General features: G+C 71.3%; 45 protein-coding genes. 17 read left to right on the top strand and 28 right to left on the bottom strand.

Annotated features, from left to right (window positions below):
- Window positions 1-364: 364 nt before the first annotated feature.
- A complete protein-coding gene (locus ABD841_RS32385; protein WP_344979734.1) occupies window positions 365-1,084 on the bottom strand; it encodes a hypothetical protein in 720 nt (239 codons plus the stop codon).
- Here ABD841_RS32385 and ABD841_RS32380 point away from each other — a divergent pair.
- The 6 genes from ABD841_RS32380 to ABD841_RS32355 all read left to right on the top strand — a co-directional run bounded on the left by ABD841_RS32380 (window position 1,076) and on the right by ABD841_RS32355 (window position 9,765).
- Window positions 1,076-2,767: a GTPase gene (locus tag ABD841_RS32380; RefSeq protein ID WP_344979732.1), complete on the top strand. Its 1,692-nt coding sequence runs from the start codon at window positions 1,076-1,078 to the stop codon at window positions 2,765-2,767. The genes ABD841_RS32385 and ABD841_RS32380 overlap by 9 nt on opposite strands.
- Entirely contained in the window at window positions 2,764-4,404 is a 1,641-nt protein-coding gene (locus ABD841_RS32375) for a GTP-binding protein (protein WP_344979730.1), read from the top strand. The genes ABD841_RS32380 and ABD841_RS32375 overlap by 4 nt, the downstream gene beginning before the upstream one ends.
- Before the next feature lie 474 nt (window positions 4,405-4,878).
- A complete protein-coding gene (locus ABD841_RS32370) occupies window positions 4,879-5,700 on the top strand; it encodes a single-stranded DNA-binding protein (RefSeq protein WP_344979728.1) in 822 nt (273 codons plus the stop codon).
- A 676-nt stretch (window positions 5,701-6,376) separates the two neighbouring features.
- On the top strand, window positions 6,377-7,498 hold the full coding sequence (locus ABD841_RS32365) for a GGDEF domain-containing protein (protein WP_344979726.1): 1,122 nt from the start codon (window positions 6,377-6,379) through the stop codon (window positions 7,496-7,498).
- A 26-nt stretch (window positions 7,499-7,524) separates the two neighbouring features.
- Window positions 7,525-9,189 (top strand): energy-dependent translational throttle protein EttA, encoded by a 1,665-nt coding sequence (gene ettA, locus ABD841_RS32360; RefSeq protein ID WP_344979724.1) that lies wholly within the window; start codon window positions 7,525-7,527, stop codon window positions 9,187-9,189.
- Window positions 9,190-9,327: 138 nt separating this feature from the next.
- Entirely contained in the window at window positions 9,328-9,765 is a 438-nt protein-coding gene (locus ABD841_RS32355; protein ID WP_344979722.1) for an acyl-CoA thioesterase, read from the top strand.
- 110 nt (window positions 9,766-9,875) lie between these two features.
- On the opposite strand, the gene ABD841_RS32350 is transcribed toward ABD841_RS32355, so the two are convergent.
- The 4 genes from ABD841_RS32350 to ABD841_RS32335 form a co-directional block, all read right to left on the bottom strand.
- Window positions 9,876-11,411, bottom strand: a complete 1,536-nt coding sequence (locus ABD841_RS32350) for a glycoside hydrolase family 13 protein (protein ID WP_344979736.1) — start codon at window positions 11,409-11,411, stop codon at window positions 9,876-9,878.
- Window positions 11,412-11,454: 43 nt separating this feature from the next.
- Window positions 11,455-11,853: a globin gene (locus ABD841_RS32345; RefSeq protein ID WP_344979720.1), complete on the bottom strand. Its 399-nt coding sequence runs from the start codon at window positions 11,851-11,853 to the stop codon at window positions 11,455-11,457.
- Window positions 11,854-11,873: 20 nt separating this feature from the next.
- Complete coding sequence (locus ABD841_RS32340) at window positions 11,874-12,743, bottom strand: mechanosensitive ion channel family protein (protein WP_344979718.1); 870 nt, start codon at window positions 12,741-12,743, stop codon at window positions 11,874-11,876.
- A gap of 984 nt (window positions 12,744-13,727) precedes the next feature.
- Window positions 13,728-13,904, bottom strand: coding sequence for a hypothetical protein (locus ABD841_RS32335; protein ID WP_344979716.1), 177 nt, complete (start codon window positions 13,902-13,904; stop codon window positions 13,728-13,730).
- Window positions 13,905-14,516: 612 nt separating this feature from the next.
- On the opposite strand from ABD841_RS32335, the gene ABD841_RS32330 reads away from it, so the two are divergent.
- Together ABD841_RS32330 and ABD841_RS32325 are read left to right on the top strand one after the other, a co-directional pair.
- Window positions 14,517-15,917 carry an NsdA family TPR-like regulatory protein gene (locus ABD841_RS32330; protein ID WP_344979712.1) on the top strand — a complete coding sequence of 467 codons (1,401 nt, stop codon included), beginning with the start codon at window positions 14,517-14,519 and terminating at the stop codon, window positions 15,915-15,917.
- Window positions 15,914-16,408 carry a GNAT family N-acetyltransferase gene (locus ABD841_RS32325; RefSeq protein WP_344979710.1) on the top strand — a complete coding sequence of 165 codons (495 nt, stop codon included), beginning with the start codon at window positions 15,914-15,916 and terminating at the stop codon, window positions 16,406-16,408. The genes ABD841_RS32330 and ABD841_RS32325 overlap by 4 nt, the downstream gene beginning before the upstream one ends.
- A gap of 542 nt (window positions 16,409-16,950) precedes the next feature.
- On the opposite strand, the gene ABD841_RS32320 is transcribed toward ABD841_RS32325, so the two are convergent.
- Window positions 16,951-17,409, bottom strand: a complete 459-nt coding sequence (locus tag ABD841_RS32320; RefSeq protein WP_344979708.1) for an NUDIX hydrolase — start codon at window positions 17,407-17,409, stop codon at window positions 16,951-16,953.
- Between the two features lie 150 nt (window positions 17,410-17,559).
- Between ABD841_RS32320 and purU the strand changes: the two genes are divergently transcribed.
- The gene (gene purU / locus ABD841_RS32315) at window positions 17,560-18,414 is read left to right on the top strand and encodes a formyltetrahydrofolate deformylase (RefSeq protein ID WP_344979706.1); all 855 of its coding nucleotides are present in this window, start codon (window positions 17,560-17,562) and stop codon (window positions 18,412-18,414) included.
- Between the two features lie 102 nt (window positions 18,415-18,516).
- On the opposite strand, the gene ABD841_RS32310 is transcribed toward purU, so the two are convergent.
- The 16 genes from ABD841_RS32310 to ABD841_RS32240 all read right to left on the bottom strand — a co-directional run bounded on the left by ABD841_RS32310 (window position 18,517) and on the right by ABD841_RS32240 (window position 30,879).
- Window positions 18,517-18,933 (bottom strand): hypothetical protein, encoded by a 417-nt coding sequence (locus ABD841_RS32310; RefSeq protein ID WP_344979704.1) that lies wholly within the window; start codon window positions 18,931-18,933, stop codon window positions 18,517-18,519.
- A gap of 29 nt (window positions 18,934-18,962) precedes the next feature.
- Window positions 18,963-20,195: a hydrogenase expression/formation protein HypE gene (gene hypE / locus ABD841_RS32305; RefSeq protein ID WP_344979702.1), complete on the bottom strand. Its 1,233-nt coding sequence runs from the start codon at window positions 20,193-20,195 to the stop codon at window positions 18,963-18,965.
- Window positions 20,192-21,319 carry a hydrogenase formation protein HypD gene (hypD, locus tag ABD841_RS32300; protein WP_344979700.1) on the bottom strand — a complete coding sequence of 376 codons (1,128 nt, stop codon included), beginning with the start codon at window positions 21,317-21,319 and terminating at the stop codon, window positions 20,192-20,194. The genes hypE and hypD overlap by 4 nt, the downstream gene beginning before the upstream one ends.
- A 6-nt stretch (window positions 21,320-21,325) precedes the next feature.
- Window positions 21,326-21,577, bottom strand: coding sequence for a HypC/HybG/HupF family hydrogenase formation chaperone (locus tag ABD841_RS32295; RefSeq protein WP_344979698.1), 252 nt, complete (start codon window positions 21,575-21,577; stop codon window positions 21,326-21,328).
- Window positions 21,552-21,944, bottom strand: a complete 393-nt coding sequence (locus ABD841_RS32290; RefSeq protein WP_344979697.1) for a hydrogenase maturation nickel metallochaperone HypA/HybF — start codon at window positions 21,942-21,944, stop codon at window positions 21,552-21,554. The genes ABD841_RS32295 and ABD841_RS32290 overlap by 26 nt, the downstream gene beginning before the upstream one ends.
- Window positions 21,945-22,036: 92 nt before the next feature.
- Entirely contained in the window at window positions 22,037-22,141 is a 105-nt protein-coding gene (locus ABD841_RS40960; protein WP_425582077.1) for a DUF6893 family small protein, read from the bottom strand.
- Window positions 22,135-22,743 (bottom strand): hydrogenase maturation protease, encoded by a 609-nt coding sequence (locus ABD841_RS32285; RefSeq protein ID WP_344979695.1) that lies wholly within the window; start codon window positions 22,741-22,743, stop codon window positions 22,135-22,137. The genes ABD841_RS40960 and ABD841_RS32285 overlap by 7 nt, the downstream gene beginning before the upstream one ends.
- The gene (locus ABD841_RS32280; RefSeq protein WP_344979693.1) at window positions 22,740-24,179 is read right to left on the bottom strand and encodes a hypothetical protein; all 1,440 of its coding nucleotides are present in this window, start codon (window positions 24,177-24,179) and stop codon (window positions 22,740-22,742) included. Before ABD841_RS32280 ends, ABD841_RS32285 begins: the two co-directional genes overlap by 4 nt.
- The gene (locus ABD841_RS32275; protein ID WP_344979691.1) at window positions 24,176-24,808 is read right to left on the bottom strand and encodes a DUF6084 family protein; all 633 of its coding nucleotides are present in this window, start codon (window positions 24,806-24,808) and stop codon (window positions 24,176-24,178) included. The genes ABD841_RS32280 and ABD841_RS32275 overlap by 4 nt, the downstream gene beginning before the upstream one ends.
- Window positions 24,801-25,619 carry a DUF5947 family protein gene (locus ABD841_RS32270; protein WP_344979689.1) on the bottom strand — a complete coding sequence of 273 codons (819 nt, stop codon included), beginning with the start codon at window positions 25,617-25,619 and terminating at the stop codon, window positions 24,801-24,803. Before ABD841_RS32270 ends, ABD841_RS32275 begins: the two co-directional genes overlap by 8 nt.
- Window positions 25,616-26,182: a NifU family protein gene (locus tag ABD841_RS32265; RefSeq protein WP_344979687.1), complete on the bottom strand. Its 567-nt coding sequence runs from the start codon at window positions 26,180-26,182 to the stop codon at window positions 25,616-25,618. The genes ABD841_RS32270 and ABD841_RS32265 overlap by 4 nt, the downstream gene beginning before the upstream one ends.
- Window positions 26,183-26,239: 57 nt before the next feature.
- The gene (locus tag ABD841_RS32260) at window positions 26,240-28,021 is read right to left on the bottom strand and encodes a nickel-dependent hydrogenase large subunit (protein ID WP_344979685.1); all 1,782 of its coding nucleotides are present in this window, start codon (window positions 28,019-28,021) and stop codon (window positions 26,240-26,242) included.
- 1 nt (window position 28,022) lies between these two features.
- Window positions 28,023-29,099 (bottom strand): NADH-quinone oxidoreductase subunit B family protein, encoded by a 1,077-nt coding sequence (locus tag ABD841_RS32255; protein ID WP_344979684.1) that lies wholly within the window; start codon window positions 29,097-29,099, stop codon window positions 28,023-28,025.
- A gap of 85 nt (window positions 29,100-29,184) precedes the next feature.
- Entirely contained in the window at window positions 29,185-29,970 is a 786-nt protein-coding gene (locus tag ABD841_RS32250; RefSeq protein WP_344979682.1) for a D-sedoheptulose-7-phosphate isomerase, read from the bottom strand.
- Complete coding sequence (locus tag ABD841_RS32245; protein WP_344979680.1) at window positions 29,957-30,250, bottom strand: HypC/HybG/HupF family hydrogenase formation chaperone; 294 nt, start codon at window positions 30,248-30,250, stop codon at window positions 29,957-29,959. The genes ABD841_RS32250 and ABD841_RS32245 overlap by 14 nt, the downstream gene beginning before the upstream one ends.
- Complete coding sequence (locus ABD841_RS32240; RefSeq protein ID WP_344979678.1) at window positions 30,247-30,879, bottom strand: D-sedoheptulose-7-phosphate isomerase; 633 nt, start codon at window positions 30,877-30,879, stop codon at window positions 30,247-30,249. Before ABD841_RS32240 ends, ABD841_RS32245 begins: the two co-directional genes overlap by 4 nt.
- Window positions 30,880-31,073: 194 nt before the next feature.
- Here ABD841_RS32240 and hypF point away from each other — a divergent pair, with 194 nt between their 5' ends.
- A complete protein-coding gene (hypF, locus tag ABD841_RS32235; RefSeq protein WP_344979676.1) occupies window positions 31,074-33,386 on the top strand; it encodes a carbamoyltransferase HypF in 2,313 nt (770 codons plus the stop codon).
- A gap of 257 nt (window positions 33,387-33,643) precedes the next feature.
- On the opposite strand, the gene ABD841_RS32230 is transcribed toward hypF, so the two are convergent.
- Window positions 33,644-35,716 (bottom strand): prolyl oligopeptidase family serine peptidase, encoded by a 2,073-nt coding sequence (locus ABD841_RS32230; RefSeq protein ID WP_344979674.1) that lies wholly within the window; start codon window positions 35,714-35,716, stop codon window positions 33,644-33,646.
- Between the two features lie 318 nt (window positions 35,717-36,034).
- Between ABD841_RS32230 and ABD841_RS32225 the strand changes: the two genes are divergently transcribed.
- The 3 genes from ABD841_RS32225 to ABD841_RS32215 all read left to right on the top strand — a co-directional run bounded on the left by ABD841_RS32225 (window position 36,035) and on the right by ABD841_RS32215 (window position 37,814).
- Entirely contained in the window at window positions 36,035-36,544 is a 510-nt protein-coding gene (locus ABD841_RS32225; protein ID WP_344979672.1) for an HNH endonuclease, read from the top strand.
- Between the two features lie 209 nt (window positions 36,545-36,753).
- Window positions 36,754-37,575 carry a GNAT family N-acetyltransferase gene (locus ABD841_RS32220; protein WP_344979669.1) on the top strand — a complete coding sequence of 274 codons (822 nt, stop codon included), beginning with the start codon at window positions 36,754-36,756 and terminating at the stop codon, window positions 37,573-37,575.
- Between the two features lie 23 nt (window positions 37,576-37,598).
- On the top strand, window positions 37,599-37,814 hold the full coding sequence (locus ABD841_RS32215; protein ID WP_344979667.1) for an FmdB family zinc ribbon protein: 216 nt from the start codon (window positions 37,599-37,601) through the stop codon (window positions 37,812-37,814).
- Between the two features lie 282 nt (window positions 37,815-38,096).
- Here the strand turns inward: ABD841_RS32215 and ABD841_RS32210 are convergent, their stop codons facing one another.
- The 3 genes from ABD841_RS32210 to ABD841_RS32200 all read right to left on the bottom strand — a co-directional run bounded on the left by ABD841_RS32210 (window position 38,097) and on the right by ABD841_RS32200 (window position 41,734).
- Window positions 38,097-38,582 carry a helix-turn-helix transcriptional regulator gene (locus ABD841_RS32210; RefSeq protein ID WP_344979665.1) on the bottom strand — a complete coding sequence of 162 codons (486 nt, stop codon included), beginning with the start codon at window positions 38,580-38,582 and terminating at the stop codon, window positions 38,097-38,099.
- 81 nt (window positions 38,583-38,663) lie between these two features.
- Window positions 38,664-40,502 carry a dihydroxy-acid dehydratase gene (gene ilvD, locus ABD841_RS32205; RefSeq protein ID WP_344979663.1) on the bottom strand — a complete coding sequence of 613 codons (1,839 nt, stop codon included), beginning with the start codon at window positions 40,500-40,502 and terminating at the stop codon, window positions 38,664-38,666.
- Window positions 40,503-41,116: 614 nt separating this feature from the next.
- Entirely contained in the window at window positions 41,117-41,734 is a 618-nt protein-coding gene (locus tag ABD841_RS32200; protein ID WP_344979661.1) for a nuclease-related domain-containing protein, read from the bottom strand.
- 359 nt (window positions 41,735-42,093) lie between these two features.
- Between ABD841_RS32200 and ABD841_RS32195 the strand changes: the two genes are divergently transcribed.
- From ABD841_RS32195 to ABD841_RS32180, 4 genes are read left to right on the top strand one after another with little or no spacing between them, the layout of a single operon-like run.
- Entirely contained in the window at window positions 42,094-43,515 is a 1,422-nt protein-coding gene (locus ABD841_RS32195; RefSeq protein ID WP_344979659.1) for an amidase, read from the top strand.
- Window positions 43,516-43,553: 38 nt separating this feature from the next.
- Window positions 43,554-43,853: a hypothetical protein gene (locus tag ABD841_RS32190; protein ID WP_344979657.1), complete on the top strand. Its 300-nt coding sequence runs from the start codon at window positions 43,554-43,556 to the stop codon at window positions 43,851-43,853.
- A gap of 18 nt (window positions 43,854-43,871) precedes the next feature.
- Complete coding sequence (locus ABD841_RS32185) at window positions 43,872-44,240, top strand: DUF5130 family protein (protein ID WP_344979655.1); 369 nt, start codon at window positions 43,872-43,874, stop codon at window positions 44,238-44,240.
- A gap of 47 nt (window positions 44,241-44,287) precedes the next feature.
- On the top strand, window positions 44,288-44,854 hold the full coding sequence (locus ABD841_RS32180) for a Pycsar system effector family protein (protein WP_344979653.1): 567 nt from the start codon (window positions 44,288-44,290) through the stop codon (window positions 44,852-44,854).
- A gap of 15 nt (window positions 44,855-44,869) precedes the next feature.
- Here ABD841_RS32180 and ABD841_RS32175 read toward each other — a convergent pair whose 3' ends face one another.
- Both ABD841_RS32175 and ABD841_RS32170 read right to left on the bottom strand, forming a co-directional pair.
- Window positions 44,870-45,829, bottom strand: coding sequence for a hypothetical protein (locus ABD841_RS32175; RefSeq protein ID WP_344979651.1), 960 nt, complete (start codon window positions 45,827-45,829; stop codon window positions 44,870-44,872).
- Window positions 45,830-45,917: 88 nt separating this feature from the next.
- Window positions 45,918-46,559: lysozyme family protein (locus ABD841_RS32170; RefSeq protein ID WP_486389209.1), on the bottom strand; the 642-nt coding region annotated here is incomplete at its 5' end.

The following is a 46,559-nucleotide window of genomic DNA, read 5'->3' as shown; positions in this document are numbered from 1 at the left end:
CCTGACCGCCCCCAAGCAGCCCGCCCCCAAGCAGCCCGCCCCCAAGCAGCCCGTCCCCAAACCCGGCCCCCCGAGCCCCGTGCGGCCGTCTCCGGCTCCGCGGACCGCGCGGGCGCCGCAGGTACCCCCGGCCCTCGATCCCGACCGCGGGGCGTCCTCGCCCGACCCCGCAGGCGCGGGGGGCGTTCCGCCCGCCGCTCCGCCGCTGCGTGCGAGCAGGGCGGCGCGAACGCCCGAGGCGGGCACCGCCGCGAGGGCGCGAGCGCGCGAAGCGGGCGTCGGCACGGGGACGCGAACGCCCGAAGCGGGCACCGGCGTAGGAAAAGGAGATGAGATCACCCCCGGCGCGGGGGGCGGCCGGACCTTACCCCGGGACACCGAGACCGCGCACCGCCCGCAGGATGACGGTCAGGCCGGCGACGTCCTTCACGACGGTCCCGCCCGGGCGGCCGAGACCGTCCAGACCGACGCCGCAGCCCGCGCCGATGTGGACGTCGCGGGCCGGTCCGGTGTCGGCGACGGCGCCCCGGAGAGCGCCGACCCGCCCCGGAACGCACCCGCCGAGGGTTCGCAGACCGGCGCCGAGACCATCGAGATCTCCAGGGGCGTCGACGACGGCGACGGTCCCCGGGACGCGGGCGAGGCCGGTGCGGCAGGCGGGTTCGCCGGCGTGGTGGCGCCCGCGAAGGCGGATACGGGCGAGGGCGCCGCAGGGAGCGGGGCCGAGGCAGATGAGGACACCCGGAGCGGGACGGTATCGGATACCGCAGACAGGGCGAGCGGCGAAACCGCCGGCGAAGAGAACTCCGGAACCGCCGAAGCCGGGACCGGCGAGGGCCGAGCCGCCACAGCCGGGACGGTTCCCGGCGGTGCCGCCGAGGCCGGGATCGCCGTTGACGAGACTGCCGAGGTCGGGACTGCCGCCGGTGAGGCCGCCGAGGGCGAGGCTGCTGCCGGCGGTGCCGCCGAGGCCGGGATCGCCGTTGACGAGACCGTCGAGGTCGGGACTGCCGCCGGTGAGGCCGCCGAGGGCGAGGCCGGCCGGGACGGGGCTAAGGAGACGCAGGCCGGGCGGGTGCTTCACACGCCGCTGCCCAAGGCCGCCTCGGAGGCGCTGGCCGGCGCGCTCGCCGCCGTGCGCGAAGGCGTCACGGACCTTCGCTTCGGCCTCGACCTCCCCGGTGCGGAGGAGGCCCGGCGGGTTCAGAGCGAGATCCTCGCCCAGCTCGACGACTACGTGGTCCCCCGGGTGCGTACGAGCACCGCCCCGGCGCTCATCGTCATCGCGGGCTCCACCGGCGCGGGCAAGTCGACGCTCATCAACACCCTGGCCAACGCCAAGGTCAGCGCGACCGGGGTGCGCCGCCCGACCACCGGAACGCCGGTCCTGGCCTGCCACCCGGACGACCACGAATGGTTCGCCGAGGGCGATCTGCTCGGCAGCCTCCGGCGGCTCAGCGAGCCCGCCCCCGAGGCGTCCCCCGACGGCCTCGTGCTCATCTCCTCGGACCGCGTTCCCTCCGGTGTGGCCCTGCTCGACACCCCCGACATCGACTCCGTCGTCGAGGAGCATCACGAGATCGCCCACCGCATGCTCGACGCGGCCGATCTGTGGATCTTCGTCACCACCGCCGCCCGGTACGCCGACGCCCCCGCCTGGCGGCTGCTCCGCCTGGCCAAGGAGCGCGGGGCCCGGCTGGCCATCGTGCTCTCCCGGGTGCCTCCGAGGTCTCGCGAGGTGGTCACCAAGCATTTCGTCCGGATGCTCACCGAGTACGGTCTCGGTGAGGTCGACCGGTTCGTGATCAACGAGAGCAAGGTCACCGACGGCATGCTCCCCGATCACGAGGTCGCCGAGTTACGGCGCTGGCTGGCCGAGCTGTCCGTCGACGAACGACGCCGGGAGCTGGCCGTCCGGGCGACCCTCGACGGCGTGCTCAACAGCTTCCGCACCCGCGTCCCCGCCCTCGCCAAACACATGGAGATGCAGGTCGCCTTCAGGAAGGAGCTGCGCGGCGACGTCGACGCCGCCTACGCCCGCGCGCTCGCCGAGATCGAGCGGAGCACCGGGAACGGCTCGCTGCTCCGCGGCGAGGTGCTCGCCCGCTGGCAGGACTTCGCCGGGTCGGGCGATCTCATGCGTACCTTGCACCTGCGCAAACCGGGCCGCCTGGGCGCCAAGGCCGGTCGGCAGACTCCCGAGCGGCTCACCGCCCTGAAGTCCGCGCTGCGGGCCGGGCTGGAGTCGGTTGTCGTCTCGGCCGCGCAGCGGGCCGCCGAGGAGGCCGCCTCGCGCTGGCTGCAGCGTCCGGGCGCCCAGGAGGTCCTGTCGGCGGTGCCGGACCTCGGTCACGCCTCCGACGAGATCGCGCGCAGGACCGGCCGTACCGTCGCCGCCTGGCAGGACCACATCACCGGGCTGATCCGCACCGAGGGGGTGACCAAACGCTCGGTGGCCAGGGTGATCTCCTTCGACGTCGAGTCCCTGTCGCTGATCCTGACCATCGGGTTGCTCGGCGACAGCTCCTCCCCGGCGGAGGGGACCGCGGGCACGCTGCCGCAACGGCTGGTACACGCCCTGCTGGGCGCCGAGTCGCTGCGCAACATCGGGGTCAAGGCCCGTAGTGATCTCCGTGCCCGGATCGGCGTACTTTTCGACGACGAGATCGCGCGCTATGTTCAGGCTCTCGACGACGCAGGCATCCCTGACGAAACCGCCGCCACCCGCCTCTACCAGGCAACGTACAACCTTGAGGTCGCTCGATGAGTGTTGGCACCACCCAGACACGCCAGGGTCTCGGCGGCCGGCTCGCCGCACTCGCCCGGATCGTGGAGCTGGGGCCAGGCAGGGTCGACCCCAAGCTCCTGGCCGAGGCGGGCAGGCTGCTGCTGCACGCCGGTGACAGGCTCAAGCTCTCCTCCGACCACACCGTGGTGGCCCTCGCCGGAGGTACGGGCAGCGGCAAGTCGACGCTGTTCAACTCGATCTCCGGCCTGGAGCTGTCGCCGACGGGAGTACGCCGTCCGACCACGGCACGCACCCACGCCTGCGTCTGGGGCCTGGAGGGCGCGGGTCCGCTCCTCGACTGGCTGCAGGTCCAGTGGCGGCACCGCTTCGCGCGGGCCAGCGCCCTGGACCGGGGCGAGAGCCAGCTGCACGGACTGATCCTGCTCGACCTGCCCGACCACGACTCCATCCGGGCGCTGACCGACACCGAGGCCGACCGGCTCATCCAGGTCGCCGACCTCATCGTGTGGGTGCTCGACCCGCAGAAGTACGCCGACGCGTCCACGCACCGCCGTTACGTGACAGAGCTCGCGGGCCACGAGGCGGTGACGGTCTTCGTGCTCAACCAGGCCGACCGGCTCGAACCGGAGGAACTGGCCGAGTGCGTCGCCGACCTCGACGACCTGCTCCGTCGCGAGGGCGTCGAGGATCCCGTCATCGTCGCCACCTCGGCGACCACCGGCAAGGGCGTCGACGGTCTCAAGGCCATTCTCGCCGAGGCCGTGGTCAACCGCAGGGCCGCCGTCCAGCGGCTGGAGGCGGACCTCGACCGGCTGACCCGCCGGCTGGCGAAGATCGTGCCCGCCGAGGGCACCCCCGCCCCGTCCTCCTCCATCGACGACGCCCGCCGGATCGGCCTGACCGATGCCCTCTGCGACGCGGCCGGCGTACCCGCGATCGGGGAGGCGATGGAGAACGTGTACGCGGCGCGGTCCGTCGAGTGGGTCGGCTGGCCGTACACCCGCTGGGCCGCCAAGCTCCGTCCCGACCCGCTGAAGAGTCTGCGCCTGGGCGACCTGAGGGAGGAGATCCGGGGGATCGGCGGAGGGTCGGTCAGCGCGCAGTCCGCCGAGGTGGACACCGCGATCCAGGCCCTCGCGGACGGCCTGACCTCCGGTATGCACGAGGCCTGGCAGAACGGTATCCGGGACGCCGCGCGGTCCCGTTCGGCCCAGTTGCCCGAGGCGCTCTCCGAGGAGCTGACGGAGGTCGCCCCGCGCCTCGACCGGGTCCCCGGTTGGTGGCGGCTGCTCCTCGTCTGGCAGTACCTGCTGGTCGTGCTCTTCGTGGCGGGCCTCGCCTGGATCGGCACGGCCCTCGCCTACGGCGTGTTCGGTGCGGGAAAGCCGCCGGCGGCCCTCGAACTGTTCGCCGACGCCGCGTCTCTGCCCTGGGTCGGGCTGATGGCGCTGTCGGTTCTCGGGCTCGGCGCGCTCACCGCCACGGCCAGCCGCAACTTCGTCGTGCTCGGCGCGGGCAACGAGAGGGAGAGCCTGGAGCGGGAGATGCGCCGCCGGGTGGCGGGGATCGCCGAGACCATGGTCGTCGAGCCGGTGGAGCGCGAGCTGGCCCGCTACAACGAGTTCTACTCGGCCATGCGGGTCCTTCGCGGCTGACCGGCCCCGCGCCCGCCCGGGCGGGCGCGGGAAACCGGTTCCCCGCCGTACCGGTTTCCCGTGTGTACGGCGTTGTCGGGTGGGGTCCTCTTCCGGCGCGGATCTCCTGCGGTGTGTACGGGCTGTTCTTTCCTGCGTGTACGGGTTGTTCCGCCTGCTGCCCGGGGTCTTGTGTCTGCCGTGTCGGTGGGGTTGTCGTCCGGGGTCGTGCGTTTTCCCTGTTGACGGGTTGTTGTCCGGGATCTTGTGCCTGTCGTGTCGATGCGGTCGTCGTCCGGGGCTTCGCGCTTCCCTGCCGGTGCGGCCACCGCCCACGATCCGGTGCCGCCGCGTCGCGCGCCATGGTTGTCCACAGCCCTGACACATGGCCGGCGGTCATCCACAGAACGCGGTTCTGCGGCCTGTTGCGGAGGCGGGGAAGGCCATCGTGTCTTTCACGCCGCCGGCAGCCCGCCGGCGTTCATGGGAGGCACGATGAACGACATCTACGTCACGCTGACCGGCAACATCGCGGCCCCGCCGCGCCAGCACACCTTCCCGGACGGTTCCCGGGTCACCTCACTCAAGGTCGCCTCGACCAGCCGTTACTTCGACCGTGAGAACCAGCAGTGGCGTAACGGCGAGACGACCTACTTCGGTGTCCGCTGCTTCCGGGGGCTCGCCGACAACGTCGCCCGGTCGGTCCAGCTGGGCCAGCCGATCGTGGTCCAGGGCCGGTTGCGGATCCGCGAGTTCGTCCACGGGGGCGAGCGCCGCTTCATGCCCGAGGTGGAGGCCAACTCGCTCGGCCACGACCTGCGCTGGGGGATCGGCAGCTTCGACAAGCCCCAGCGCGGCGGTGCGGCCCCGCTGCTGGGTGACGACGAGCGCACCGAGCTCGACCGTGAGACGTCCGACTGGGCCATGAGCGGGGGCGCCCCCGTTCCGGAGGGTGCCGGCCCTCTGGCCGTGGTCACCGCCGACCACGGTGACAGGTCGTCCCCGGCTGAGGCGGAGGCGGCCGGGGCGGAGACGTCCGACGTCGAGGCCGTCGGCGCCGCAACGGCCACCGCCCCTCTCGTCGGCGCCGGGACGGCATCCACCGGGACGGCCTCCGGCGCCGCCGAGTCCGCGCCGAGCGGCGCCGGTCACGGTGTGAACGGTGGCGTGCCGGAGCGGGAAGGCACCGTGACCGCCAGGCGGAGGGCCCCGAGGGGAGTGACGGCCAAGCACCCTGCCACGGCGCGGGAGACGGCCGGGGCCGTGTCCGTTCCGGAGGAGACACCCTGGCCTTTCGAAGAGCGTCTGGCGGCCTGAGACATTCTTCGGGAACGGCCGGGCGGCGGGTGCTCAGTGCCTCGTCACGCGGTTTCTCGACCGTGGTGCGTCTCCCGGCGTGACGCCGTACCGGCGGAAGATGCGACACGTAGAGGCTTGGGACGGGAGCAGCGCCTGCGCGGGGCGACTGGATGGGGGACGGCTCGTGACCTCGTGACAGGGCGGGAGTGAGGGGGCATCGGCCGGACGCGGTCGGTGCCTCGCCATGTGAACGCGACGGCGCCGAGATAACCGGCCGATGGTCTTGCCCGTGTCAGATGCCGAGACACCCGTGAGGTGCCGAGACATCTGTTAGGTCCAGGTCACACCCCGCAGCATGGCTGCTCCTTCCCTACACGGCCCGCTCGCAGGCGAGCGGTTTGCAGATCATGGGTCACCTGACGAGCTGACCCACTCCGTCAAAGGTAGCGGTTCCCGTCGCGCAGCGCACACTCCGCAACTATTGTGTTACACATCGTTAGTCGGAGAGGGGGACGACATGGCGGCTTCCAGTCATACTTCGGTCACGTCACGCGATGGCATGACGTCCTTGACCGACCGGTGGCCCTTGCTCGCGCAACGCCGCCCGCTGATTGGCTACCTCTGCGGGATCGTAACGCTGGATCTCGCCGCGATCGTGTTTTTTGCGGTTACCGGTGATTTCCGCTGGTCTGACGTGCTCACGTTCACCGCGTTGATGGCGTGCGGAGCCGTCTGCATCGAGGCGACCCGGAGGCTCGGCATGCCCGCCGGGGTCTCCCGCGACCTGCTCTCCGCGTGGTGGTTGCCGGCCGCGCTGCTCCTGCCCCCGCTGTACGCGCTTCTCGCGCCCATCCCGTTCCAGTTCCTGCTGCAGAAACGGGTACGGGCGACGGTCGTCTACCGGCGGGTCTTCAGCTCGGCCGCGATCGGCCTGGCCGGGGGTGCGGCCTCGCTGCTCTTCCACGCCACCGTCGGCGACGTGAAAGCGCTGAGCGGGGGCGACGGCCTGCCGATCCTGGTGGCCGTCGGCTGCGCCGTGCTGTTCACAGTGATCAACACCGCGCTGATCGCCATCGCCGCGCACACCGCCGACCCCGACAGCCGCTGGCGCGAGGTCCTGTGGGACCGGGAGAGTCTGCTCCTCGACGTCGTCGAGCTCTGCCTGGGCGTCATCGTCTCCATCACCGCCGGGCTCAACCTGGCGTTGCTGTTGCTCGCCCTGCCGCCCGTGGTGTTGCTTCAGCGCAGCCTGCTCCACGCCCAGTTGCAGGCGGCGGCCCGCACCGACCTCAAGACCGGCCTGCTCAACGCGGCGGCCTGGCAGCGCGAGGCCGACACCGAGATCGTCAGGGCGCGCCGCACCGGCGAGACGCTCGCCCTGCTGATCGTCGACATCGACCACTTCAAGCGAGTCAACGACACCTACGGCCACCTGATCGGCGACCAGGTTCTCATCGGGGTGGCCGACACCATCCGCAACCAGCTCCGCGACTACGACGTCGTGGGCCGCTTCGGCGGTGAGGAGTTCGTCGTCCTGCTGCCCAGGGCCGACGTGACCGAGGCTCGCCGGGTCGCCGAGCGGCTGCGCTTCCGGGTGGGCCGGATGGCGGTCCCCGCCGACGACAACATGATCACTGTGACCATCTCGGTCGGGGTGGCGATCATGAGCGTCCACGGCGACGATCTGATCGAGCTGCTCGCCGCGGCCGACCTCGCCCTGTACCGGGCCAAGGAGCTGGGCCGCGACCAGATCTGCCTGCCCGCCCCCGCGGTTCCCCCCGCTCGGCGGCCGGGTTCCGAGGCCGCCCCTAGCTGAAGTCACCAGGCCCTAAACTAGAAGGCATGCCGGAGTACATCTACACACTGCAGCGCGTGCGCAAGGCCCACGGCGACAAGGTCGTCCTCGACGACGTGACGCTGTCGTTCCTGCCGGGCGCCAAGATCGGTGTCCTGGGCCCCAACGGCACTGGAAAGTCGACGCTGCTGAAGATGATGGCGGGCCTGGAGCAGCCGTCCAACGGCGACGCCCGGCTCATGCCCGGCTTCACCGTCGGCCTGCTTCAGCAGGAGCCCCCGCTCAACGAGAGCAAGACCGTTCTCGGCAACGTCGAAGAGGGCGTCGCCGAGACCAAGGCCATGCTCGACCGTTTCAACGAGATCGCCGAGCTGATGGCCACCGACTACAGCGACGAGCTGCTGGAGGAGATGGGCAAGCTTCAGGACGCGCTCGACCACCGCAACGGGTGGGATCTCGACAGCCAGCTGGAGCAGGCGATGGACGCCCTCCGCTGTCCCCCGCCGGACACCGACGTCACCCAGCTCTCCGGTGGTGAGCGCCGCCGGGTCGCGCTCTGCAAGCTGCTCCTGCAGCAGCCCGACCTGCTCCTGCTCGACGAGCCCACCAACCACCTCGACGCCGAGAGCGTCCAGTGGCTGGAGTCCCACCTGGAGAAGTATCCGGGCACCGTCCTGGCCGTCACCCACGACCGTTACTTCCTGGACAACGTGGCGAACTGGATCCTCGAGCTCGACCGCGGCCGCTGCCACCCCTACGAGGGCAACTACTCCACCTACCTGGAGGCCAAGGCGGCGCGGCTCAAGCTGGAGGGCCAGAAGGACGCCAAGCGCAAGAAGCGCCTGGAGGAGGAGCTGGAGTGGGTCCGCTCCAACGCCAGGGCCCGCCAGACCAAGAGCCGGGCGCGTCTGCAGCGCTACGAGGAGATGGCCGCCGAGGCCGACAAGTATCGCAAGCTCGACTTCGAGGAGATCCAGATCCCGCCGGGCCCGCGCCTGGGCACCACGGTGATCCGGGCGGAGAAGCTCACCAAGGGCTTCGGCGACCGGGTCCTGATGGACAACCTCTCCTTCGACCTGCCGCGTAACGGCATCGTCGGCATCATCGGCCCGAACGGCGTCGGCAAGACCACGCTGTTCCGGATGATCACCGGTAGCGAGACGCCCGACAACGGGGAGATCGTCATCGGGGAGACCGTCAAGATCTCCTACGCCGACCAGAGCCGGGGCGGCATCGACCCCAACAAGAACGTCTGGGAAGTCGTCTCCGACGGGCTCGACCACATCAAGGTCGGCCAGGTGGAGATGCCGTCGCGCGCCTACATCGCCGCGTTCGGGTTCAAGGGCCCGGACCAGCAGAAGAAGGCGGGCGTCCTCTCGGGCGGCGAGCGCAACCGGCTCAACCTGGCGCTCACCCTCAAACAGGGTGGCAACGTGCTGCTGCTGGACGAGCCCACCAACGACCTCGACACCGAGACGCTCTCCAGCCTGGAGAACGCCCTGCTCGAGTTCCCGGGCTGCGCGGTCATCACCTCGCACGACCGGTGGTTCCTCGACCGCATCGCCACCCACATCCTCGCCTGGGAGGAAGGCTCGAACTGGTTCTGGTTCGAGGGCAACTTCGCCGACTACGAGAAGAACAAGATCGAGCGCCTGGGTGCCGACGCGGCCCGGCCGCACCGCGTCACCTACCGCAAGCTCACCCGCGACTGACCCCGGTTCACGTGACCGTCCGGCACCGGCTCATGTGTGTGGCCGGCTACCGGCCCGATCACGTCCGCTGAACGCCGTTGACGAGCCCCCGGCGCCCCGCTGTCCAGGCGGGGCCGGGGGCTCGCTACGGTTCTGGGTGTGTTTGGACAGAACGTCGCGGACGGCGTCACCGATGGGCACCGCCACGTGTTCCCCAGGGCCGTCAGGTTCGCCGACATCGACTCGCTGGGTCATGTCAACAACGTGCGGTTCTTCGACTATCTCGAGGACGCGCGGCAGGCGATGTTCCTCGTCGACCCCCACCGCGAGGGAGGCACCCCGTTCAAGGGGCTCGTGGTCGCCCGGCACGAGATCGACTATCGGCGCCCCCTCACCTTCCGCCCCGACCCGGTCCGTGTGGAGTCATGGGTGGCGGAGATCCGGCCGGTCCGCTTCCTTCTCGAGTACGAGATCCGCGATGACGACGAGGTCTTCGTCCGGGCCCGTTCGGTGCTCGTCGCCTATGACGTCGAACGGGCCTCGCCGCGGCGGTTGAACGAGGACGAACTCGCCTACCTGCGCAGGTTCGCCGGATAGCGGCTCCGGGCCACGTGCCGGGCACGCCCGGCCCGGAGCCGTCACCGGCCTGGAGCCGTCACCGGCCTGGAGCCGTCACCGGCCTGGAGCCGTCACCGGCCCGGAAGCTGTCAGACACCGGGGGTGAAGAGCCAGGCGGCGGTGTCCGGCAGGAGCAGGTGGCCTTCCACGGGGGCGCTGCCGAGCAGGACCCGGTCGTGCGGCGGCAACGTGACCGGTTCGGTGCCGCAGTTGATGACGCACGTCAACGGGCCGCGGTTGAAGAAGATCGCGTCCTCGGGGGAGTCCAGCCAGGTGATCTCGTCCGGGAGCGTGCCGCGCAGCTCTCGGCGGGTGCGCAGGGCGTCGCGGTAGAAACCGAGCGTCGAGCCGGGGTCGTTCGACTGGCGCTCGGCGGACAGCGCGCCCCACTCGGCTGGTTGGGGCAGCCAGGGGTGCGCTCCGTCGGGGGAGAAGCCGTACGGCTCAGCCGCGCCGGACCAGGGGAGAGGCACCCGGCAGCCGTCGCGGCCGGGCAGCTCCCCGTCGGAGCGGGCGAAGATGGGGTCCTGGCGGGTGTGCGAGGGGAGGTTCGTCACCTCGGGCAGGCCGAGCTCCTCCCCCTGGTACAGATAGGCCGAGCCCGGCAGGGCGAGCATGGCGAGCAGCGCCGCCCGGGCGCGGGCCAGACCCGTCGTGGAGTTGGTCAGGCCCTCGCCGTACCGGGTGACGTGGCGGACCACGTCGTGGTTGGAGAGCACCCAGGTGGGGGCGGTCACCGCGGCCAGGGTGTCGTCGATGACCTTGCGGAACGCCGGTGCCGACCAGGGAGCCTGCAGCCAGGCGAAATTGAAGCTCTGGTGCAGCTCGTCCGGTCGGACGTAGAGCGCCAGGTCCTCGGCCGAGTCGGTCCAGACCTCGCCGATCGCCATCCGTTCGCCCTCGTAGGAGTCGAGCAGCTTGCGCCACTCCCGGTACACCTCGTGCACCTCGGGCCGGCCCCAGATCGGGGACTCGGCCTTGAACGCCTGGTCCTCCGGCGGGGTGTCGGGCAGGCCCTCGGCCTTGTACAGGCCCATAGCCACGTCGATCCGGAAGCCGTCCACTCCACGGTCCAGCCAGAACCGCAGGATGTCGAGGAACTCGGCGTGCACCTCGGGGTTGCGCCAGTTGAAGTCGGGCTGCTCGGGGGCGAACAGGTGCAGGTACCACTGCCCGTCCGGGGTTTTCGTCCAGGCCGGTCCGCTGAAGGTCGACTGCCAGTTGTTGGGCGGGAGGTCACCGCCGTCGCGGAAGACGTACCGGTCGCGTCCCTCGCCCCGCAGTGCCGCCTGGAACCACTCGTGCGCCGAGGAGCTGTGGTTCGGCACGATGTCCACGATGACGCGGAGCCCGAGCCGGTGCGCCTCCGCGACAAGCTCGTCGAAGTCGGCGAGTGTGCCGAAGAGCGGGTCGACGTCGCGGTAGTCCGCCACGTCGTAGCCGCCGTCGGCCATGGGGGAGCGGTAGAAGGGGGTCAGCCAGATCGCGTCCACGCCGAGTTCGGCGAGGTACGGCAGGCGCTGCCGGATGCCCGGAAGGTCGCCGACGCCGTCTCCGGAGGCGTCGGCGAAGCTGCGGACATAGATCTCGTAGACGACGGCATCACGCCACCAGGGGGTTTCCATGTGCATGGGTTGCCCCTACGCACAGGGGTTTATGCGTGTGCGTTCATTCGTCCGGGGCGTTGACCATGCTGTGCGCCGCGTAGACGAGGTAGTCCCACAGGCGCTGCTCCAGATGGTCGGGGAGCTCCAGCGAGGCCACCGCGTCGTGCATGTGCCTCAGCCAGGCGTCACGCTCGGCCGACCTGATCACGAACGGGTTGTGGCGCATCCGCAGACGCGGGTGGCCGCGCTGCGAGCTGTAGGTGTTGGGGCCGCCCCAGTACTGGATGAGGAACAGGCGCAGTCGCTCCTCGGCGCCGTCGAGGTCGTCTTCCGGATACATCGGACGGAGCAGCGGGTCTGCCGCCACTCCCTCGTAGAAACGGTGGACGAGACGCCTGAAGGTCTCCTCGCCGCCGACGGCGTCGTAGAAGGACCGGGTTTCCTCAGGGATGGCGGACACGTCCTCCAGAGTAGTTGACGTCAGGCAGCGATCGGGATGTCGGCGCGGTCGAGGGCCGCCTTGACCCTGATGCGGATCTCCCGGGCGACCTCGGCCTGCTTGGCCGGGAGGGTCTTGGCGCTGACCCGGAAGATGACGGCGGTCTCGGAGATCTGCTCGAGGCCCCAGACCTGCGGCTCCTCGACGATGACGGCGCGGAAGGCCGGGTCGTCCCACACCTCGCCGACGACCTCCTTGAGTAGGTCGCGGACCGCGGGCACATCCGAGGTGTAGGCCACCGACACGTCGACCGTGGCGCGGGACCAGCCCTGTGACTCGTTGCCGACACGGGTGATGGTGCCGTTGCGGATGTACCAGACCCGGCCGTCGATGTCACGCAGGCGGGTGATGCGCAGGGTGACCGCTTCCACGGTGCCGACCGCGGGACCGGCGTCGATCACGTCGCCCACGCCGTACTGGTCCTCCAGGAGCATGAACATGCCCGCGATGAAGTCCTTGACGAGTTCCTGGGCGCCGAAGCCGATCGCCACGCCCAGGATGCCGACGCTGGTGAGTAGGGGGGCGATGGGGACGGAGAGCCGGTCCAGGACGGTCAGCACGGCGGTGCCCAGGATGATGATCGAGGCGATGGACTTGAGCACCGAACCCATGGTCTCGGCCCGCTGCCTGCGTCGCTCGGCCACGATCATGTCGAGACCCTCGGGGGGTGCCGTGTTGCCGCGCAACCGGCCCGCGAGGGACGTGCGGCCGGACGACGCCCGGCGCACGACGCGTTCGATCAGCCGGTGGGCCACTTTGCGCAGCACCATCGCGATCGTCACGATCAGCGCGATGGCGATCACGCTTGCGATCACAGGTGCCGCCCAGCTCACGGGCACGAGGGTCTGCACGACATCGCAGATTACCCCTCCGCCGTCCCCGCATCCCTTCGTCAAGCCCGCTCCCATGTTGAGAAGGTCCTGCACACCGGGGTCGAGAACCGAGGCCGGGCTGGCGCTGGGGGTAGGGGTCGGGGTGAGAGCAGGGGTGGGGGTAGGGGTGGACAGGAACACGGAGTGGATCCCTCTCGGATCGGATCGTTCGGCAAGCCGGGTAAGTCATGCGACCTACTCATATTGCCTACCGATCCGGCCGCCGTCACATCACGCCGGGGAAGACGGGGACGTCCAAGCCCAGGGCCGCGGGGGGTGGGCTGGGACGCTCCGGTGACGGTCGGCCCGGACAGGACACGCACCCGGAAGCGTGTCCCGTACGTTCCCGGGAGGGATCCCTCCGGTCACCGCCCGGACGGGAGGTCGGGCGGCGTCTTGTGCTGCCATGCAGCGGTTTGTCGTCCTCGCGGGGGCCGGAGCCCATGAGCTCCGCTTCCCACGAGGACACGTCTGTTCCGGTTCTCCGGGAGCGGTGCCCTCCGGCCCGGGGCGGGTCGGAGAGCCGGCTCGCGAGAACCGGTGGGTTCCGGTCGCGGCGCCCGGACAGGCCCGTGCGTGAAGTTCGTCACACGGGTCCCGAGCCGGGCTCCGCCGGCGTCCGGTTCGTGAGTCCGGTCGCGCGCGGTCCGCGGGTCTCGTCGCACCCGATCCGCGAGGCCGGTCGGGTGCCGGGAATCCGGTCCGCCCCGCGTGACCGCCTCGTACGAGGCGCGTACCGCGAGGTCGTACCGGGCTGCGCGGCCCGCGCCGGAGAGCCGGTCCGGCTCGCGAGGCCCGTCCGCGGGGTCCGTCATGGGCCCGCGAGCCGGTGGCACGGCCCGAAGCCGGCGGGGTGCCCCAGCGTCCGAGGACGCTCCGCACCGGGTCACCCCGCCGGCCCCGTCGAGCCGCGGCAGGCGCGTCGCACCGGGCGTGTCGAAGCCGTCCGGTGCGACGATCACCTCACTCCCCCACCGCGGCGAGCACTCGCGCGACCTTGGTCGCGGCACCGGCGGGGTCTTCCACCGTGTGCATCCGTTCACCCCAGGACCACCAGTAGTACATGTCCCGCTGGCTGGGAGTGGCCTGTGCTCGGCAGGTGACGTTCTCCGCCAGGCTGGTCGCGTTCGGGTTGATCACGCGGACGAACGCACGTCCTGACTGGGGTCGTACCACTCGGGCGTGCAACCCGCGGGAGTCAAGCTCTGACACCAGTCGCTCCAGGTGCCGGAAGTCGTCTTCCCCCACCTTTCGTCCCTCCTTGTGGTTTTCGCCGTCTAGCGCCGAATCGTGTTCACTCGGTCACGCATTCGGTGCTGTCCGCCAAAGATGACTCACTCGGGCCGATGGGTCAACGGAGGGAAAACCCAGTTCAGGGTATGCCTTCTGCCAAGTAGGTTGAAAGAAGCAGTCCGGCGGTGGACGATCCTTAGCCGATGGCTTTATTAGCGCGTTCCGAGTGAGCCAAGTGTGGTCCATTATTCTCGGTAGGCGCAGTGCGACAGAGAGATCACACTGGGTCAGCGGGGAGAAGGACCGGTCGGGACAAGTGTGCCAGCCAGCCCAGCTGGTCACGAGAGAGGGGCCGGTATGTCCGGCAGGCAGCACAGGGAAACGGAGTTAGCACGGCAGATCCGGGCCAAGGGCCTGGCCGCCGGAAGGTCCTTGGCGCAGATCGCCGAGGAGATTCACGAGAAATGTAGTTCGCAATTCGGGACTACTCGGATCAAAGGTCACCGTCTCGCGCATGGCGTGGCCCTCGCAGATGTTATCGAACAGATTCGGGCACTGTTCGAACGCGATGGCAAGTCGGCGCCCGGGATCGGTGAGACGCTCCTGTCCGCCTATGAAAGCGGGCTGAAGCGGCCGGGTCCCGAATACCTCCACTACCTGTGCTCCGCCTACCGGGTCGAACCTGCCTCCCTCGGATACGACGGCCCGTGCATCTGCGGCCACGGCCACAAGATGCCCGGGGTGGTCCGAGGCGATCTCCAGGAAGTAAGACCCGACACTTCCCCTGGTCCGCGTGAGCTGCTGATCCACCCGATCGGCGCCGACCCTTCCGCGGACGGGGGCGAGGAGGACGAGAACGTGCTACGCAGGACGCTTCTACAGCTCCTGGCCGGCGGCGCCGTCGCGCTGGACGGGCAGGTGCTCGGATCTGTGGAGAACATTCGCAGGCGGATGGACGACACGCTCGTGGCGGCCACCGTTTCGCCCGCGATGCTCGACCAATGGGAGGAAGCCACCATAGGCTTCGGCCGCCAGTACATGAGTACCCCGCCGCTGCGGTTGCTGTGCGACGTGCTGCTGGAGTTCAGCGCGGTGCGCAAGGCCATGGAGCGGCGCCAGCCCGTCGATCTGCAGGAACGCCTCTGCCGGATGGCGGCCCAGCTCGCGGGCCTGAGCGGCATGATCATGGTGAACCTCGGCGACCACCGGCTCGCCCGGTCCTTCTTCCGGACCGGGCGGACGGCCGCCGACGAGACCGGCGACCGCGCGCTGCGAGCGTGGGTCACGGCCAGGGAAGCCCTGGTCCCGCTCTACTACGGTGACCCGCGCGAGGCCCTCAACCTCGCCAAGAAGAGCCGTGACCTGGCGGGGCAGACGCCCTGTGCCGCCCAGGCCATGGCGCCGGTGGTCGAGGCCCGCGCGCTGGCGATGCTGTCCGGGGCGGGCCGGAAAGAGGTGGTCGACCAGGCCAAGCGGGCGCTGTCCCGGGCCAGGGCCGCGTTCTCGCAGATGACCGCCAGCGAGCAGGACGACGCGGCGTTCGGCTACACCGAGCGCCAGCTCTACTTCCACCAGGGAGACGCCCTGGTCAAGCTCGGGCAGGCGATGGAGGCCGACCTCATCCTGGAGCAGGCGCTGACCAAGTACGGCCCCGGTGACTGGCTCGACCCGACCTTGATCAAGTTTGATCGGGCGAGGTGCAGGCTGCTCGAAGGTGACGTGGACGAGGCGTTGGAGATCGCCCGTCGTACGCTCGCGAGCCTGGGCGAGGGCTGCCGGCCCGACATCCTCATGCAGCGCGCCCACGAGATCGCCCGGGAGGTCGAGGCGAAGGCGCCGGGCCACGCGGGCCTCAAGGTCTACCTGGACGCGCTGCGCAGCTCGCCGGCGGAGGACCCACTGGTCGGGGGTGGCAGTTGAGGCCCAGGCTGCGGCGTTATCGCTGGTCTGACCTCGACTCCGTCTGGGCGCTTCACCAGATCTGCCTGGCTCAGGTCGGTCTCGCGCCGGGGGACGGCGTCTACTACGAGGACGACTTTCCGCGAATCCATGAAATCTACCTCGTCGACCGGGGGGAGTTCCTGGTGGGCGAGATTCCCGGAGGGCGCATCATCTCGATGGGCGGGCTCCGCCGGATCGACGACACGACGGCGGAAATGTGCCGCATGCGCGTCCACCCGGAGTTCCAGCGGCGCGGGTTCGGCGCTCAGATGGCCGTCGCGCTGGAGGCGCGGGCCGTCGAGCTCGGTTACGCGCGGCTCCGGGGCGATACCACCCTCAACCAGCCCGCCGCGATGGAGCTGTACCGGAAGTTCGGGTGGCGGGAGGTCCGCCGGGAAGAACGCGGGGGGTGCGTGGTGATTTACGGTGAAAAAGACCTAATATCCGCTATGTCCACCTTAACGCAGTAGTGGGAATCTGAGAATTATTGATTGCGGAGCATTGATATTCCGGTAATATCCGAATAATTTTTTCCTCGTACCTAATCGCCGTTCCCTGGTGAGTACGATGAAAAAGATCATTGTCCACAAACCCGGTGTCTCCCGGCTCAGTGGTGTCGCCGGCGCCATCCACAAGGGGTGACGACACCTCCCGCCCCCTCCGTGAAGCACGTCGCCCCGACACGCGGCTGCGGCCCCCGGGCTCTCCCGAGATCCGTTCCCTGGCCTTACCTGTGACCCGGCTCCCGTCTCACCCGAGATCGGGAGCCGTCGCGTGCCGGGGGAAGGGGCTCATGCCGGTCCGCGTGGGGTGAAGAACCTCCCTGTTGGAGGGGCTTGCCTCCTCCGAGGTGGCTGTTTTTCCCCCGTTTCTCGGGTAGGTGGCGATTTTTCCTCCGCCGGGGGAGATGTCGATACCCGCTACTCCTCGGGGGGGAGGATCCGCCCCCGGCGGGAGAGGTTTGCCACCCCTGCGGAGGATGTCTCTCGTCCCCGGACCGGACCGAGGCGTCTCACCCCAGCCTCGTGACGCGGGAGACGACCTCCGGCAGGCCCGGAGGTTCCAGGGGGTCGGCGAGGTCTGCCATCTCCCGGGGTGAGAACCAGCCCGAGCCCAGGTAGGTCGCGTCCTCCTCGGCCGTGAACGACCCCGGGCGCACCTCGGGGGTGCCCTCGAACCTGGCCAGGTAGAAGCGCTCGGTCTTGACGTAGTGGATGCCGAGCCAGTGGAAGTCGCGGCGCACCGGCACCCACCGGTCCAGCACCGCCCCGGCCGGCAGGCCCGTCTCCTCCGCCAGTTCCCGCCGCGCGGCCGCGAAGGGTGTCTCACCCGGGTCGATCCCACCTCCCGGCGGCTCCCACAGGCTCCGGCCGCTGACGGTGTCGCGCCAGTGCAGCAGGAGCACCCGGCCCGCCCCGTCCACGCAGATCACCCGGGCCGCGGGCCGGTCGTCCGGCGGAATGTCGCTCATAGGCCCGGGACGCTATCACCGGTGTCGTGTCCCGCGGGCCCGCGAGGGTCACCGGTCGGCCACGGTGCGAAAGGAAGGCCCCGGGGCGCTGTACCCTGCCCAGATCAGGTGGGAAACACCGTACGATCCGACCTCCTCAAGGGTGAAGGCATGAGTTCCAGGGCCGAGTTTGTGTTGACGTTGTCCTGCCCCGACCGCCCCGGTGTGGTGGCCGCGGTCTCCGGCCTGCTGGCCGGGAAGGGGTGCAACATCACCGAGAGCCAGCAGTTCGGGGATGCCGCGGCCGAGCGGTTCTTCATGCGGGTGCAGTTCTCCTCGCCGCTGCCCGACACCGAGCTCCGCGCGGCCTTCGCCGCGCTCGCCCCCGAGCTCGGCATGGACTTCAAGCTGCGGGACGTCTCCGTCAAGCCGCGCGTGCTGGTGATGGTCAGCAAGTTCGGCCACTGCCTGAACGACCTGCTCTACCGGACGCGCTCGGGCCTGCTCGACATCGAGATCGTCGCCGTCGTCTCCAACCACCCCGACCTGCGCCCGCTGACCCAGTCGTACGGCATCGACTACCACCACCTGCCGGTCACCCCGGAGACCAAGGCCAAGCAGGAGCAGGAGGTGCTGACCCTCGTCGGCCACTACCAGGCCGACCTGGTGGTGCTCGCCCGCTACATGCAGGTCCTGTCGGAGGACCTCTGCGCCAAGCTCGCCGGCAATGTGATCAACATCCACCACTCGTTCCTGCCGTCGTTCAAGGGGGCCAAGCCGTACCACCAGGCCCATTCCCGCGGCGTGAAGCTGATCGGCGCCACCGCGCACTACGTGACCCCCGACCTGGACGAGGGCCCGATCATCGAGCAGGAGGTCGCCCGGGTCAACCACACGCACTCCGCGGACGACCTCGCCGCCATCGGCCGTGACGTCGAGTGCCAGGTGCTGGCCCGCGCCGTCCGCTGGCACAGCGAACAGCGCGTCCTGCTCGACGGGCACAAGACGATCGTCTTCCCGCGGTAGACCCGCCACGGGCCGGGCCGGCCGCCCCGGTCCCCCGAGAGCGTCCGCCCCGTCACGCGGTCAGGTCAACGGTGGACGCCGGAGGGAGCGGGGGCACCGCGGTCAGCCGCCCTGGTCTCCCGAGGGCATCCGGGGGCTCTCCTCGTCGACGGTCTCCGGGGAGCCGACACCGGTGGAATCCTCAAGGCGGGAGGTGCCGTAGGGGCGGCCGGCCCCCTCGGCGCCGACCGTCTCGCGGCCCTCTTCCCCCTCCGTGACGGCGATCCTCTCACCGCTCCGGCTCTCGCTCGGGCCGACGCCCCGGACGGATTCGGGCTCCGTGTCGGTGGAGGAGACGCCCTCGCGTTCCTCCTCGGAGACCTCGCGTCCCGGCCCCCCGGCCTCGGGAGGCGGTCGGAAGGCCCGGTCACCGGCCTGGGCCACCTCCTCGCTCGACCGGCCCACGTCGGGGGAGTAGCCGTGCTCCGCTTCCTCTTCACCGAACCGGCTCGGGCTCTCGGGTTCGCGGTTGTCGTTCATGTCCAGCACCTCAACGGGCTCGCACGTTCTCAGCAGATTCTCGGCAGCGGATCGCCGACCAGCAGGTCGACGATGCGGGTGCCGCCGAAGGAGGTCCTGAGCAGGACCAGGCCCGGCGGGTCGTCGTTGATCCTCCCGATGACGGCCGCGCCGGCGCCCAGCGGGTGGGAACGCAGCGCGTCCAGCGCGGCCCCGGCGGCCTCCGCGGCCACCACCACGACCATCCGGCCCTCGCAGGCGACATAGAGCGGGTCGATCCCCAGCAGCTCGCACGCCCCCCGTACGACCGGGCGGACCGGGATCGCGTCCTCGTCGAGCACGACGGCGACCTGCGAGGACTCCGCTATCTCGTTGACGATCGTCGCCACCCCGCCCCGGGTGGCGTCGCGCAGGCAGCGCACCCGCTCGTCCGCACAGGCCGACAGGAGCAGGTCGGTCAGGGCGTTGAGCGGCGCGGTGTCGGAGGACAGGTCGGCCTCGATGTCCAGCTCGCCCCGGGCGAGCATGATGGTGATCCCGTGTTCGCCGATGGGCCCGGAGACGATGACCACGTCCCCCGGCCGGGCCGCCGTGGCGCTCAGCCGGACCGGCCGGTCGAGCGTCCCGACGCCGGCGGTGTTGATGTAGCAGCCGTCGGCCTTGCCCCGCTGGACGACCTTGGTGTCGCCGGTGACGATCTGCACGCCCGCGATCCGCGCCGCCTCCGCCATCGAGGCGGTGATGCGCCGCAGGTCGGCGATGGGGAAACCCTCCTCCAGGATGAACCCGGCCGACAGGTAGCGGGGGCGGGCCCCGCACATCGCCAGGTCGTTGACGGTGCCGTTGACCGCCAGGTCGCCGATGTCGCCGCCCGGGAAGAACAGCGGCGTCACCACGAACGAGTCGGTGGTGAAGGCGAGCCCGTCGGCGACGGCGCCGTCCTCCAGCGCCTCCAGCAACGGGTTGCGGAACGACTCCAGGAACACCGCCTCGATCAGGGTGTGCGTGGCCTTGCCGCCGGCGCCGTGCGCCAGGGTGACACGGTCCTCCCGCACGTGCGCCTTGCGGCGTCGCACCCGCTCGATGCGGTCCAGCACCTGCTGCTCCCGGTCCCGCGCCCGCAGGCGGTCCGCCTCCTGCTGCTCCCGGGTTTCTGCGCGCAGGCGGTCCGTCTCCTGCTGTTCCCGGTCCCGCGCCCGCAGGCGGTCCGCCTCCTGCGGATCGAGCATCTCCGGTCCGGGCCGGTCCTCCAGGCGGCCGGCGCCGCCGTTCCCGACATTCACCTCCGGGTCGCCTCCTTGACGCGCTCGCGGGAGAACCGGCCGAAGTTGTAGTACGCCGCGCAGGCGCCCTCGGACGACACCATGCACGTGCCGATCGGGGTCTCCGGGGTGCACGCGGTGCCGAAGACCTTGCACTCCCAGGGTTTGAGCACGCCCTTGAGCACCTCGCCGCACTGGCACGCCTTGGGATCGGCGACCCGCCCGCCGGGGATCTGGAAGATCCGTTCGGCGTCGAAGGCGGCGTACCGCTCGGCGACCCTGAGCGCCGACTGCGAGATGAAGCCCAGCCCGCGCCACTCGAAGTACGGCCGCAGCTCCATCACCTGGCCGATGGCGCGCAGCGCCTTGAGGTTGCCCTCCCACGGCACCACCCGGGCGTACTGGTTCTCCACCTCGGAGCGCCCCTCGCGCAGCTGCAGGAGGATCCGGTAGACCGTGTGGAGCACGTCGAGCGGCTCGAAGCCGGCGACCACGAGCGGCTTGCCGTAGTCGCGGGCGATGAACTCGTACGGGCGGCAGCCGATCACGGTGGAGACGTGGCCCGGCCCGACGAACCCGTCCAGGCGCAGGTCGGGGGAGTCCAGGATCGCTTTGATCGCGGGGATGATCGTCACGTGGTTACAGAAGATCGAGAAGTTCCCGATCCCCTCGGCCTCGGCGCGCAGCACCGTCATCGCCGTCGACGGGGCGGTGGTCTCGAAACCGATGGCCATGAAGACCACGCGCCTGTCCGGGTTCTGCCGCGCGATCTTCAGGGCGTCCAGCGGTGAGTACACCATCCGGATGTCCGCGCCGCGTGCCTTGGCGTCGAGGAAGGAGCCCTTCCCGCCCGGTACCCGCATCATGTCGCCGAACGACGTCATGATCACATCGGGCTGCTCGGCGATGTGGATGGCGTCGTCCACCCGCCCCATGGGGATGACGCAGACGGGGCAGCCGGGACCGTGCACCAGCGTGACGGTCTCGGGCAGGTAGTCCTCCAGCCCGTGCTTGTAGATCGTGTGGGTGTGCCCGCCGCACACCTCCATGAACTTGTACGCGCGACCCGGCTCGCACAGCGCGGCGATCCGCGTGGCGAGCATCTGGGCCTTGGTGGCGTCGCGGTACTCGTCGACGAAGCGCATCGGGTCTCACTCCTCTTCGATCATGGAGTCTCGAAGGGCCGCGATCTCGTCCTCGTACGCCTGGCCGATACTCTCCAGGAAGTCGAGCGCGGCCTTGGCCTCCATCTCGTCGATCTTCGAGAGCGCGAAGCCGACGTGGATGAGGATCCAGTCGCCGGGCACGACGCTCCCGTGCTCCAGCAGGCCGATGTTGATCGCGCGTTTGACGCCGCTCACGTCGACCATGGCGAGGTCAGGACGGTCCGACAGGACTTCCACGATCTCGCCGGGAATTCCCAGGCACATGAGAGGCCTCCGCCATCTGGATGGATTCGAGGACGAGGTCTTCGCCGCCCTCGGTGTCGATATCGGTACCGCCGCACCCGGGGCAGACGGCGAAGGGGTCGGCGGAGGCGGCGGTCCTCCCGCAGGACCGGCAGGTCAGGGTGACGGGGACGACGACCAGTTCCACCTGGGCGTCCTCGGCCACCGACCCTTCCGCGACCATGGAGAACGCCTGGTTGATCGCCGGTTCCGTGATGCGGAGCAGGGCGCCCGCGCGTACGCGCGCCCGTTCCACCCGCCGGCCGTCCGCCCGCTTCTCCACCGCGGCGAGGATCGCCTCGGCGATCCCGAACTCATGCACGGTTGGTCTCACCTCGTCTCGTACGGGGTCGATCTCATGTCGTCCGGCCGGGGACCTGCGTCGCCGGGCCGGGGAGGCGACGCGCGGAGCCGTCACATGCTCCGGATCCTCAGGTAACGCTTGATGTCGGGGATGGACTGGTAGACGAGCACGGCCACCCCCGCCAGCATCGCCAGGACCACCAGGCGTTTCAGCATGCTCGTTCCCCCTCCCGGCCCGCGGTGGCGAGCGCCATCGCGATCTCTTCCTCGACCAGCTCGACGACCATCTCCGCCGCCCTGCCGACGGCGTCCGCGACCGGCGCGCTGAGCTCCATGCCGGGAGACGTGTCGGCGGGCTCGCAACCGACCAGGAGGACCCGGGCGACGCCGGTCCTTCCCGCCTTTCCGGTCCCGTCCATCCCGCGAGCCTCGCCGGTTCCGCCGGTTCCGCCGGTTCCGCCGGTTCCGCCGGGCCCGGCCGTGTCTCCGGCCTCGTCGCCGAGCGCGTCCGCCAGCGCCAGCACCGCCTCGGGCGTCATGGAGTGCGCGTCGACGAAGGAGCCCGGACGGTCGCCCGGCGACGGTTCGATGACGTACAGGGTGCCCGGCGGCCCGCCGCGGGACACGGCGTCGACGAGGACCACGGTGTCGTACCCGCCGCCGGTCAGCTCGTAGGCGAGATGGATGCCCCGGATGCCGAAGTCCCGGACCGTGACCCCGGTGGGCAGCCCGGTACCCGCCAGGTGCCCGGCCACCGCGACCCCGAAGCCGTCGTCGCCGAGGAAGACGTTCCCCACCCCGGCCACCAGGATCTTCACGCGCCCACCTCCTCGTCGTCGGCCCACCCGGTGTCCAGCGGTTCGACCTCGTCGGGGGCGAAGTAGAGGAAACGCCCGTGGGCGCGGTACAGGTCGGCGCCCGGATCCTCGTCGAGGGTGACGGCCAGGTGGCGGACCCCGTCCAGGTCGAGGAGAACGGCCTCCACCCGGGCGGTCCTGCCCGCCAGGAACATGTCGTGGGCGTCCGCGCGCCGCCGGCCCGGGGCAAGCCGGACCCGGCTGCCCCGGGAGACGGTCACCCCGCGGATCGTCACGCCGTCGGTTTCCGGCGAGACGGTGGGGTCGGCCCCCGGATCCCACCACGGCGTGGCGGGCACCTGCTCCGGGTCCCCGGACGACGGCGTCCGCTGCGGCTCGCCGGAGGGCGGGTCCGGCGGCGTGGTGGGGCGGACCCGGTCGGGCCCGTTCAGGTAACGGATCACGCCGTGGAGCCGTTCCACCATCTCGGGCGGGAGCCCGCCGACCATGTCGACGATCTCGGCGGCCCGGGAGTCGGTCGCCCGCGCCTCCCGCGTCTCCTCCTCGGTGAGGGTGAGCGTCCGCAGATGGAGCATCTCGTCGATCTCGGTGGCGTCGAACAGGGCGCCGGGGCTCTCCGGCGCGATATCCGGGTGGTCGTACAGAATGATCGGGGAGGAGAGCATCACGTCGCGGTGGCCCGGCTCGCCGACGAGCACCGGCCAGGTGTGCTCGTTGCGGCAGGTCTCCACGGCCGGCCTGGCCCACTCGGGCGGGTCCAGCAGGGACACGAAGGCGCCGGCGTTCACCGAGACGAGCAGGTGCGCGGCGATCAGCGAGCGCCGCAGCGCCTCCTCGCGCGGCGCGCCCCGCGGCTCCCAGGTGTCGGTGTTCTCCACCCGGGCGCGCAGCTTGACCAGGTCGTACGGCCCCGGTACCCGCTCGGCGGAGACCCGCACGGCCGCCTCCAGCGGCAGGTGCCGGGTGACGACACGCCCCCGCGCCTCGCCGGACGGCCCGGGGATCGGCTCGATCGCGTGGTCCCCGGGGATGAGGACCTCGACCACCCGTTCGGCGCCGCCCAGCAGCTCGGCGATGGGGATCACCGCCTCCACCTCGCGTTCGGTCGCCTCGTCGAAGGTGAGGTAGGTCCGCCCGGCGGTGCGCAGTTCCCGGACCGGCCAGTAGCCGTCGTCCTCGGCGCGCTCGACCACGCGTGTCCTGACGTGCAGGAAGCGCAGCAGCAGGCGGGCCTCGGCGCCGGCGGCCCCCTCCAGGAGGCACTCGGTGAGGCTGGCCGGATGCTCGGCGGTGGCGGTGAACGCCGGGGGCACCAGCACCCCGAACTGCCAGCGCACCCGGTTCTTGGCCGCCGAGGCGCGGTAGGGGTAGAGCAGGTAGCCCTCGTACAGTACGGTGTCGGCCACCCGCCGGGCGATGTCCATCGGCACGCTCATCCCCGTGTCTCCCGCAGTAGTAGGTGCATGGTCTCGTCCCAGGTCGCCAGGGCGTGTTCGGACTTGAAGAGGTTGAGGTCCCGCAGGGTGTCGCGGCGCAGCCGCAGCCACCCGGAGTCCGGGAAGTAGCGGTCCATCAGCTCCCGCCAGACGGCCACCGGGAGCCGGTGGCGGGCCTCGCAGTGCCACGGCACCTGGCCCACGGTGAAGCCCTCCGGCGCCCTGGCGAAGACGGTGCCGCTGAAGAGCATGATCAGTGGGATCTCGCCGTCGTCCAGCGCGGCGAAGTACTTGCCCGCGGCCACCTCCAGGTCGTAGCCACAGGGCACCGGCACGTCGATCTCGGTGGTCCCGGTGAAGGCCGGCACCATGACCGAGACGTTGGCGAACTGCAGGGGCTTGAGCGTGTCGCCCCACCGGTCCGGGTCGCCGAACAGGTCGCCGAGCATCTCCGTCTCGGCGGCGTCGTACCGTCTCAGGTGCGGCTCCACCCGGATCTGGCAGCGCAGCGCGATGGTGTGCACCCCCGCCGGGGACGGGTGGGTGACGCGCACCCGGAAGACGAGCGTCGGGAAGGCCGCGTACGCCTCCGCCCGTGCGCCCACGCAGGTGAATGCGAGCTCATCCACGGCCGTCGCCGCCCTCCGCCGGTACGGACGGCGCGTCCGCCTCCGACGGTCCCTCCGGTTCCGCGGCCGTCCCGTGCGGCCTGTCGGGTTCCGCGGGCGTTCCCCGGAGCCCGTCCGGTTCCGCGCTCGCTTCCCGTGGTACGTCCGGTTCCGCGGGCGTCCCGTGCGGCTCCTCCGCGCCGGGGGGTACGGTCCGGCTGCGCTCGCGCAGGCTCGCGAAGAAGCCGTCGACGGCCTCCCGCGCCTCCCGGCCGCCGTCGAATCCCTTCCAGTGCAGCCGTACCAGACCGACCAGCTCGTAGCAGGCGTCGATCGGTACCAGGTGGCAGGCGAACCCCCCGTCGGGGCGGCGGTCCACCAGGAGCGCCTCCACGTCGGGCCGGGCGTCGGCCATCTCCGGGTTGGCCGCCAGGACGCGTTCCCACGTCCCCATCGGCAGCAGCGACTCGGTGGCCCCCGCCGGGCTCGGGTAGAAGGCGACGACCCGGTCCAGCGCCGAGTTGCGGAAGAAGAAAGCCATGCGGACCGGGATCTGCAGTTCCTCCCAGTCCGCCGGGCTCAGCCGGAACGACGGAGCGTACAGGTAGCGCCGCGGGATCGCGCGGTAGCGCCTGCGGCTGCCGTCGTCGCGGGTGAACAGCAGGTGGCAGGGGCGGCAGGCACACAGCAGCGCCCGGGTCTCGGTGTTCACCACGTGGCCGTGGTCGTCGCCGGCGACCTCCCCGCACAGTTCGCACCGCGCCACCCGGGGCCTGTCCGGCCCGTCCGGCCGCGGCGGTTCGCGGAACCTGCGCAGTCCGGTGGCCGTCACGGGACCGCCTCCGGCTCCGGTACCGGGCAGGGGCCCGGCGGGCGGGGCTGGATCTGCAGCAGTTCCGGCCGGTCGTCGGTCACCCCTTCGACATCCACCCGGGTCACCTCGGGCGCGGCCTCGCGGACGGCCCGTTCGATGGCGTCGGTCGCGGTGACCCGTGAGGACGGGCAGCCATGGCAGGTGCCCTCCAGGCGCAGCCGGACGACCCCTTCCTCGTCCACGCCCAGCAACTCCACGCCGCCCTCGTGCAGGCCCAGGTAGGGGCGTACGGTGTCGAGCGCCTCGCGGACGCGTTCGGCCGGGCTCAGCGGGTGCAGGTCGTGCAGGATCAGCAGGCCCGCCACGAGCCGGTCGTCGACGAGACGGCGCAGCACCTCGGCGGCCCGGACCTCGGTGACGATCTCGACGATGCGTTCCAGCCCGGCGCCGTACAGTTCGACGAGCGCCCGGACGAGTTCCTCCGCCCTGGCGCGCGTCGCGGCGTCGCCCAGCGTGCCGAGATCGGCGAGCAGCGCCTCGACGCGGCTCCCGGTCGCCTGAACGTCATGGACCTGCGGCATGTGCCCCGGCCCTCCTTTCCGGCGCCGGGGAGCGGTGGTTCCCCGGCGGCCGATGGATCACGTCGCGGTGAAGGCGTGCGGAGTGTGCACCGTGCGGAGCTCCTGACCGCCGCCGAGGTACATGTGCACCCCGCACGGCAGGCACGGGTCGAAGCTCCGTACGGTGCGCATGATGTCGATGCCCTTGAAGGTCTCCGGCGGGTTCTCCTCGAAGATCGGCGTGTTCTGCACCGCGTCCTCGTACGGTCCCGGCGTGCCGTACACGTCGCGGACGCTGGCGTTCCAGGGCGTCGGCGGGTACGGGTGGTAGTTGGCGATCTTCCCGCCCCTGATCACCATGTGGTGGGAGAGGACGCCCCGGACGGCCTCGGTGAAGCCGCAGCTGATCGTCTCGTCGGGGACGGTGAACGGCGCCCACGTCTGGGTGCGGCCCGCGCGCACCTCGGCCAGGCCCTGCTCGGCGAAGTGCAGCGCGCACGCCGCCGCGTAGGCCTGGAAGTAGGTGCGGGCCCGGTTGCGCTCGATGGCGTTGGACAGCGGCTGGCCGTTGTGCTCGGGAATCGTCCACTCGAACGTCTTCTCCGGCTTCGTGGCCGTCCGCGGCAGGTTGATCTGCACGCTGCGGCCGGTGGCCTTGACGTACCCGGTGTCGACCAGGCCGGACAGCGCCGTCGCCCAGAGCCGGGCGAGGGGACCGCCGCCGGTGTCAAGCGCGAGCGTGTTCTCCCCGTCGAACCAGCGGGGAGACATGACCCAGCTGTATTTGTCGGTGAAGTCGCGCTTCTGGGGATGCGGGATCGTGTGCTGGTTCCACGGGTGCCGGATGTCGACCGGGTTGCCCAGCGGATCATGGGTGACGAACGGTTCCTGCCCCGCCCAGTCGTCGTAGTAGGAGCTGCCCAGCAGGATCCGGATGCCGAGGTTGATGTCGACCAGGTCGTTGGTGACGAGCCTGCCGTCGACGATGACGCCCGGCGTGACGAACATCCTGCGACCCCAGTCGCTCATGTTCCGGTAGGTGAAGTCGCAGTGCTCGGGGTCCTGGAAGCTGCCCCAGCAGCCCAGCAGGACCCGCCGGCGGCCGACCTCCTCGTAGCCGGGGAGCGCTTCGTAGATGAAGTCGAACAGGTCGTCGTGCATGGGAACGACCCGTTTCATGAACTCCACGTAGCGCATCAGCCGGGTCATGTAGTCGGTGAACAACTGCACGGTCGCGACCGTGCCGACGCCGCCCGGGTAGAGCGTGGAGGGGTGGACGTGCCTGCCCTCCATGAGGCAGAACATCTCGCGGGTGGTGCGGCTGACCGCCAGCGCCTCGCGGTAGAACTCGCCCTCCAGCGGGTTCAGCGAGCGCATGATGTCGGCGATGGTCCGGTAGCCGTGGTCCTCGGCGTGCGGTGCCTCGGTGCGCTCGGCCAGCTCCAGCACGCCCGGGTTGGTCTCGCGGATCATCTTCTCGCAGTAGTCGACCCCGACCAGGTTCTCCTGGAAGATGTTGTGGTCGAACATGTACTCGGCGGCCTCGCCGAGGTTGACGATCCACTCTCCCAGGGCCGGCGGCCGGACGTCGTAGGCCATGTTCTGCGCGTAGACCGAGCAGGTGGCGTGGTTGTCGCCGCAGATCCCGCAGATCCGGCTGGTGATGAAGTGGGCGTCGCGCGGATCCTTGCCCTTCATGAAGATGCTGTAGCCGCGGAAGACCGATGAGGTGCTGTAGCACTCCACGACCCGCCTGCCGGCGAAGTCGACCTTGCAGTAGATGCCGAGACTCCCGACGATCCTGGTGATGGGGTCCCAGGCCATCTCCACGAATTCGCTGCTCCGCTCCGATGTCGTCATGTCAGCTCCAGGGCGCCTTGTAGCCGGTCAGCAGTTCACGCCCCGCGCGGCGCCACTTCGGTTCCTTGTCGACCGTCTTGAAGGTGATGCTCCGGAGGGTGCGGATGACGTTGCCGTACGCGCTGCTCAGCGTCGAGGACACGCGGGCCCCCGGCGGCTCGTCCATGAACGGCATGAACTTGTCGGGGAAGCCCGGCATCGTGCAGGCGATGCAGATCCCGCCGACGTTCGGGCAGCCGCCGATACCGTTGATCCAGCCGCGTTTGGGCACGTTGCACCGGACCACGGGGCCCCAGCACCCGATCTTGACGAGGCACTTCGGCGAGCCGTACTCGGTGGCGAACTGGCCCTGCTCGTAGTAGCCGGCCCGGTCGCAGCCCTCGTGGACGGTCTGGCCGAACAGCCACGTCGGGCGCAGCGCCTCGTCCAGCGGGATCATCGGGGCCTGACCGGCGACCTGGTAGAGCAGGTAGAGGATCGTCTCGGAGAGGTTGTCCGGGTGGATCGGGCAGCCCGGGACGTTGACGATCGGCAGACCGGCCTTGGAGCGCCAGTCCCAGCCCAGGTAGTCGGCGACGCCCATGGCGCCGGTCGGGTTGCCGGCCATGGCGTGGATGCCGCCGTACGTCGCGCAGGTGCCGGCGGCCAGGACGGCGGTCGCCTTGGGCGCGAGCCGGTCCAGCCACTCGCTGGTCGTCATGGGCTGACCGGTCTCCGGGTTGTTGCCGAACCCGCACCAGTAGCCCTCCTGCTTGATCGACTCGTTCGGGATCGAACCCTCGACGACCAGGACGAACGGGTCGAGCTCGCCGCGGTCGGCCTTGAAGAACCACTCGATGAAGACGTCGGCCCCCTGCATCGGTCCGCACTCGAAGTCGATGAGGGGCCAGTGCACGGCCACCTTCGGCAGCCCGGGGAACGCGCCGAGCACGATCTCCTCGATGCTCGGCTGGGTGGCCGCGGTGAGGGCGACGGAGTCGCCGTCGCAGCTCAGCCCGGCGTTGATCCAGAGTATGTGGACCACCGGTTCCCGCTGTTCCGGAGGTCTGGCGTTCGCTGCGTCCGTTGGCGTTGCCATGACGCCTCCCCACTCCTCGTGGACATCGATTGATCGTGATCGGTGCGAGGGTTGTCAGCGCGGCGCGGACCACGGCGCCCGGTCTTCATCCGGGACCGTGGGCCCGCGGGACCGGTTCCGGTCCGGGTACGTCCCGTGTCCCGGGCGCGTGCCCGGTTCCGCGCGGCTGCCCGGCCTCCGGCGGGGCGTGGGTCGCGAGCGCGTGCCGGGTCAGCTCCCACAGGACGTGGTACAGCGTCGTCTGCGCCTCCTGGATCCGGTGCACAGACGAGGAGGGCACGACGAACAGGTAGTCGAGCAGGCCGAGTTCGGCGAGCCTGCCGCCTCCGCCGCCGGCCAGGCCGACGGTGAGCATGCCCCGCCGCGCCGCCTCCTCGAACGCCCGCACCACGTTGGCCGAGCCCCCGCTGGTCGACAGGCCGACCGCGATGTCCCCGGACCGTCCCAGCGCCGCGAGCTGGCGGGCGAAGACGACCTCGAAGCCCACGTCGTTGGAGAGCGCGGTGACCACGGCGACGTCGGTGGTCAGCGAGAGGGCGGGCAGCGCCCGGCCGCGGGGAGGATGCAGGAAGGTGGTGGCGACCTCCTGGGCGTCGGTGCTGCTGCCGCCGTTGCCGAAGCTGAACAGCCGGCCGCCCGCGGTGAACCTGGCCGCCATCTCCTCGGCGCACGCGGCCAGTTCCGCCGCCGACTCCTCGGCCACCTGCCGGCGCAACCGCACGATCTCACCGGCCTTCTCCACGGTGGACCGCCTGGCCTCCTCCAGCGCCGTGTCGAGCCCGGCCCGGCCGGCGTAGAGGAAGGGGTAGAGCCCTTCGACGCCCTCGGCGGGCCGGACGCCCCCGGGAGGTGTCTCGTCAGGCGGGCCCATCGTGGCCTCCCCGGCCCGTGTTCCCGGGCGTGCCGCTCTCCGGTCCGGTGCTCTTGGGTGTGCCGCCCCCGCGCGTGACCACGGCGATGGCCTCCTTGGCGTGGACGAGGACGGTGTCGCCGACCTCCGGGTCGACGAGCGCCACGCTCACCTCCTCCAGGACCCCGCCCGCGTCGACGATCGCGAGGTTCGGCTCCATCAGCCGGACCACCGTCACCGGCAGCGCCTCATCGGAGCAGGTGACGCAGACGTCACCGGTACAGTGGCCGGGCCTGTTCATCGTGCGCCCCCGTTCGCGAGCAGGCCCGGCTGGTCGAAGAACACGTGCACCAGCTCCCAGAGCAGGTGGTAGGTGGTCACGTGGACCTCCTTGACCACGGTGGGGTCGTCCGCGGCGGCGACCAGGACGTGGTCCGCCGTCCGGTTCCGCGCGATCGTGCCTCCGTCCCCGCCGACGAGGGCGACGGTCAGCAGCCCCAGTTCCCCGGCGACCTCCAGGCCCCGTACCACGCTCGCGCACCGGCCGTCCCGGGAGACGCCCAGCGCGATGTCGGAGGGGGCGGCCCAGCAGCGCAGCTGGTGGGCGAAGGCCTCGGCGACGCCTTCCTCGCCGCACACCCCGCTGACCGTCGCGGCGTCGTTGCTCAGGGCCAGCGCCGCGAGCGCCCGCTTGCCCACGATGACCGGGTGCATGAACTCGACCGCGATGTGCGCCGCGTCCGTGCCCGCGCCGCCGCTGCCGAAGACGATGAGTTTGCCGCCGCGACGGAAGCGCACAGCCATGGCCTGGCAGGTTCGCGCGATGTTCTCCGCGTCGTCCGCCAGGGCCCGGCCGGCGTGATCCCGGCGGGCGAAGGCCTCGATGACGACGTCGTGAACGGTGGGCGCGGTAGACGCTGTTTGCGTCATATGTGTGGCTGTACGCGTGATAGGCATCGTTGCCTCCGTTTTTTCACGGTAGTCGTTAGGTTACGGCGGGTTATTTCAGTGCCGACACCCATGCGCGACAATCGGGAGTAAAGCTCTGATCGTTCGCGTAACCTTCTCGTCCAGATCAGGGGACGGGGTCGCCGCCCGCTCTTCCGGCCCGTGAGGATGGCGGCGTGAGCACCGGACGAGCGGGCGCGGAGGCTCCGATCCGCGTGAGGATCACCATCGAGGGGATCGTGCAGGGCGTGGGCTTCCGCCCGCACGTCCACTCCCTGGCCCGGCGGCTGGGACTGTCCGGATGGGTGGGCAACGACGGCCGGGGCGTGTTCATCGAGGCCGAGGGGGTGCCCGATGACATCGAGCGCTTCCAGGAGGACCTGCGCCGGTGCGCACCGCCGCTGGCGGCCGTCCACCGCATGACGGCCATCGCGATCCCCGCCTGCGGGGACCGGGGGTTCCACATCGCGGTCAGCCGCGAGGGGACCGGCCGGACCGCCTTGATCTCACCTGATGTCGCGACATGTGATGACTGCCTGGCCGAGTTGTTCGACCCCGCGGACCGCCGCTACCGCCACCCCTTCGTCAACTGCACCAACTGCGGGCCGCGTTTCACCATCGCCCGGGACGTTCCCTATGACCGGCCGGCCACGACCATGGCCGCGTTCGCCATGTGCGAGGACTGCGAGAGGGAGTACCGCGACCCCGCCGACCGCCGCTTCCACGCCCAGCCCGTCTGCTGCCCGGCCTGCGGCCCCACCCTCCGGCTCCTCGGTTCCCGGGACGGCCGCCGGGCCGGGGACGACGGCGATCCCGTCACGGGGGCGGTGCGGCTGCTGCGATCGGGTGCCGTGCTGGCCGTCAAGGGGCTCGGCGGCTACCACCTGGCGGTCGACGCCGCCGACGAGGACGCCGCCCGGACCCTGCGTGCCCGCAAGCACCGCGAGGAGAAGCCGTTCGCCGTCATGGTCCCGGACCTGGACGCCGCGCGGGCCCTGTGCGAGCTGGACACCGAGGCGGAACGGCTGCTCACCGGTCCGCGCCGCCCGATCGTGCTGCTGCCCCGCAGGCCCGGCGCCGCCGTCGCCGCGTCGGTGGCGCCCGGCGACCGCCGCCTCGGCCTCATGCTGCCGTACACGCCGGTGCACCACCTGCTCGCCGCGGAGTTCGCCCGTCCGTACGTCCTGACCAGCGGAAACCTCTCCGACGAACCGATCGCCTACCGGGACGCGGACGCCTTCACCCGGCTGGCGGGCATCGCGGACGCCTTCCTCACCCACGACCGGCCGATCCATGTCCGTGCCGACGACTCGGTGATCGCGGTGGGCGCCGGGCGGGCGTTCCCGATGCGGAGATCCCGAGGGTACGCCCCCGAGCCCCTGCGGCTCTCCCCACCCGCCCGGCGGCCCGTGCTCGCCTGCGGCGCCGAGCTGAAGAGCACCTTCTGCCTCGCCAGAGGCGAGCACGCCTTCGTCTCCCACCACATCGGCGACCTGGAGAACTACGAGACGCTGCGCTCCTTCACCGAGGGGATCGAGCACTTCCGGCGCCTGTTCGACGTCACCCCCCGGCTCGTGGCCCACGATCTCCATCCCGAATACCTGTCCACCAAATACGCCCGGGAACTGACGGACGTGGACCTGGTCGGGGTGCAGCACCACCACGCGCACATCGCCTCCTGCCTCGCCGACAACGAGGAGGCCGGCCCCGTCATCGGGGTGGCCTACGACGGCCTCGGCTACGGCCCGGACGGCACCATCTGGGGTGGCGAACTCCTGGTGGCCGACCTCGTGGGCTTCGACCGGGCCGGGCGCCTGGCCCCGGTGCCGATGCCCGGTGGCACGGCGGCGATCAGGCAACCCTGGCGGATGGCCGCGGCGCATCTGGACGCCGCCTACGGAGGCACGCTCCCCGAGGGCCTGGCCGTCCGGACCCGGCACGGCACGCGCTGGGACGCCGTGCTCGCCGTCGCCGGATCCGGGGTGAACTCTCCGCCGACCTCCAGCGCGGGCCGGCTGTTCGACGCGGTCGCGTCGATCCTCGGGCTCCGTGACACCGTGGCGTACGAGGGGCAGGCCGCGATCGTCCTGGAGCAGCGGGCCGACCCCGCCGAGAAGGCCGCCTACCCGGCCCGGCTCCTCGACGACGGGACGCTTGTGACGATCCAGGTCGGAGATCTCATCCGCGCGGTCGCCGAGGACGCGCGCCGCGGGGAGGACCCGGCGGCCGTCTCGGCCCGCTTCCACAACGGGTTCGCCGTCGCCACCGCCGCGGCCTGCGTGCGGATCCGCGAGGCGACCGGCGTCGGGACGGCCGCCCTGTCCGGCGGGGTCTTCCAGAACCGGCTGCTGCTGGGCGGGCTGGTCGGGGCGCTGCGATTCCACGGCTTCCGCGTGCTGACCCACCGCCGGGTCCCGCCCAACGACGGCGGCGTCAGCCTGGGCCAGGCCGCCGTGGCCGCCGCCCGCGACACCCGCGGCGTCGCCTGACCACGTCCCCGGCGCCCGCGAGCCCACGGGGCCGCCTCCGGCGGTGACTGCTCCGGCCCCCGGAGGCCGCCGGGCCTCCGGCCGGGAGTATCCCTCGGTGCAGGCCGACAGGTGCGTGACGTAGGAAGGCGGCGAGGGGCGGGGGGGAAGACCGGGCCGGACCGGGGCGGGCGGAGGCGTCCGGGACCCGGCGGACGGTCCCGGACGCCCCCGGCGCGGGCCTCCTCAGCGGGCCGGCCCGGTGCGGTGGGCGGCTTTCAGGAGGTCAGCCCGGTGTGGTGGGCGAGGAAGGTGAGCTGGTCGGCGGCGAGTTCGACGGTCTTGCTCACCGCACGGGCCCCGTGACCGACCTCGGTCTCGTTGCGGAGCAGGATCGGCCGGTCGGCGGTCTGGGCGTGCTGCAGGGCGGCGCACGTCTTCCAGGCGTGCAGCGGGTGAACCCGGGTGTCCGACTGGAAGACGGTGAACAGCGTCGCAGGGTAGGAGACACCCTCCCGGACGTGGTGGTAGGGCGAGTAGGCGTGCAGCCAGGCGAACTCGTCGGGCTTCTCGGCCGAGCCGTACTCCACGTTCCAGGTCGCCCCCAGGCCGAACCGCTCGTAGCGGACCATGTCGAGCAGCGGGGCCGAGCAGACCACCGCGGCGTACAGGTCGGGCCGCTGGGTCAGGGCCGCGCCGACCAGCAGGCCGCCGTTCGAACCGCCGGAGATGGCCAGCCGCTCGGAGGTGGTCACGCCGGTGGAGATCAGGTGCTCCGCCGCCGCGTGCAGGTCGTCGAAGACGTTCTGCTTGTTGGCGAGCATCCCGGCCCGGTGCCACTCCTCGCCCTCCTCCCCGCCGCCGCGCAGCTGGGCGATGGCGTACGTGCCGCCCGCCTCCACCCAGGTGAGGATCGACGCCGAGTAGCCCGGAGTCATCGAGATGCCGAAGCCCCCGTAGCCGTACAGGATCGTGGGGCGCGGGCCCGTCACCCCCGGCTTGGAGATCACCAGCATGTGGACCTCGGTGCCGTCGGCGGAGCGGTAGGTCACCTGCTCGGTGTCGACGGCGGGCACCTCGACGGCGCCGGGGGAGGCGGCCCAGAGCGTGGTCTCGCCGGTGCGGGCGTCGTAGCGCTGGATGGTCGGCGGGGTGGTGTTGTCGGTGTAGCCGAACCAGGCCTCGTGGCCGCCCTCCGGACGCTCGCTGATGCCGCCGATGGCGCCCAGGCCGGGCGTCGGCACCTCCCCGATCCGCTCCCCGGTGACCAGGTCGTGGACCGAGATCTCGCTGATCGCGTGGCGGGTCCAGCCGACGAGCATGACCGGCCGGTCGAGGTCGTCGAGGATCGCGAAGTCGGTCAGCACGGCCTCGGGGTCCTGCGGGATCAGGTCGCGCCAGTGCTCGAACTGCGGGGTGGCCGGGTCGGTCACGCAGACCCGGGAGCGCGGGGCGTCACGGTCGGTGAAGACGTAGAGCCTGCCGTCGCGCCCGAAGTGCAGGGAGCTCTGGGCGTCGACCCCCTCCTGCACGACAACCAGCTCGGGCGCCTCGGGGGAGGAGGCCTCCAGGTCGGCGACCCACAGGTCGTTGCGCGGCGCCGTGCCCCGGGAGGCGGAGATCTGCAGCCAGCGGCCGTCGCGGGAGACCGTGACGCCGTAGTAGTTGGTCTTCTCCATGCCGTGGCCGAAGACCAGCACGTCCTCCTCGGTGGAGGTGCCGACCCGGTGGAGGTAGACCCGGCGGTGGTACTGCTCCTCGCCCTCGGGCACCTCGGTGGAGGGCAGCCTGCGCACGTAGTAGAAGGCCTCGCCACCGGGCAGCCACGCGACCGGGGAGTAACGGCACCGGTCGATCGGCCCCTCGATCCGGCTGCCGAACGCGACATCCATCACGTAGAGGCTCGACTCCTCGTCACCGCCGACCGAGATCTGGTACGCCAGCAGGCGGCCTTCCTTGTCGGGCTGCCAGGTGTCGAGGGTGGTGAGCCCGGTGGGGTCGAGCGCCATCGGGTCGAGCAGCGCCCGCTCGGTGCCGTCGGGGTCGACGGTGTAGAGCACGGCGTGCTCCTGCTCCGGGGTGCGCCGCATGAAGAAGTGCCGGTCCCCGCGCCACACCGGGGCGCCGACCGTTCCCGACTTCAGCAGCTCGGCGATGCGCGAGCGGAAACCCTCCCGCCCCGGGAGCGCCCCCAGCTCGGCGGCGAACAGTCCTTCCTGCGCTTCGAGCCAGTCTTTCGTCGCCGGATCGTCCGGATCCTCCAGCCAGCGGTAGGGGTCGGGAACGGGGACGCCGTGCAACTCCTCGACGAGGTCAAGACGGCTTGCTGGAGGGTAAGGCTGTCGCGTCATGGCCGAAACCATACGACCTCCGGGGGACCGGTCGGCACCATTGCGCGGCGGGCGTACCGGATCCGCAGCAGGAGGAGTTAATAACTGGTAATGGGGGCATAAAACGGATCAGGAGTCCCTCCAGTCATTTATGGGTGGCGGGAATCGCGATGCAGAAGCCAAACTTGGTGGAGGACGGTGCCGTGGTGAGCATCCGCTGGGCCGTCCGGCGGAGGTCCTCGTGACGGAAGCGCCCGGGCCCCAGGAGGGGCCGCCAGCCGGGGTACGCAACGGCGTGCCCCCTCAACCGACGCGTCGTGCTGCGGGAAGGGCCCGCTGATGCGACAAGTCCTGCTGTTGAACGCCACCTACGAACCCTTGACCACTCTCTCCCTGCACCGTGCCGTCGTACTCGTGCTCCGGGAGAAGGCCGACGTCGTGCATCGCGACGGGCGGGGCGCCGTGTTCCGTTCGGCGAGTCGCACGCTCGACGTCCCCTCGGTGATCAGGCTTCGCAGATATGTCCGCATCCCCTACCGGTCGCGGATCCCGCTGACCCGTACCGCGTTGATGCGCCGGGACGACTACCGGTGTGCCTACTGCGGCCAGCGGGCCGAGACCATCGACCATGTCATCCCGCGTTCGCGAGGCGGCACCCACACGTGGGAGAACTGCGTCGCGTCGTGCACGTCGTGCAATCACCGCAAGGCCGACCGCATGCTGGAGGAACTGGGGTGGACGCTCAGCGTCGCCCCGGTGGTGCCACGCGGCGTTCACTGGCGGCTGATCGGCGCGCACGTCGTCGGCGATCCCCAGTGGGCGCCCTACCTGGCGGAGAGCGCGGCCTGACGGCGGTCACGGCCGCGCTCTCCCGCGCTCCCCGCGTGAGCGGCGTGGCCGTGACGTCGGTGCCGGGGGAGTGCGCGGTCGTGACGCGGGTGCCGTGGACCACGCGGGCGTGGCCCGGCGCCGTAGCGCGGGTCCGGCCCGGGACGCGGCCGTGGCACCGGCGCCGTAATCGCTCGCCCCAGGCGGACCGGGGTCGGCATAATCAGGGCATGACGTGGACCTTCACCTCCGACGCCGAGGCCTACACCGCCGCCACGGAACCGTGGCTGCTGCGGGATCCGGTTCGCAACACCGTGCCGCTCACGGTCCTGCGCGGCATACGCAACGGCCAGTGGGTCGACGACCTCCTGCTGGGCCGGCTGGAGCGCGGCGGCCAGACCGTCGCCGCGGCGATCCAGACGCCGCCCCACTTCCTGGTGCTGCCCGACATCCCCGCGGACACCATCCCGGAACTCGTCGAGCGGCTTGCCGAGCGTGAGCGGTCCATCTCCGGCGTGACCGGGCCGCTGCCGGTGGTCGAGGCGTTCGCCGCCTGCTGGCGACGGCCCGAGGCCGAGCGCCGTTCCGAGCGCCTCTACCGGCTCGGCTCGCTGTGCGCACCGGATCCCCTCGCCGGCGGAGCCTCGCGTACGGCCGTCGAGGACGATCTGGACCTCCTGGTGAAGTGGGGCGGAGAGTTCCAGGCCGAGGCGGACCACGGCACCGGCGCCGACCTGACCCCGCTGGTGGCCGGCCGGATCGCCCGGCGCGAGCTGGTCCTGTGGGAGGCGGGCGGGCGTCCTGTCGCGTTCGCCGGAGTCTCCACGCCACTCGGCGGCATGTCCCGGGTCGGTCCGGTCTACACGCCTCCCGAGCTGCGTGGCGGGGGGTACGGCATCGCCGTCTCCCACGCGGTGAGCGCCAAGGCGCTGGCCGACGGCGCCGAGGAGGTGCTGCTCTTCACCGACCTGGCCAACCCCACGTCCAACCGGATCTACCAGGCGATCGGTTACCGGCCGGTGAGCGACTACGCCTCCATCGCCTTCGCCTGAGCGATCTGGGTACTCTGTGTGCCATGCCGCGATACGACTTCCGCTGCCGCGCCTGCGGGTCCACCTTCGAGGTCTCCCGCCCGATGGCCCAGGCCGGTGAGCCCGCGCTCTGCCCCGAGGGCCACGACGACACCGTCAAGCTGCTGTCCACGGTCGCCGTGACCGGAGGCTCGGCCACCCCCTCCGCCGCTCCCCGCCCCGCGGGCGGCGGCTGCTGCGGGGGCGGCTGCTGCGGCTAGGCTCCGTCGCCCGGCCCGGCTCGCACACCGTGACCCGGGCCTTGTGACCCGATCCGGGTCGCGTCATGCGCCGGATCGCGCTGTGCGGTCCGGTGAGCCGGTGGTGTCGTGCGGCCGGATCGCGCCGGGGTCCGTCGCCCGCAGCACCCGTCCCGGCCCTCGGCCGCCCGCCCGAGCCCGCCACACCGGCGCGTTCGCACCGCCGGGTGACGGGATCGGGCACGGCCGTGAAGCGCCCGGCCGGCAAGCGGTTACGCGGCGCACGTGCCGCGGAGGAGGCGGTTACGCGGCGCGCTTGCCCTGGAAGGGCAGGAAACCCTCGGCCCGGTGACGGCGGGCGGGCACGAAGGTGGGCTCGGTGGCCACGATGCGATCGAACCGGAACGCCCGGATCGCGCCGCGCATGCGGCACATCCCGACGAGATACCAGTACTCGCGGTGGACCATGCACGTGACGGGGTCGACGTCGCGGACGGTGACCCGCCCGGAGACGTCCTGGTAGTGGAGGCGGATGACGAGGCGGGAGGTGATGGCGTCGGCGATGGTCCGCGCGCGGTCGGCGATCTCGGCGGGCATCGGCTCGGTCAGGGTCGCCAGGGTGGTGGCGATGACGTCGTCGTCGAGCTCCATGTGCTCGAAGGCGTGGCGCAGGCCGCTCCGGGCGGCTCCGGCCTGCGGGCCCGAACCCAGGTGCGCCATGGACAGGGCGAGGGCGGCGATCTCGGCGGCAGTCAACGGGCGGGTGGAGGGCTTCATGACGTTAGTCATACCCAGACATTACGCCCCAGCACCGACATTTTTCGAACTTCCTGTCGGGTACGGCACGCCGTACCCGACAGGAGTCGCAGGTCAGCGGGAGAGCTGCGACAGGTCGCGAGAGGCGCCGGTGGAGGCGGAGGTGGTGAGCGCGGCGTAAGCCTGGAGCGCGGCGCTCACCTGGCGCTGCCGGTCGCGCGGGCGGTAGCCGCCCAGCTCGGCCACGAGCCGCTCGCGCCGGGCGGTCAACTCCTCCTCCGAGACCCGCAGCTCGATCGAGCGGCCCGGGATGTCGATCTCGACGATGTCGCCGTCCTGGACCAGCGCGATGGTGCCGCCCTCGGCGGCCTCGGGGGAGGCGTGTCCGATGGACAGCCCGCTCGTCCCGCCGGAGAACCGGCCGTCGGTGATCAGCGCGCAGGCCTTGCCCAGGCCCTTGCCCTTCAGGAACGAGGTCGGGTAGAGCATCTCCTGCATACCGGGCCCTCCCTTGGGGCCCTCGTAACGGATCACCACGACGTCGCCGGCCTTGACCCTGTTGTTCAGGATGCCCTCGACGGCGTCCTCCTGTGACTCGAAGACCACCGCCGGTCCGGAGAAGCGCCAGATCGACTCGTCCACACCGGCTGTCTTGACGATGCAGCCCTCGGCGGCGATGTTGCCGTACAGCACGGCGAGCCCGCCGTCGCGGGTGTAGGCGTGCTCGGCGTCGCGCACGCAGCCTTCGGCGCGGTCGAGGTCGAGAGAGTCCCAGCGGTTGTCCTGGGAGTAGGGCTTGACGGTGCGCACGTTGCCGGGGGCGGCGTGCCAGAGCTCCAGCGCCTCGGGCAGCGCGTTCTCCGAGCGCGGGTCCCAGGCGTCGATGTAGTCGCCCAGGGTGCCGCCGCTGACGGTGGGCACGTCGCGGTGGAGCAGGCCGGCCCGGTCGAGCTCGCCCAGGATGGCGGGGATGCCGCCGGCCCGGTGGACGTCCTCGACGTGGTACTTCGCGGTGGCCGGGGCGACCTTGCACAGGCAGGGCACGCGCAACGAGAGCTCGTTGATGTCCTTGAGGCCGAAGTCGACCTGGGCCTCGCGGGCCGCGGCCAGGATGTGCAGGATCGTGTTGGTCGAGCCGCCCATCGCCACGTCGAGCGCCATGGCGTTCTCGAAGGCGTCCTTGGTGGCGATACTGCGCGGCAGGACGCTCTCGTCGTCCTCCTCGTAGTAGCGGCGGGTGATCTCCACCAGCTTCCGCCCGGCGTCCTCGAACAGCTTCTTGCGCGCCTTGTGCGTGGCCAGGATGGTGCCGTTGCCCGGCAGCGCCAGGCCGATCGCCTCGGTCAGGCAGTTCATCGAGTTGGCGGTGAACATGCCGCTGCACGAGCCGCAGGTCGGGCAGGCGCTCTCCTCCATCTCCAGCAGCTCGGCGTCGGAGACGGAGTCGTCGGCGGAGGCGATCATCGGGTCGATGAGGTCGAGCTTCCGGCCGGGCGTCTTGCCGGCCTCCATCGGGCCGCCCGAGACGAAGACCGTCGGAATGTTCAGCCGGAACGCGGCCAGCAGCATGCCGGGCGTGATCTTGTCGCAGTTGGAGACGCAGATCAGGGCGTCGGCGCAGTGGGCGTTGACCATGTACTCGACGGCGTCGGCGATCAGCTCGCGGCTCGGGAGCGAGTAGAGCATGCCGCCGTGGCCCATCGCGATGCCGTCGTCGACGGCGATCGTGTTGAACTCGCGCGGGATCGCCCCCGCCTCGCGGATCGCTCCCGAGACCAGGTCGCCGACCTCGCGCAGATGGACGTGGCCGGGGACGAACTGGGTGAAGCTGTTGGCCACGGCGATGATCGGTTTGCCGAAGTCGGAGCCGGCTACGCCCGTCGCCCGGAGCAGGGCCCGGGCACCGGCCATGTTCCTGCCGTGGGTGACCGTACGAGACCTGAGGGCGGGCATGAGGCTTCTCCCATCATCGGAACCGAGTCTTCACATGGTACGGCCACCGCCCGGTGTGTGAGACGCCTGTCCACAGCACGAGACGCGCGGTACCTGACCAGCTGTCCGGCGAACGCCGCTCCGCGGCACGGACTCGCGGTCGCCCGCCGGGGCGGATGCCGCGAGGATCTCGGAACGCCGACGAAGCACGGGGTGGGTGCCGTCGCGGCGATTCGGCGGGCCCGGCGCGGACCCAGGGTGTTCTCCGACACTACCGAACCGGTCGTCTCCCGGCGAGCGCCGGGGCACGGCGTGGCGGAGCGCGCAGGGCGGGCGTGCGGGGTGGGGTGCAGGGTGAGTGCGGCGGAGCGCGACGCGGTGTGCGAGGTGAGCGCGGCGGAGCGCGGCGTCGGTGGGCCCGGTGGACTCCGAGGAGGCGGGTTCCGCAGCGACGGATTGCGAGAGATGGGTTCCGCGGCGACGGGCCGCGGGAGGAGGAGCCTGAGGCGACGGGCTGCGACAGGAGCGGGTCCTGAGGCGGCCGAGTGCCCGTCCCCGCGGGAATGAGCACGGAGAGCCGGCCCGCGCGGGACGGGACCGGCTCTCCGGGTGGCCTCCGGCTCTCCGGGCGGCTCTCAGTTCTCGGGGTAACGTGCGGGCAGGACCCGCTCGGCGGCCTCGTAGATCTTCTCGATCTCGACGTCGGTGAGTGACCGTTCGCGCTTGGTGATCCATTTACGGACGCGACTGCCGTCGAAGACGTCGACCTCGCGGACGTTGAGGACCTTCCACGGGATGGCCGGCCCGTAGATCGCCAGAGACGGGACGACCGTGACCTCGCGGCCGAGCTCCTGGCCGATCAGCTCCCCGGCCTGGGTGGCCTCCCAGCGGGCCTCGTCGAGGCGGGGCTTCTGGTTGAACGGCCCGTGGAACAGCTTGCGGTGCGACTGGACGCGGACCGGAAGGCGCTTGTCCCACTTCTCGGAGTCGACCGCGTAGACGCCGGTCGGGCCCACGACCAGGTGGTCGATCTGTGCCTCGCTGCCGGGGATCGCGCGGGCGTGGAGGGTCCGGTAGCCGCCCCGCTCCAGCCTCTTGAGCTGCACCTCCGTGCGTCGCTCCGCAACGGAGGCCCGCCGCCAGGCAGGCACCGACGAGTTGGTCCGGGCGCGCAGCACCGTGTCGACGATCGCGGCCACGACGGCGGCGGTGAAACCCAGCTGCCAACTGGCCAGCAGGATGCCCGCGAGCACGCCGACGCCGACCGCGATGAGGACGCGCCGGCGTAGATGGCCGTACTTGGGATCATCAAGCAGGCCACGCAGTGAGGCGCGTTCGACGGACGCGTAGGTAGACGCGGGCGCGGCGGGTCGAGACGTCGGCCTGTCGTCGGCCTGTCGGTCACTGACCCAAATCGGTGACGTAGTGTTACCGTCTTCTGGTACCTGACCGGAATCCACGTAACTCACGGTAGCTGACGTCCTTGGGAGTGCCTAGTATTGCGTTTCTCATACTTTTGTGGCTGCAGTGTTCCGCTTGGCGCGGCCGTGAACCGGGTATCTACGCATTTTCCCTCTGGATAACCGTGCCGTCTGCGCTTACTGTGCGGGACGTGGCTCACATTCACGATCTTAACGCCCTGGAGCTCGCGGCGGCCGTGCGGCATAAGGAGGTCTCGCCCGTCGAGATCACCGAGCACTATCTGGAGCGCATCACCCGGCTCGACGCCCGGATCGGCGCCTACGTGACTGTGACCGCGGAGTCGGCCCTGGAGCAGGCGCGCAGGGCGGAGGCGAGGGCGCTCGCGGGTGACGACACCTCCCCCCTGCTCGGGGTGCCGATCCCGATCAAGGACCTCAACCTGGTCAAGGACGTGCCGATCCATTTCGGCTCGGCCACTTACGAGGACTTCGTCGCCCCCGTGGACGACAGCGTGGTCGAGCGGCTCAGGGACGCCGGGACGATCATGCTCGGCAAGACCGCGACGCCCGAGTTCGGGCTGCCGTGCTACACCGAGACCTCCCTGTCACCGCCCAGCCGCACCCCGTGGGACCTCTCCCTGTCGGCCGGCGGCTCCAGCGGCGGCGCGGCGGCCGCGGTCGCCGCGGGCCTGGCCCCCGCCGCGCAGGGCAGCGACGGCGCCGGGTCGATCCGCATCCCCGCCTCGGTCTGCGGTCTGTTCGGCGTCAAACCCTCCCGGGGCAGGATCAGCTTCGCGCCGATCATCCCGGACCTGGCCGGCCTGTCGACCAACGGCCCGATCGCCAGGACCGTCGCCGACGCCGCCGCGCTGCTCGACGTCATGGCCCACAACAATCCCGGCGACCTCTATCACGCGCCGCCGCCCGAGCTGGGGTCGTTCGGCGCCTACGTGGGCCGGGACCCGGGCCGCCTGCGCATCGCCCGCTACGCCGAGCCGCTGGTCCCCGGCGCGGCCGTCGCCCCGGAGGTGCTCGCCGCCTACGAGCACGCCTCGGCGGAGCTGACGGCCCTCGGGCACGAGGTGGTCGACATCGCTCCGCCGTTCTCGCCCGACATGGTGCCGCAGTTCGTGACACTCTGGTACGCCTTCGCGTGCATGCACCCGGTCGACCTGACCAAGCAGGACAGGCTCCGGCCGCTGACCGCCTGGCTGCGCGAGCGCGGCTTCGCCACCCCGGCTCCCGACTTCCTCCAGGCCCAGTCGGCGCTCCAACTCGCCACGCGGTTGGGCCTGCTGGTGACCGACCGGTACGACGCCGTGCTCACCCCCACCGTCACCCAGCCGCCCCGGCCGGTGGGCTGGTTCGAGGACGTCGACGGCCCGGAGGAGACCTTCGAGCGGATGAAGCGGTTCGCGGCCTTCCCCGCGATCTACAACGTCAGCGGGCAGCCCGCGGTGAACCTCCCGCTGTACTGGACTGCCGAGGGGCTGCCGATCGGCGTGATGCTGGCCGGCCGGTTCGGTGACGAAGGCACGTTGATCTCCGTGTCGTCGCAGGTCGAGGCCGCCATGGGCGGTTTCTGGGGGGAACGCAGGCCGGCGGTCTGGTAGCTCTCGACGCGCCGTCGGCGCGGGGTTACGTTGAAGGGGTGGACAGCGCGATCGAGGTTTTCGCGTTCCTGATCGGTGTCTCCGGTGGCCTGTTCCTGCTGATCGCCCTGATCGTGACACTTCCCGGCAGGGTGCGGGACAAGGCCGCCAGGACCACGTCGGCGGGCGCGATGTGGATCGGTGGTCCGTTCCGCAGCGAGCGGGGGGTCAGCCTCCGGGTCCTGGTCCTGACAGAGCGGCCAGCGCCCCCGGTGCCCGCCCCGGAGGTCGACTGGGTCTCGCTGGCGGAGGTCGCCGAACCGGGCCGGCGCACGGGTGGTGCCTCGGCGACCTGGTGACGGCGTGACGGCGAGGTGATGCAGATGCAGACTCTGACCTCGACCCAGGCGGACGACGTCCGCGGGGCGCTGCTCGCCGCCGAGAAACGCACGGGGCTACGCTTCGCCGCCTACGTCGGGCCGGCCATCGGCCCGCGCCGTCACTTCTCCGAGCGGCTGCACGCCGCCCTGGGGGAGGAGGCCGACCGGGCCGTGCTCGTCTTCGTGGACCAGCGGGCGCGGGGCCTGGAGATCGTCACGGGCCCCCGGGCCCGGGAGCGCGTCTCCGACGCCGACTGCCGGCTGGCCGCGATGTCGATGGCCGCCGTCCTCGGCGTGGGCGACCTGGTGGGCGGTATCGTCGCCGGGGTGTGGCTGCTCGCGGACCAGGTGTCGCGGCACGGCTGATCCCGCGGCCCGTCCCGGGCGACGGTGATTTCCCGGATAATCGGCACGTGCTGAGGATCGTGTGGGACGCACTGTCGGGGCGGCCTCCCGAGGAGGCCGGGCCGGCGCGGGAGCACGACCCGATCATCGGCTACATCCGGGAGACGCTCGCCGACGCCCGGCAGGAGGTCCGCAGGGCGGACGAGACGGCCGTCACCCTGCTGGCCACCACCGGCACCGCCGCGGGTGCCGTCGTCGCCGGGCTGCTGGACGGCCGGTTGCGTCCCGGAGAGCTGCCCGGACGGGTGGAGTGGCTGTGGTGGGCCGGGATGCTTTTCTGGGTGCTCGGGCTTCTCCTGCTCGTCGCCGCGCTTCATCCCCGCAGCGCGCGGCTGGCCGGGCGGGCGCTGGAGCGCCGCCGCGCCTACCCGGGCGGGTTCGCCGCACGGGTGCCCGCCGGGCCGGGCGGCCGGGGCCGCGATCCGCGGTCCGGGGTCGACCTGCTCGTGCTGCGGATCAGGGCCCTCGGCGCCGTCTCCGACGCCAAGGAGTGCTACATCCGCAGGGGGGTCATGCTGATGCTGTTCTCCCTCGCCTGCTGCGTGTCGGCGGTGTTCATCGACCGGATGCTCTGACGCGGGCCCGGCCGGTCACCGCTGGAGCAGCTTCACGAGGTGGGCGGTGATGTCCCCCAGCAGCGTGGCGGGCACCACCGGGGCGGCCGCGACGGCGGAGAACAGGCTGGGCAGCCCGGGCAGCGGGAAGCCGTCGTCCCTGGACGCCTCCCCGCCCACGTCGTTCTTGGCCAGGATCATCCGGCTGCGGTCCCACGCCTCCAGGACCTCCTCGGCGGAGGGCACGCCGAAGCCGTGGCCCACCGGAGCCGCGTGGCGCAGCCGCACCAGGGGGGTGTCGGCGAAGGCCAGGGCCACCCGGGAGCGCAGCGTGAGGTCGTCGCGGGCCGGTCCCACCCACTCCATCGCGGTGCAGGGGTTGCGGCAGTCGGCCACGCAGGTGGCCAGCGCCCCGGCCACCTGGCTGTGCTGCCGGTCGAAGTAGGCGCGCCACCCCTCGGCGGGCTCCCCGGCCACGCGCAGGGTCCGGTTGACGGCCGACTGTTCCGCCTTGGTGTGGTCGCACTCGCGGTCGCCGATCACACCGAACCTGCTCCCCGGTGCCGTCAGCCCGACCGGCCAGCGCGCCGGGTCGCCCGCGTTGCCGAGTACCGGTTCGAAGGCCAGCAGCGGCAGGTACTCGCTGGCGATGTGGATGGCGGCGACCATCGGGCTCAGCTCGCGGCGGTGCCAGCGCACCGCGATGACCTCCAGCAGGAGGCCGTAGGCGGGGCGCAGGGACTCCAGCGCCCCCCGCGGCTGCTCCCGGGGCGTCTGCGGCATCGTGCAGGCCCGTGCCCGCCGCCGCAGGTCGCTCGGGACGGTCCGTGCCTCGGCGGCGAAGTCCTCCGCGTCGAGGGAGAGCAGCCGCTGGCCGAACTCGCACACCGCCTCGACGCCGGTGGCGTCGTCCACGACGCCCGAGGCGAGGGCTCCCACGTCACCGAAGGCGTACCGTCGCGCCAGGGAGATGAGCAGATCACGTGCCGATTCCACATGATCACCCTCTCACGGCCGGTGAATGTCAGGAGCGTTATCTGCCTATAGCGAAGTATGGGGTAATTACCAAAGATAGCGATGGTTGTTACCGCCGGTGAGGAGCGGGGGAACTCTCCGGGACGCCCGTCCCCGTCCCCGGCGTCCGGCCGTCCCCGTCCCCGTCCCCGGACCGGGGGTGGTACGCCTCCAGGTAGGTGCGGACCCGGGCGGCGTGCGCCTGCCACCGGGGCGGGACACCCCCGGACCGGCGCACCGTGGCGGCCGAGCTCCGGTAGACGCCCACCAGATTGAGCGCCGGATCGCCCGGCACGTCGTGCACCTTCGGGCCGATCGCGCAGAGAAACCTGCCCATCGCCGGGATGGCCACATCGGGGTCCATCGCACCGGCCCGGGGCGAGCGCGCGTAGCTCGCCGGGAGGTAGAAAGCCAGGACATCCGGCGTCCAGCGGGCGATGCCGTACTCCCGGGCGGCGTCGTCGACGAGGCCGGGGTCGAACCCGCTCTCCGCCTTCAGCATGGCGGCGATGAGCGCGGGGCTCAACCCCGGCACGCCCGCGCACCAGGTCCCGGCTTCCACGATGGCCGCGCGGTACTCCTGCGGAATGTCGGTGCCGGGCCGGAACCAGTGGTCGTGCTCCTCGTCGTCGAGCCGCGCGGCCAGCGCGTCGCCGGTCCCGGCCAGCGCGACCACGGCGGCCAGCGCCGCACGGGCGCGCCACGCCCGGCG

Source organism: Streptosporangium fragile (assembly GCF_039534445.1).
GTDB classification, from domain to species: domain Bacteria; phylum Actinomycetota; class Actinomycetes; order Streptosporangiales; family Streptosporangiaceae; genus Streptosporangium; species Streptosporangium fragile.
Note: the sequence above shows the minus strand (reverse complement) of the source record. Positions and strands in the feature narration are given on the sequence as shown.

What these genes read in the sequence shown, in the direction of transcription:
- ABD841_RS32280 (WP_344979693.1), bottom strand. Translation starts at nt 24,179, where the DNA reads ATGAGCGTGCCGATGGACATCGCCCGGCGGGTGGCCGACACCGTACTG.
- ABD841_RS32250 (WP_344979682.1), bottom strand. Translation starts at nt 29,970, where the DNA reads ATGGGCCCGCCTGACGAGACACCTCCCGGGGGCGTCCGGCCCGCCGAG.
- ABD841_RS32320 (WP_344979708.1), bottom strand. Translation starts at nt 17,409, where the DNA reads ATGAGCGACATTCCGCCGGACGACCGGCCCGCGGCCCGGGTGATCTGC.
- ABD841_RS32255 (WP_344979684.1), bottom strand. Translation starts at nt 29,099, where the DNA reads ATGGCAACGCCAACGGACGCAGCGAACGCCAGACCTCCGGAACAGCGG.
- ABD841_RS32220 (WP_344979669.1), top strand. Translation starts at nt 36,754, where the DNA reads ATGACGTGGACCTTCACCTCCGACGCCGAGGCCTACACCGCCGCCACG.
- ABD841_RS32375 (WP_344979730.1), top strand. Translation starts at nt 2,764, where the DNA reads ATGAGTGTTGGCACCACCCAGACACGCCAGGGTCTCGGCGGCCGGCTC.
- ABD841_RS32310 (WP_344979704.1), bottom strand. Translation starts at nt 18,933, where the DNA reads ATGAACGACAACCGCGAACCCGAGAGCCCGAGCCGGTTCGGTGAAGAG.
- ilvD (WP_344979663.1), bottom strand. Translation starts at nt 40,502, where the DNA reads ATGCCCGCCCTCAGGTCTCGTACGGTCACCCACGGCAGGAACATGGCC.
- ABD841_RS32260 (WP_344979685.1), bottom strand. Translation starts at nt 28,021, where the DNA reads ATGACGACATCGGAGCGGAGCAGCGAATTCGTGGAGATGGCCTGGGAC.
- ABD841_RS32350 (WP_344979736.1), bottom strand. Translation starts at nt 11,411, where the DNA reads ATGGAAACCCCCTGGTGGCGTGATGCCGTCGTCTACGAGATCTATGTC.
- ABD841_RS32215 (WP_344979667.1), top strand. Translation starts at nt 37,599, where the DNA reads ATGCCGCGATACGACTTCCGCTGCCGCGCCTGCGGGTCCACCTTCGAG.
- ABD841_RS40960 (WP_425582077.1), bottom strand. Translation starts at nt 22,141, where the DNA reads ATGCTGAAACGCCTGGTGGTCCTGGCGATGCTGGCGGGGGTGGCCGTG.
- ABD841_RS32230 (WP_344979674.1), bottom strand. Translation starts at nt 35,716, where the DNA reads ATGACGCGACAGCCTTACCCTCCAGCAAGCCGTCTTGACCTCGTCGAG.
- ABD841_RS32370 (WP_344979728.1), top strand. Translation starts at nt 4,879, where the DNA reads ATGAACGACATCTACGTCACGCTGACCGGCAACATCGCGGCCCCGCCG.
- hypD (WP_344979700.1), bottom strand. Translation starts at nt 21,319, where the DNA reads ATGCGCTTCGTCGACGAGTACCGCGACGCCACCAAGGCCCAGATGCTC.
- ABD841_RS32225 (WP_344979672.1), top strand. Translation starts at nt 36,035, where the DNA reads ATGCGACAAGTCCTGCTGTTGAACGCCACCTACGAACCCTTGACCACT.
- ABD841_RS32265 (WP_344979687.1), bottom strand. Translation starts at nt 26,182, where the DNA reads ATGCCGCAGGTCCATGACGTTCAGGCGACCGGGAGCCGCGTCGAGGCG.
- ettA (WP_344979724.1), top strand. Translation starts at nt 7,525, where the DNA reads ATGCCGGAGTACATCTACACACTGCAGCGCGTGCGCAAGGCCCACGGC.
- ABD841_RS32210 (WP_344979665.1), bottom strand. Translation starts at nt 38,582, where the DNA reads ATGACTAACGTCATGAAGCCCTCCACCCGCCCGTTGACTGCCGCCGAG.
- ABD841_RS32245 (WP_344979680.1), bottom strand. Translation starts at nt 30,250, where the DNA reads ATGAACAGGCCCGGCCACTGTACCGGTGACGTCTGCGTCACCTGCTCC.
- purU (WP_344979706.1), top strand. Translation starts at nt 17,560, where the DNA reads ATGAGTTCCAGGGCCGAGTTTGTGTTGACGTTGTCCTGCCCCGACCGC.
- ABD841_RS32185 (WP_344979655.1), top strand. Translation starts at nt 43,872, where the DNA reads ATGCAGATGCAGACTCTGACCTCGACCCAGGCGGACGACGTCCGCGGG.
- ABD841_RS32240 (WP_344979678.1), bottom strand. Translation starts at nt 30,879, where the DNA reads ATGACGCAAACAGCGTCTACCGCGCCCACCGTTCACGACGTCGTCATC.